This window comes from Paenibacillus dendritiformis, assembly GCF_015845845.1.
Lineage (GTDB): Bacteria > Bacillota > Bacilli > Paenibacillales > Paenibacillaceae > Paenibacillus_B > Paenibacillus_B dendritiformis_C.
In genome coordinates, this window is record NZ_LDIG01000091.1 from 1 (window position 1) to 57,671 (window position 57,671).

Consider the following 57,671-nt stretch of genomic DNA (forward strand, 5'->3'; position numbering starts at 1 on the left):
TACCGGAAGAAATTCAATGAAGTCCCTAAGCATCAACACAAACGTGCCCTCGTCTTAACGGCAAGAAAACTTGTGCGTCTGGTCGATGTGCTGCTACGCAACGACCAACTCTATACGCCCAGAAGGAAGGTGAAGCCGACAGAGCAATAATGCCTTGGCTCATGAATTTTCTTCTCTAATTCCCAGTTAAATTATGGTAATTAACTCCATTTTCAACTGGGTCTAGTTTGGTGATGCCTTTTTTGGGATTGATCCTGCTGCACGCCAAGGAAATTTTCCAATTCTCATAAATCAGGGTCTTGACATCATACCGCTGGACTTACTTACTACTTATGTGCACATGCATCAGACTCATCAGTCGCCGGAGTGTCCTCTTCTCCATGCTTAAAGGGGCCAGCCCCGCAGCCGGGACAATATTCCCAGGAAGGATGAAGCGGGTTCCGGCATCGTTCGCATAGCCGTCCGCGTTCCGTTCCACAGCGGGGACAATAGAGTTGATCGTCAGTCAACAAACGGCCGCAGTTGCGGCATGGAATGGAAACATGCCCCCCGTTTCGCTCCGGCTGCGAGCCACAAAATATAAAATGACTCCGATCAGGTTCGGCACGTATACCGCAATCGTCGCCCACAGCCACGGGTCCATGCCGTGCCGGGCGGCATCTTTATATATAAATCTTCCAATGCCAAGTACCAGCGCCGCCATTGCAAGAAGCGCTCCCGGGAACAGGACATAAGCCAATAAAGATTCACCGGCCCGCGACATCTCCACAATGCCGAACCCGCCGATGCCAATTGCAAATACCGCGATGATAACCGTGATTTTAATAAATAAGCACTTCGTTCTCATGAGCAATCCCTCCATGTTCCGGAGCGATATACGGAATGATTCAGCATGCCTGCCCCCCATATCACATTGATGGCGGTAAGCACGGCGTATCCCAGCATCCCCCACCCCATCCAGTGCAGATGAGGCATAAAATGTAAGAGACATAAGGATATAACTCCATAACCAAGCACGCTTAAGAGCAGAGACGCGAGAAGAACCGGCGTCATAGAGCTGGCTCGAATCCGCTCCCTGGTGCGCGCCATGACATGGGGAGGAACCTGCGCTGGTTCACGGCCCATTTCGCGAAGAATCTGCTCAATCTCCGTCTCTTTCACGTTCTGCCACCTCCACTTCCCTTTTCAATGCTTTTTTCGCCGAATTCAGCCGTGATTTGACGGTCCCCTCCGGAATACGCAATATCTCGGCGCTTCCCGGTAAGTGCAGTCCTCGAAATAATACAACACAAGGAGAATGCGATGCTCATCCTTGAGTCTGCTTAGCGCGCGGCGCACCAGTTCCTTGCGGTACGAAGCTATCAATAGGTCTTCAGGTTCATCCGCAGACCCCGGAATATGCGCGATCTCCCGCTGCTGGAGCTCCGGATTAAAATATTGCTTCACGCGGCCCAGCCACCGCTTCGCCTTGCGATAGCGATCGCGGTATAGATTCGTCGCGATGGTGAACAGCCAGTTCTCCAGACTCCTGTTCGCATCATAACTATCCCAATGCTTTATGGCGCGTATCCACACATCTTGGAACAGATCGTCCGCATCCGAAGCCGAGCCGCATAGATGAAGACAGTAGCGGTAGAGAGGATGCTTGTATCGTTCCAAAGCCGTTTCCAAATCATAGCGGACCGATCCCGCGTTCCCCACATCCTCCCCCCCTTATGTTGTATTACACCTGTCCTCCCCTTTCGTTCGCCGCAACGTACTGATTTTTGAAAAAAATAAAAATCCCTTTGCCAATCACGCTCCGTGACCGCAAAGGGATCTATTATCCTGGGGGTTTCTTCCTTGTGAATCATGCGCTTCATAACGAAGTCAGCGGCCGCACCGGCTTTTCAGGCTCCGGATCGCCCGCAGCCGTTCGCTGCGCGAGCTCTGTCCTTCGGCGTTCTGCTTTTCCCCGGCAGCCCGGCAGTATAGTGGCTGTAATGAGCCTTCGCATTGGGCCGCCGGAACAGCGCGCGAATTTAGGACGACAGCAGTTGTGGGCACGACAGGCTCGCATACGCAATCGCGGATGCCGCAGCTCTTCTGCTCCCGTTCGGCACGGACGCAGCCTATCGCCGCTTCGATGACGAGCGGCCCATCACCGGCAGGCAGCAGACTATAAGCTGCATCCAATAAGACCGATCCTTCTGGAACTCGTTGGCACCTCTTGCTTCGCTTACTCCCGCACCTCGATCTCCAACTCTACCCGCAGTTCATCGAGCTTCTCTCCGGCTCCCTCCTCTTCCAATGAAGACGTATAAGCCAGAATTCGGTACTTGCCAGCTGGCAAAAAAGCGCGCCGGACATTGTCGCTGAATGGATCGTCTACGCCAGGATCCGGTGCAGTATCCCTATTATATAGAAAATTATACTTTACCAGATGAAAGGAATCCAAGACATCCAGCACGATGTCTCCAGGCTCGAATACCGTATGCTTGCCCGCAACCTGGGTCTCGTCATCTGTAGCTTGCCCCGCTTCGTCCCGGATGGAGTAGAGTATCATCCGATTCGGATGAATGATTTCTATACGCTCATCGCCTTCATATTGCAGCGTCGACCAGATGTCTATCGGCTCCCCTGTCTTATATACTGTCTTCGATGAATAGAGCGACAACGTGAAGTCTCCCTTCCGGGTCCTCGCGTTCTTGCTCGATTTCATCGTCTTCATCGGCTGATGATCAATATCAATCCGCTTCGTTCGCGGATCGTAGCTGACCCATCCGCCCATCACCCGGGCAACGGCGCGAAGCGGCAGATAGGTTCGTCCCTTGTAATGAAGAAGAGGAGACTCTTCATCCACTTCGACTACATTGTTGTTCACTCTTAGAGCCACGTCTGATTTGAGCACGCCATCGCTTACCTTTTGTCCTTTCGGAACCTCCGCCTTCACCGCCACTGCCAAATTGGAGACAAGGAAAATGATAATCGCACATGCAAAAAACTTCCTCATGACTTTTCTCACGTCCTTACCCTATTTTTCATTCATTAATATTATACGCATGAATGGATAAATAATATAATTTTTTAAAAAAATAATAAGAAATAGTACTTTTTTGCCATGTAATTTATGGAATTAGAAGCTATCATTAAAGGCATATAACATTATTGTCTTTTTTAGGGATATATTGTGTTATAAATATAATATTTAGGAGGGACGGTATGAAGTCTAAAGTTTTTTTCTTAGTTTTAGTTTTGTTACTAATATTTCCATCATCTATTTTTTCAAGTGAACACACTCCTAAAGACCAAATAATAATGAATACAAGTGATTCAGTCTTGCTAAGAGAACAACTAGGGCTAAAGAACGATCTAGACTTTGTTCAGTCTCTTTATATGGAAGGAGAAAAGAATAACATAGTGTATGGAACTTTTTTTAATGATGATGAAGTTAAAACCCTTAAGAGACGGGAAAGTTTAATAAAACAAGCTGCACAATTGAATGGCTTCTTAAATAAAGATAATTCTGCATTTGGAGGAATGTATTTCGATCAAAAAAGCGAAAAAATAATTATATACATTGTTAAAAATCATGATCTTTCTAACTTATCAACTAAAATTAATTCTCAAATTTCCTCAAGTTCAAACTTTGAGATTGTTCATGTAGATTATTCGCTAAGTGATTTAATAAATACTCAAGAGAAAATAATAGACTACACAATAAAAAACAATATTCCTATTAGTTTTTCTGACATCCTAGTAAAGGAAAATAAGGTTGCTGTCGGAATAAAAGATACCCATTCTCCCCTTATGGACATTTTTGACTCAGATAATATCATTTATATAAATGATAAGTCATCGATTAAGTTTATTAGCAGAGAAGATTACAAGAGGCCACTCGAAGGCGGGGCCGCTATTAAAAATAATAACACTGGATATTGGTGTACAGGATCTTTTACTGCTTATAGCAGAGGGCAATATTATTATATTACAGCAGGGCATTGCGGTCGTGTGGGCGACCCTTTCCAGCAAGGTGGAAGCTCTATTGGTTCTGTAAACAGAGTTTCGGCCTTTCCTGGAAGACCAAGTTTATCCGATGCTCTAAGTATTCCAATTTCTTCATCAGAGGCAGGCAAGTTTATTTATAATAATCGATATGATAGTCTGTCTATCAATGGTTGGGAGAGAGAAGACGAAGAAGTTCTAGGTTCTATCGTATGTAAATCCGGCGATACAACAGAAGTTACCTGCGGTGAACTAGTTACAAACCGGTATTTTACCCTTGATGAAGAGAACCCAGGTATTAGTTATACACAAATGAGGCTTGTAAAGGCTAAAGCAGCTAAAGGGGATAGTGGAGCACCGACGTTTCATGCTGACTTTGGAATGATGAGAGCAGTGATTACAGGTACTTTATCCTTTGCTGGATATCATGATAGATATAAGTCAGATCTATTTGGATATGGTAATGTAACTAACGTTCTAAAGGACCTGAATTTGGATGGTGTAAATAGTTACAATTAAAAATTCAATGAGTTTCATTACACTTCAGTCGTTAATGAATAGAGAGCTGGATTAGAAGTGTGAAAAATAAATTATTACCGTATCGAGGGGCTGGCTTACTCAGCCCCTCATCTTATTTTCAATAACCGCAATTCAAGTAACATTCTCAAACGAGATATTTGAAGCTGCGGATTTTTGTCATTCAATGAAGAAGGGTGTATATTTTAAAACTCCAACAAAGGGCATGGGTAAGGCTCCTATATATCCAGTTCATTCCGCTCCATACACCTTATCGTACCATGCGCGCAGATGATGGATGGCGACCCCGGCGAAGGACGGATGTCCTCCTCCCTGCTGCTCCACGGCCCGCAGATGGTAATCAAAATAATGCTCCGGCTGGCCATGGAACGACACGCTCTCGCCTTCGTCGGTCTGGCCCAGCTCGACGCCGACGAGGACCGGACGGTTCAGCCGCTCCCCGATGCTCAGATCGGCGGCGGCCACGTCATAGATCGCATTGACGTGGTTGCGGTACGCCATAATCGTGATGGCGTCGAACCGCTCCTGCACCCAGACGCTCATCGAGACGTCCTCCCCTGGCGCCGGAATCTTGTCCAGCCAGAAGGGCACGTCGGCCGCGATGAACAGTCCCGCCTCCCGGGCCTCGCGAATCCAGCGGTCCATGCTGTCCGTCCATTCCTTCACAACGCGAGCCTGCTCCTCCTTCCAGCCCGGCAGGAGATAAGGCTCGACATCGAAATGGACGCCGCCGAACCGCTCCTCCTCCGGAACGGCCGCATTGTAATCGCGGACCCAGCGGATGAAGCCGACGCCCTCCTCGCGGCGATCGGGCCGGGCCCACTCGGGCTTCCCTTCCAGGGCGTGCACCTGGATGCCGGCCTCGCGGGCCATGCGGATGAAGCGGCGGTAAGCCTCCGCTTCCCGCTCCTGATCAATCTGCAGATAGATCAGATTGATTCGCTGCGCCTGCGCGAAGGAGACGATATCGGCCGGCGCTTCCGCCATCCACTGCGTCTCCCACAGCCAGGTCGCCCGCGTATTTTCCGTTCCGGCCTGGCTGAGCAGCAGAGGAGCGACCACCATATAGCAGAGCAGCACGGCTATCTTTAGCCCGTGCTGCCCGGTAAGGAACGAGGGCCGCCAACCGCCTTCCTCGCTCCGGCGGAACAACCACAGCAGCGGTCTAGACCAGAACAACCTGATCCCACTCGCTCTGAATTTGCTGCACCGAATTGCCCAGCTTGAAAATGTTCGGCCGCTCAATGCCTTTGAAGGCGTTGCGGGTATCCAGAATCGGAATCCCCAGATCCGCCAGTTGTTCATAATCGAACGACTGGTGGTTCGTGATCAGCACCATGCAGTCATAGGTTCCGAAGTCAGGCAGACTGTAGTCGATCGTGCGCACCATTTTGCCCGACTTGCTGACGAAATGAGTGGCGTGCGGATCGTAGTAATCGACATTGGCGCCGCTCGCCTTGAACAGCTCGTACACTTCCAGTCCCGGCGATTCCCGCAGATCGTCGATATCGGGCTTGTACGCCATCCCGAGGATAAGGATTTTGGAATGATTGAGCGATTTGGCGCTCTGATTCAAAATCCGTCCGGCCTTCTCCACGACATAATACGGCATGTTCGCGTTGATCGATTGGGCAATATCGATGAATTTGCTGTAGAAGCGGAAGCCCTTCGCCTTCCAGGACAGATACATCGGATCCAGCGGGATGCAGTGGCCGCCGATGCCCGGTCCCGGGTAGAACGGCATGAATCCGAACGGCTTCGTCGAAGCGGCCTCGATGACTTCCCAGATGTCGATGCTCATCCGGTCGCACATCATCGCCATCTCGTTGATGAAGGCAATATTGATGCTGCGGAACGTGTTCTCCAGCAGCTTGGACATTTCGGCCACCTTCGTGGACGAGACCGGCACGACCTTCATGACGACGCGGCTGTAGAGCGCGGTCCCCAGCTCCAGGCAGGCCGGGGTGGCGCCGCCGATGACCTTCGGCGTGTTGAACGTATTGAATTTCGTATTGGAAGGATCGACCCGTTCCGGCGAGAAGCAGAGGAAGAAGTCCTCTCCCGCGCGGTAGCCGAGCTTCTCGATCTCCCGTTGAATGAGCTCCTCCGTCGTGCCCGGATAAGTCGTGCTCTCCAGCGTAATGAGGGTCCCCTTCTTCATATACTGCTTCAATTGATCCACGACTTGCGTAATGTACGACGTGTCCGGATCCTGATTTTCGCTCAGCGGCGTCGGCACGCAAATGCTGACCGCATCCATCTCCCGGATATGCTCGTACTCGTTCGTAGCCATGAACCGTCCTGTGTCCATGCATTGTTGCAGCGTCTCATCGCTGACGTCCTTGATGTAGGAGTGCCCTTTGCGGATGCTGGCGATCTTGGAAGGATTCAGGTCAATTCCGATGACGCGGAACCCTTGCTTGCACATCTCGACCGCGAGCGGCAGACCGACATATCCGAGACCGATGACTCCGACGACAGACGATTGATTTTCGATGTTGTGTTTCAAATTGGCGGCATACATGTTCACAGGCTTCACCTTCCATAGAAGAATTGGATTATAGAGGCTGTTCCCGCTGTCCGCTTGCCGGCTCTGCGGGAACGTGCACTTATATCTATCTAAAAACAGCTTCTGATTCTGGCGTCCAAATCCGCCGGCGAGAACGGCTTCGTAATATAATCGCTGACGCCCTGCTGGAAGCAGTGCTCGATGGTGCTTCCTACGCGCTGCTCCGACAGAATGACGATTTTGGGCTCCTTGGGCAGGTCCATTTTCTGAATCTGGGAAATAAACGGCAAGCCGTTCAACCCGTACAGATTCAGCTCGGTGACGATCAGGTCGTAGCTTTCCTTCCGGATCATATCCAGGGCGATGATCGCATCGGTAGCCGCATGCACCTCATAGCCCTGGAGCTTGAGCTGAATCTGGAGGAACTCGCGCACGCTGTCGTCATGGTCGACGATGAGAATTTTCTTCGCGTCAGGCGCCTCCAGCTCATCGTGCAGGACGCAGATGCCGGCGGTGCCGTCCATCGTCTTCAGCTCGGACCAGCGGTCGAAGAGGAGCGATTCCGCTTCCGCCGGGTTGTCCAGCGCGGCTATCGCGCATACGATCGGCTTGCCGACATGGCTCTGCTCGAGCAGCATCTTCAGCTGCAGCGCATGATAGTGGGTCATGTCGAGCGCGCAGTCCGGCAGCAGGACGGCCAGAATGTCATGCGCCGCATCGCGCAGCAGCTCGAAGCGGAGATTCCGGTCAGCCGAGAGCCACTCCCGGGCCTGCGCTTCCCAGTTCGATCCGAACGGTTGGGCGTGAAGGAGAATCACCCCCAGGCGGCCGCTGTCATTGGCGCACAAGCGATGGACCTTTTCTTTGACAGATGGTGCAGCTTCCGGTTTCATTACCGTGTTCAGCATTTTCGGAAATACCACCTTTCCCAACGGTTATCGTCAAGCCGATTTGACCGGCTTGCTGTCCTCTTGCCAGCTCTGGCGGGTCATCGCCCCCCACGAGTTGTTGTTCTGGAAATATTGAATATGGCCTTGAATCCGCCACAGACTTCCCAACTGGCGATAGCCGAAGAACATGAGCACGCTGAACGCGAGCATGCGCAGCAGGTCGCTGATCCGCGGATATCGCTTGAAGGCGATCTCTTCCAGCAGCAGCGAGCCGATGGCGAGCAGCATGCCGGACAGGAAATTAATCAGCATGAAGATAAGCACGATCGGCCACTGCGTCATGTCCAGGAAGGCATAGCCGATTAGGGCGAGCAAGCCGGTGACTTTGAAATAAGGGTTCAGCGCCTCGAACAAAATCGTATACGGCATCGACAGCAAGCCGAATACTTTGTACTTCGGACGGAACGCCATGTCGTAGTTCTCGATCATGTTTTTCAGATTGCCGCGTCCCCAGCGCTTGCGCTGATTGGACAAAATATGATACGTATCCGGCGCCTGCGTCCAGCAGACCGCTTCCGGGCAGAACGCGACGCGGTACGGCAGTTTATTTTCCAGCATATAGCGGTGCAGCTTGATAATGATGTTCATGTCCTCGCCCGGATACCCTTCGCGGTATCCGCCGACCTTGATGACATAATCCTTGCGGAACAGGCCGAATGCGCCCGAGACGATAATCAGCCCGTTGATCGCGCCCCAGCCGATGCGGCCGCCGAGGAACGCCTTCAAATACTCCAGCGTCTGGAACATCGGCCACCACTTCTTCGGCAGTCTCACCTCGGTGACGGTGCCGTTCTCGATTTTGCAGCCATTGGCGATCCGCACATTGCCTCCGATGGCGACATACTCCTCCGGATTGGACATGTACAGGTTCGCCATTTGGATAAGCGAGTCTTTCTCCAGCAGCGAGTCGGCGTCGATCGACGAGATGAGCGGATAGTGGGAGAAGTTGATCCCCGCGTTGAGCGAGTCGGCCTTCCCGCCATTCGCCTTGTCGATAAGATACAGATTCGGATATTCCGGATTGTAATAGACGCCCCGGAACTTCGTGCAATTTACCGCGTAGCGCACGGCCAGATTGTCCATGCGGTACATCCCGAACTCCTCGATCATCACCTGCAGCGTATTGTCGCTGGAGCCGTCATTGACGACGATAATCTCGTAGGTCGGATAATTGAGCGTCATAAGCGACTTCACATTTTCGATAATCGTCAATTCTTCGTTATAGGCTGGCACAAGCAGCGATACCGGCGGTACATGCTCCGAGCCCGCAAGATTGCTGCGCAGCGCATAGCGCTTGCGGCGAACAATCGAGAAAATGCTCTTAAAAGAAAACAGCATTATGCCGAAATAAATAGAGTTGACAATAATGACGTAGTACATGACGACAATGCCATAAACAAGCAGCAGATCTCTAAGCAGAATAATCGCCTCCTACCCTGCCAAGTAGCGGAGCGATCGCGGCCTCGCCGAAATACTGCTCATAGATGATCCGCTTCGGCTGATATCCGGCACCCTGCTCTCGCCGGCTAGCAAAGAAGTGTTCGCGCAGAAGCTCCTTGTGTATGCGATCCTTCGCCATGTCCGATTTGAAGTGATCGTCGGTCTCCAGCGCTGCTTCGCACAGCGCATGGAAGCCCTCATCCCCCATATTGGCCAGGCTGTTCGCGCTGTAATAGCGAACCCACCAATTGGAATCGGTCAATGCTTGCTTGAGCACCGGGATTCGATCCGTGTTCTTGGAATGTCCGAGCGCTTCTGCCACAGCGGCCCGGATTTCCCATTCCGGATCCTTCATCCATTCGCGGATGTTGTTCTCGGTCAGCGCATGTCCGGCGCGGACGAGCATTTTGACCGCGAGGGCCCGAATCTCTTTGTCATGACTGTCAACGAGCGGAAGCAAGGCGGGCGTCAGCGCGACGTCTGTCTGTCCGCTTAACGCGAGCAATGCCGCCTTGACCATATTGTCCGATTCGTCCTTCAGACAGCGGACAAGCATCGGGGTCGCATCCACCCGCGTCTCTTCCAGCACCTCCGCAGCCAGCAAATAATGGCTTTGGCGGTGGCGCGTCAACTGCTGAAGCATGGTGTAAAGCTGCTCCGCATCATTGGCGCATTTGGCTACGGAACGCGCCAGCACCTGCAGGAGCGGACCGTCCTTCTCCTGCATCATCGCCTTCGTCAGATGGGGAACCGCCCGCTCGGAGCGCATTCCGCCCAGGCGGAAAGCCGCCTTCATCTGCTTGGAATAGAACAGGCTGCCCAACTCCTTAATGTCGCGGTCGACCAGACCCATCTCTTCACAGAGCGCCGTCAGCTTCTGCTGCTGCTCCCCGCTGAATTTGTCCATCCATTCCATCAGCTTATCCTGAATCACCCGCATCTCCAGCGGGCGAAGAGGCCCCTTGGGAGGCTGGAACGGATCCGGGTCCAGCATATGTCTCTGCAAATACACGAAATAAGGCTGATGCTTCTCCAAATAAATCTCTTGATGCTTGGCTAGCCGGTTATTGCGTGCTTTCATCAATAACAAAATGAGTACACCGATTCCAATCAAGCCAAGACAAACGTAAATGAAGCCGAGGGCGACTCCCAAACTGGAAAACATGTACGCGTGCCTCCTTTGTCGGTATCAAGCGCAATTATGGGCCGCTACTCTGAACCCAGCTGCTCGAATATATTTTTCATGTCGGTATAGCTTTGCTTTAATCGCTCGGTATAGCCAACCTGCTCCCAGTCATCCCATTGGTATACTGGGATATTCAGGAAAGCGTAAGGTGCGGCCTTCTTCCCGGCTGAAGCCTGTCCCCGTTCCGCCAGCCAAGGCAGGAACCGGATGCCTTCCGTCTTCACGGTCATGAACGTCCGCTTATCCTTGACCGGATCGTAGCTGATGACCTGCTTCGAGCTCGGGTCGGCGAAGCCGAGCAGCATCCAAGGGATGCGCAGCTCGATGAAGTCCCCCTTGTACTGCCAAGAGGCAAGCGATTGATATTGTTCATCCTGCGGATTGTTCGTCCCCCGGATCAGCTTGCCTACCGTCACGTCCTGGAACGGATGCGCCGTTCGCGTATCCGGCGGCTCCATCTTCAGGCTGACAGCCAATTTCCACGGATTGAATATTCCTGAATTATCTTGAAGCTCTTTCTTGTCCGGCTCCACCATCCAATAGCCAGACGGACCATACAGCCGATTGTTGAAATCATAGTTGGACGCGATGCGAATCTCGCTCTCCTGATCTGTGCCGAGCGTGATGAGCGTCTCCAGCCCTTCATCCAGCTTCAGGCCCGGGAGCTCCGGCATGGTGCGGTTGCCCCCCTCCAGCACGCTGGAGCCGATATGCAGCTTCTGCGTCTTCGGATCGAACGGCTTGTCCAGCTTGAGGGCGAGATAGACGTAAGCTTCATCATGGGTCGCCCACATCTCCCGGATGCCCGGAAGCTCGGTCTTCAATTGAACCTTATCCTCCAGGGCCTCCCAGTCGCTCCATTCGCCGTCGAGCACAATCTGCTCTTCCTTGCTCGGGTACATGCCGAGGATGCCGAACAATTGTTCATTCGTCAGCACGTTCAGCCAATAGGAGCGGCGATCGTCCGGAATTTCGAAGCGCATCGTATTCCAGGTCTTCTTGAACCATTCATCCTGCCACATGAACAGAATCGCGCCTGCGAACTGCTCGTCATAAATATCCTTCGTCAAGGAGGCGTTGATGCGGCCCTGCTCCCGCTCGTCATGTCCTCCCTGATTGCGGCCGCCCATGCCCAGATGGGAGATGCCGATGGACGACGGCACCCCGTATTCGGTAATCATAACCGGCATATCGGGATACTCCGCCTTCAACAGGCGCAAATATGCCTTGTACGTATTGAACTGGCCATTCTCGTCCTTGATCGTCTGCAGCGTCTTGTCCAGATGGAAAAAGTCCGGGTAATACGGATACACGTGGTATGCCGCGAAGTATCCGGCCTTCCAGTCCACCGGCTGAATATGGCGGGCGTCGACGCTGGCCATATCTTCCTGGAACAGCGGTTCGCCGGGATGGGTCAGCACGTCGGTCGTCACCCAGTTGGTGAACGTCATCGGGTGCTGCCAGCCGTAGCGGTTCTCCAGCTCTGCCGCATGATCAATCATTTCTGCCAGCCAGCTCTCGAATGGCGATGCCTTCTCCGTCGCCTGGAACCGGCTTCCTTGGTAGGGCTTCACATCCTTATGCAGGCGGTTCGTATTATCGACCATCGTCGGGTCCCACTCGGTCCCGAGATGCCAGGCCATCAAATACTGTCCCGCATTCTGCTTGTACTTTCCCCCTGCTGTTCCCGGCTTGACCGGGATATCCAGATCCCCATAGACGGCCTTGACCGCCTTCTCGATTTCCTGCTTGAACTCCTGTTGGATCTCCGGAAGATACGCATCCCGCTTCTCGATGAGCTGCTCCTCCGGGGACCAGATTCCTTGTATGAAATAAAGCGGGCGTTCCGCTTCCTCCCGATTGAACTTCACTAACGCCTCGTAAAAGACCGGCTGGTGCACCGTATAGACGCGGATGACATTGGCGCCCATATCATGAATTTGGCGGAACCAGCGCAAATACGTCTCCTCATCGACCGGAAATTCACCCGGGAAGTGTCCGGGAACGGTCGCCCCGAGATTGACTCCTTTCACAAATAACGGTTCGAACTGCTCATTCCTGTATTCGAGGAACTGATCTCCTTCCGTCTTGAACTTCAGCTTTATGCCGCTCGCGTCAGCAAAGGCTATCTGCTTCGGATACAGCAGACCGGGTAAATAATACCCCGCCAGCCCGCCGGCAGCGAGAAGCAAGACAACAACTGTGATGAGATTCCACTTCGTTCTCCGGCTCATGGATCGTAGTATTGTTCACCCTTTCCTGCACAACGTATTTCCTGTGACTCATCCTGTGCCGCGGGAATCAACCGCAGCACCCAACAATAACTATAACCAAGAAAACCGATGGTTTAACATGGTTATTTAGACTCTTTTTGTTCAGGACCCTTGAGTCAAAAAAATGGTTCTATTCGGGCGGAAGGCAGTGGCCCGTGATCAGACGGTCTACTCGGTAAGTCCCGTCTATCAGAGAGGAGTAAAGCAGGAGTCAGGTTCTGGTTTTCTTTATTTGTCATGGTTAGACGCATTCCTCCTTTAAAAGTTTCGGTATTGTAACCATTTTACCAATAATGCCTAGTTTTTTCGTTCTTTAGTCATATTTATATTAACATTCATTGCATTAAAATGTTTTTAACAATTTCTAGTTAATTACTACTAGTTCCATACCAAAATCACCCTATCAAAATCACCCTATCGTTGAATGAACTAAAATGGAGAAAAAAGCACTATGATTCCTCCCTTTCTCCAGAAAAGAAAAATCCTTGCACTTTGCATGCAAGGATAGTGAACAATCCGCTTCCTCCAGCCGGATTACGTATACAGCAGCGTGATGACCAGCAATTCGTACAAAACCAGCGGCAGAATGACATTGTTGTAATACGCCCCTGACAATGCCCGCGGTTCCTGCAGCGGCCTGGTGTACAAATAGAGGTGACATCTGTCGACGTTAACGATAATGCCGTCATAGACTTGCCCGTCTATCGTCTGCACCCGCACGTGCCGATCCTTATACATTCGCCCCATATGCTGAACCCGGTCCCGTATAGAATGCAGAGCTTGAACCGTTCCCGGCTCCATCTGGTAGATAACTTGATGTTGATGCGAATGCGGGTCATGATGAGCGGAATAGGGTTGGTACAAGGGCCTGAACCTCCGTTCGGATTGAAATAGGTACATTTCACCTTATGCGTATTCCTTAGGCATCAGCACCGAAAATTACCATTGCTCGTCCGCCGCCCTCTGGAATCCGCACTCCAATATATAACAGAAACGGGCCAGCGCATGATGGCCAGCCCGCCCGGCAGGGATGAGAGTGGAGGTTATTCGATTCGATTACTCCTTGCTGCGGTAGTAGACATGGCGGAGCCGGAGAGACTGATCCTCTTCGATATCCAACAGGCCGTACGAATACTTCGGTTGAAACCGTTTGTCCGTCGGAGAGCCGGGATTGAAGAGCAGAATCCCCTCCCTTTCTTCCATATACGGGATGTGCGAATGGCCGAAGACAATGAGATCGACACCTTGATTGCGGAAAGCATGGAAGGCGACATCCTTCGTCGTCGATCGGCCTGCCCCGTCCCCATGAACGAGGCCGATCCGGATACCGCCAGCCTCAATGATTTTACGGCGGCCGAAGCGCTTCACAATATCGGCGCCGTCATTATTCCCGGCGACACTGTCAACCGGGGCCAACGACTCGAACATCGGGATAACGCTGGCCGATGTCCAATCTCCCGCGTGGAGGATCAGGTCAGCGCCGCGCAGTCCTTTGACCAGAGCGCGAGGCAGCTTCTGTCCCCGATGAGGCATATGGGTATCCGACACGATTCCGATGCGCATAGGCTCTCCTTCCTCCTTTTCTTTTCCTAAAATCGGATGCTCAAGCGCAGCCTTCTTCATATTTGATATCTATTGTGGCACAACTCCCGCCTCACGTCGATCTCTTAGCCCCGTCGTTGTCCCGCTCGCACAGGGACAGAACGGGGGTGGCGGGCCTTTCGGGCCCTATCCCATCCGCTCAGCGCGAGATGGGACAGGGCTACAGGCCCTTATGGACATTATCCCTTCCGCTCAGCGCGAGATGGGACACGGGCTATAGGACCCCTACGGCCATTATCCCATCCACTCAGCTCGGGATAGGACACGGGCTTACTGGCCCTTTCGGGCCCTATCCCATCCGCTCAGCGCGAGATGGGACGCGGGGGCCGGGCCCGAAGGGATAGGACTCAGACCGTCCGAACGGGCCCGGTTGGCGGGAGCAGCCCGGTACATGCTCATACGCAGAGCGACTTCCGAATAGGATCCAGGGCTCGCTCCCTATTGGCGTTCTTGATGTTCAACAAGCGCGGGATTTTTTCTCTATTATGAACCAAGGGGATAGTGCCCGTAAGAGGTTCGAAAGGCATATCCTCTCATTCGACATTCCTTTTCCACCGATTTCACCGCATGCCAGTGTTCTCCTTGACGGGTGTCATTTTCCGTTTTTCTTCCTATTATATGCATCGCTCCCCTACACCACGCCCAGAAGAAAAAGAAACCCGAAGTCTTAGAAAAAGACCCGGGGTTCTCGACAAGCCGCCCGACACACTCGGTCCATGTCCGGCAGGCCCTTTACTATTGCTTTATTCATCCTGCCAGCGTCAAACACCTGACTGCGGGAAGCAAGCTGTGGAGCTATGTCAAGCTATGCGTTCTCATAGTCTAGCTTCTGCTTCGTCTCGAAGCGCTCCAGTGCGAGCTGAATCAGACGATCGAGCAGTGCCGGATACGTGATGCCCATCTCCTGCCACAAGATCGGGTACATGCTGATCGGAGTGAAGCCAGGCATCGTATTGACTTCATTAATCAGGACAGCCATGTCGGAACGGCGGACGAAGAAGTCCACGCGCGACAGGCCGGAGCCGTCAATGGCACGGTAGGCCTGCAGCGCCATCTCGCGGATTCGCTCCAGCAGTTCCTCGTCCAATGGCGCGGGGATGGCGATTTGTGATTTGCCGTCGATATATTTTGCCTTATAATCATAGAATTCGTTGGATGAGATAATCTCGCCCGGTATGGATGCTTGCGGCTCGTCATTGCCCAGAACGCTTACTTCCACTTCCCGCGCGTCAACGAACTCCTCTACGATAATCTTCCGGTCGTATTGCAGCGCGAGTTCAATTGCCTGCTTCAATTCCGCTGCATTGCGCGCTTTGGAGATGCCGACCGAGGAACCGAGGTTCGCCGGCTTGACGAAGCAAGGATAGCCCAGTTCGGTCTGCACCCGATCCATAATCTCCGCTTGATTCTGATCCCATTCCCAGCGAAGAAAATGCTCATATTTGCACTGCGGCAATCCGGCGTGAGCAAAGACTTGCTTCATGACGGCTTTGTCCATGCCGACGGAAGAGGCGAGCACCCCCGCACCGACATAGGGGATGCCGGCCATCTCGAATAGTCCCTGGATCGTGCCGTCTTCGCCGTTCGTGCCGTGCAGAAGCGGGAATGCGACATCGATCTGGCGCCGGTTCATGCCATCCTCCGGCGTTCCTTCCGCGCTGTCGATGCCGGCGAATAGCACCTCCATTGCCGTTACGGTTCCCCCTCTGAACGGTTCCAGCGTCAGCTCCTCTTGGTTCGCGAACGGCCGATCCCGCCATGTGCCGACCCGCCACTCTCCCCTTTTCGTAATATAAAAAGGAAGGATCTCATACTTGCCGTAATCCATCGCTCCCATCACCGCAAAAGCCGTAGACAACGATACGTCGTGTTCCCCTGATTTGCCGCCGTAGATGAGACCGACGCGCAATTTACGTTCTTGTTCCATGTTCCCCTCCGGTCAGCGCCTGATGCGCCTGTTGTCTTCTCCCAGAATGCCCGTCACGCCTCGCACATCGGGCCACACCGCAATAAGCGGGAACGGATTGTCTCCTTCCCCGCCTGGCAACCTAAAATGCATCGACAATATGGAAAAAGCGGTACTTCGTCGCTTCCGTCCATGCATACGAGTCCTGGTAATCCCAGTACCGGTGGCGGCTGCTTACCGTGTGAGCGTTCACCAGCGGCATGCCGTTCGCATCGAATGCGGTGACAATCGTCGTATGCTGATAATGACCGTTGCCGTCCCAATCATACGCAATGACGTCACCAAGCTGCAGATCACCGGGATGATCGACCAGCTCGGCCCGCAGACCGTGCGTGCTGTTCGTCAAATGCCGCTCCAAGCTGTTGGCTACCGCCCAACTGTAGCTCCACGCTTCCTGGCCGTTAACCATGCCTTTATACCACCAGCCCGAATCTCTTCTACCAGTATAGTTCATCGGTGCGCCGCCTGCAAAGAGACATTGCGAGATATAATTGGTGCAATCGACCTCGAAGCTAAGGAAGCGCGGGTTCGGTTCATTCCACCATTCGTCCGCGTAAGCGACCGCTTTGTCGCGTCGGTACGGAATGGCCCGCAGGGAGCCGGACGGTCCAAGGACATTCCGATTCAGCAGCGGCAGCGAGCGGCTCGAACGCGATGCCCGCTCCTGCTCAGCCCCGACGAATTGCTGTCCCCGCCGCTCCGGCACCGGAATCTCCACCTTGGCCACGACCCAACCGCTTCCTTCTTTGAGCAAGGTCAGCCGCTCTCTCTCAATTCTCTCATCCTTCAGAGGGAGCCCCTTCTGCTCATAGCCTCTCCGGATATGGAATTCGAGGTCTACCGTAACCTCCTGATCGGCCTCGTGGGTGCGCAGGAGCTTCGCCTGCGTCTCGCTCTTGGTCGGGCTTGCCCCCCTGCTCTCATACCACGAAACCAGCCTCCGTGCCCGCTCGCTCGCGAGGAGCGCATGCTCCATGTCAGTCATTGGCGCCTGGATCGCCCGGGGCCGATCGTCAATTTCGGAACGATTATGCTGATCCACGTACAAATAAAGGGTCGTCTTCCAATCATGACGCATTCCTCTCTCCACCTCCTTCACTCACGTTTGCCGCGTCAACCGCGGATGGAGCCTGTCGCTCTTTTCTCTCCGCCGGCCCGGTATTTTGCTATCCATTGTATGCAGAAATGCCCCTTCGCATGTCGAAGCGGCAGATTTAGGCATGTTTGTACGGGAAAAGCTCTTTACGGTGTCTCGCGAACACGATATACTAAGGATGTGAAGCAATTATGAAATCGGGTTTCATCAGATGAAACGAACAATGTAAGCAAACGAAGCATGACAGCATGAAGCTCCATGACGGGCTTCGGATGAACAGAATCTAGAGGGAGGTAATTTTCAATGGCAAGAACAGATGCTTTCTCTACGGCCCGCGAACTGAAGGTCGACGGCAAGTCGTACCGCTACTACAGCCTGGAAGCATTGGGCGCGCAAGGCTACGAAGGAATTGATCGCCTTCCGTTCTCGATCAAGGTCCTGCTTGAGGCTGCCATTCGCCAATTCGATGGCCGCGCGATCACGAAGGATCACGTCAATCAAATTGCAAAATGGGCGGAAGGTCAAGATGACAATAAGGAAATTCCGTTCATTCCGTCCCGGATCGTCCTGCAGGATTTCACCGGCGTTCCGGTCGTCGTCGATCTGGCGGCTATGCGCGATACGGTGAAAAAAGCGGGCGGCGATCCGAAGCGCATCAATCCGCTTGTTCCGGTCGATCTCGTTATCGACCACTCGGTAATGGTCGACGCTTTCGGTTCGGATCAAGCTTTGGAATATAACATGAACGTGGAGTTCGAGCGCAACGAAGAACGCTATCGCTTCCTGCGCTGGGCCCAGACCGCATTCGATAATTTCCGGGCGGTGCCGCCGGCTACCGGTATCGTTCACCAGGTGAACCTGGAATATCTGGCTTCCGTAGCCGCGACCAAGGAAGTCGACGGCGTGACCGAAGTCTTCCCCGATTCCCTCGTCGGTACGGATTCCCACACGACGATGATCAACGGTCTCGGCGTAGTCGGCTGGGGCGTTGGCGGGATCGAGGCTGAAGCGGGCATGCTCGGCCAGCCGCTCTATTTCATTACGCCGGAGGTCATCGGCTTCAAATTAACGGGAACGCTTGCAGAGGGCGCGACCGCAACCGACCTGGCGCTGACCGTTACGCAGATGCTGCGCAAAAAAGGCGTCGTCGGCAAATTCGTCGAGTTCTTCGGTCCGGGTCTCGAATCCATCAGCCTGGCGGACCGGGCGACCGTCGCCAACATGGCGCCGGAATACGGCGCGACGATCGGATTTTTCCCGGTAGACCATGAGACGCTGAACTACCTTCGCCTTACCGGCCGCACCGAGGAGCAAGTCGCTCTCGTGGAAGCCTACTACAAGGCCCAAGGCATGTTCCGTCATGCGGATACGCCGGACCCAGTATTCACCGACATCATTGAACTTGACCTGAACTCGGTCGTGCCGAGCCTGGCCGGACCGAAGCGCCCGCAAGACCGCGTGGAGCTGTCGAATATGAAGCAATCCTTCCTCGATATCGTCCGCACGCCGGTCGACAAAGGCGGATACGGACTGAGCGACAGCAAAATCGAACAGAAGGTGCCCGTGGTTCATCCGAACGGCGAGACAACACAATTGTCGACGGGCGCTGTCGTCATCGCGGCGATTACGAGCTGCACGAACACCTCCAACCCTAGCGTTATGCTCGGTGCGGGCCTTGTGGCGAAGAAGGCGGTCGAGCGCGGACTGCGCAAGCCGGCTTACGTGAAGAGCAGCTTGACGCCGGGTTCTCTGGTGGTTACGGAATATTTGAAGAAATCCGGTCTGATGGCATCGCTGGAGCAGCTCGGCTTCCATGTCGCCGGCTACGGCTGCGCAACGTGCATCGGGAACTCCGGTCCGCTGCCGGATGAAGTGAGCCAGGCGATTGCCGAGCATGACATGACGGTCGCGGCTGTGCTGTCCGGGAACCGGAACTTCGAAGGCCGCATTCACGCGCAGGTGAAAGCGAACTACCTGGCTTCCCCTCCGCTCGTCGTTGCCTATGCGCTCGCGGGCACGGTCAATATCGATCTGGAGAACGAGCCGATCGGATACGACAAGAATAACCAGCCTGTATATTTGAAAGATATCTGGCCTTCTTCGGAAGAGATCAAGCAGGCGATGGCGCAAGCGATCAACGCTTCGATGTTCCGCGAAAAATACGAGCATGTCTTCACGCAGAACGAACGCTGGAATGCGATTCCGGTTCCGGAAGGCGAGCTGTATGAATGGGATGCGAAGTCAACCTATATCCAGAACCCGCCGTTCTTCGAGAATCTGGGCACTCAGCTCGGAGACATCGCCGATATCGACAATGCCCGCGTCCTGGCGCTGCTTGGCGATTCCGTGACCACGGACCACATCTCGCCGGCCGGCAACATCAAGGTAGACAGCCCGGCAGGGGAATACCTGATCGCGCACGGCGTTCAGCGCAAAGACTTCAACTCTTACGGTTCCCGCCGCGGCAACCACGAGGTGATGATGCGCGGAACGTTCGCGAACATCCGCATCCGCAACCAAGTGGCTCCGGGCACCGAGGGCGGCGTGACAAAGTATTTGCCGAACGACGAGATTATGTCCATTTACGATGCGTCCATGAAATATCAAGGCGAGAACACGAACCTGGTTGTCATTGCCGGCAAAGAATACGGCACAGGCAGCTCCCGCGACTGGGCGGCGAAGGGAACGTATCTCCTCGGCGTCAAAGCGGTCATCGCCGAAAGCTTCGAGCGCATCCACCGCAGCAATCTGGTCGGCATGGGCGTGCTTCCGCTGCAATTCCAGGAAGGCCACGGCTGGAAGACGCTCGGCATCGACGGTACGGAAGTGTTCAGCATCAACGGCTTGTCGAACGACATTCAACCGGGACAAACGCTGCAAGTCACAGCGACCCGCCAAGACGGCTCGACGTTCGAATTCCCGGTTACGGTTCGTCTGGACAGCATGGTCGACGTCGACTACTACCGCAACGGCGGCATTCTCCAAACCGTATTGCGGCAAATGATCGCCAGGGAAAAGGCGAACGCGTAAACAAACCGTCTGACTGCGTAACGATGACAAATGAACAACAGGGCTGTTCCCAAGGTCCGCGATGACCGGGAGCAGCCCTTTTTGCGTCTTCGGCCCCCAGGATTAGTCCCGATTATTTTCCTCGTGTCCCCGATGCCCACCGCTTCCCAACAGCTAGGCTCCCGCATAGGATGAACTATCTTGAGACCAAGGCATATCCAACGGAGGCGATTCTGTATGACAGTCGCATTAACCGGCATTCATGCCGTCTATTTGCTGTTCGTCGCCCTCATCATTCTGTGCCTCGTCCTGCGGCGGGACACCACGGTCGTCTGCCTGATCGGCATCTTTGCGTTAGGATTGCTCGCCACCTCGTCGGCCAGTTCGGCGGTGAGCGGCATGTTCACAAGCTTCATCTATGCGCTGGAGCAACTGCTGGGAACGATACTCATCATTTCCATCATCGTCGCGATGAGCCGCGTCATGGTCGCGTCCGGCGTGAACGAGACCATGGTCTCCCCGTTCACGCGGCTGATGCGGGGGCCCGGCCCGGCCTATTGGACCGTCGGGCTCCTGATGTTCCTCATCAGCCTCTTCTTCTGGCCTTCCCCGGCCGTCGCTCTTATCGGCGCCGTCCTGCTGCCGGCTGCGGTCCGCGTCGGCCTTCCGCCGCTGGCGGTCGCCATGGCCATGAATCTGTTCGGCCACGGCATCGCGCTGTCCGGCGACTTCGTCATCCAAGGCGCGCCGAAGCTGACCGCCGACGCCGCGGGCCTGCCTGTGCAGCAGGTGCTGCAGGCCAGCGTGCCGCTCGTCCTCGTCATGGGCGCGGTCACGGTCGCCGTCTCCTACTGGATGATGCGCCGCGACATGCGGACCGGCCGGCTGACGATGGCGACCGGACTGGCGAACAATGCCGCGGTTAGCGAGCCGCCGCGCCTGCCTCTGTCCGCCCGGGCGAAGACGGCGGCGGCGCTGCTTATCCCGCTGCTGTTCGCCGTCGATGTCTTCCTGCTGTTCCGCCTCGATCTGCAAGGCGGAGAAGCGACCGCCCTTATCGGCGGTACGGCGATCGGGATTCTGGTGCTGCTGACCGGGCTCACCCATCGGAAGCAGGCGCTGGAGGCGACGACCGCCTATCTAATCGAAGGCCTGCAGTTCGGCTTCAAAGTGTTCGGCCCGGTCATTCCGATCGCCGCCTTCTTCTATCTCGGCGATGCGGCCTTTCTCGAGCTGTTCCATCAAGGACTGCCGGAAGGGACCCTAGGGATCGTCAATGATCTGGGCGTCGCGCTGGCCCATAGCGTGCCGCTCCATCCGGCCGCCGGAGCCGGGGCGCTGGCGGTGGTCGGAGCCATTACGGGCCTGGACGGCTCCGGCTTCTCCGGCATCTCGCTCGCCGGATCGGTCGCCTCCCTGTTCGGAACCGCCAGCGGCGGCGGAACGGCGACCTTGACGGCGCTCGGCCAGATCGCGGGCATCTGGGTCGGGGGCGGCACGCTGATTCCGTGGGCGCTGATTCCCGCGGCCGCCATCTGCGGCGTGAGCCCGTTCGAGCTGGCCCGCCGCAATCTGATTCCCGTCGTCATCGGGCTGGCGGCAACCACGCTCGCCGCCATTCTTCTGTTGGCGCTTCATTGAGAGGCTGCGGAGGGCGTGCCGCCACAGGGCAAGAAATGACTGGCGCCTCTATTAAAATGAGAGTACGATAGAAGGAGCAATTATCCAAAATATAGATAGGAGGCAGCATAATGCTCCGAATCGGAATTATCGGACTCGATACATCCCACGTCACGGCCTTCACCGCGCTGCTCAATGACAGCACTCATCCCCATCATGTGCCGGGCGGGAAGGTCGTCGCCGCCTATCAAGGCGGCACGCCCGGGCTGGAACTGAGCATGTCCCGTCTGAAAACGTATACAGATGAGCTTGTCGGTCAATACGGCGTCACCCTCGTGCCGGATCTCCCGTCATTGGCGGAGCAATGCGATGTCCTGCTGCTGGAATCGGTCGACGGCGGCGTGCATGAAGCGCAATTCGCAGCGGTGGCGCCCTTCGCCAAGCCCGTCTTCATCGACAAGCCGCTGGCGCTCTCCTCTGCCTCCGCCAACCGCATCGCGGACCTGGCCGCCCAAAACGGAACGCCGGTCATGAGCAGCTCCGCGCTGCGCTATGCGGAAGCGCTTACTTCGGCGGTGAGGGAAGTGACGGCCGAGGCGGAAGGCGCGCCCTATGCGCAAGGCGTGGATGCCTTCGGCCCGACGCCGCGGGGAGATGGCGCGCCGGGGCTGTTCTATTACGGCATCCACTGTGCGGAGATGCTGTACGCAGCCATGGGGCCCGGGTGCCGGGAAGTCCGGGCGGAATCGATTCCCGGCGGAGAGTGCATTGCCGCGCGCTGGGAGGACGGGCGCATGGCGACGATCCGCGGCCGCCAAGGCGGGACGTTCGGCGCGCTCGTTCATGGCGAGCGTCAATCGCGCTATGCGGATGTGGCGGCCGATGCCAAGCCGTTCTATGCGAGCCTGCTGGAACGGGTCATGGCTTTCTTCCAGACCCGGGAGCCGGACGTCCCGCTCGCGGAGACGCTGGAGCTTATCGCCTTCCTGGAAGCGGCCAATGCGAGCCTCGCCGGGAATCGTACGGTAAGGCTGTATTCAGCGAGTCAATAAGAAAACGCCCCCTGACGCGTTCCCTTCCCAAGGGAGCAACCAGGGGGCGGCGACTGCCGTATGTTCTCTGCGACAGGACGAGGCAAGCGGAGCCTGGCATCGGATCCTCTTCGCCCGGCGCCGCTACCTTCTCTGAGGCTCGATGCCCCCGTCCGGGGTGCGGCCGTTCCCTTCCCTGTCGTTCTGCGCGGCGCGCGAGCGGCTCCGTCTTCTCCGCGCATATACGAACACGCCAATGATAAGCAAGACAGCCAGCAGCATGAGAACGAGGGCGACGATCATATTTTCCCACACAAAAGTCAAGGTGCTAACCCTCCCTTCGATTCATGCCGGATGCGAGACAACTCTCTCTTCTCTTGCAACTCTATACCAGACTATACGTATATTGCCTTCAATGCGTTGCACCAAAAGCGAAAAAGACAGCCTTCTCCACAGGAGAACGGCTGCCTGAAGCAGGGAAAGCATGGACGTATAAGCGTGTCGTCCACCCTAACTTATGACAGAATAATCGGCAGGGACTTCACGCCGAACACAAGCTGGCTGTCGATGCGTTCCAGCCGATGGGAGCGATCGCGGCGGAAGTTCGGGAAGCGGTCAAGCATCGCGTTCAGGGCAATCTTCGCCTCCAGCCGGGCGAGCTGGGCGCCGAGACAGAAATGAATGCCGTGGCCAAAAGCGACATGCGGGTTCGGGCGGCGGCGGATATTGAAGACGGATGGCTGGTCGAATACCGATTCGTCATGATTCGCCGAACCGATCCAGAGGAGCACATATTGCCCCGCCTTCCATACCTGTCCATCCACTTCCACATCCTCCTTGACGCGGCGATCCATAACCTGTACGGGCGATGCATAACGCAGCACCTCCTCGATCGCCCCCGGCAAGAGCGAGCGATCCTCCCGGATATCGCGCCATGCCTCGCGATCGCTGTCGAAGCAGAGCAGAGCCGAGGAGAGGAGATTGGTCGTCGTCTCGTTGCCCGCGACGAGCAGCAGAATGCAGAACCCGATCAGTTCGATAGAGGACAGCGGCTCCCCGTCGGCGGTCGCGTGCACCAGCCGGGTGATCAGATCGTCCTGCGGATTGTGCCTGCGCTACAAAGCCTCTACTGCGGGAAGCACAGCCGGCTCGGGAAGACCCGCAAGCCTCTTGCATAAGAGAGTTGCGGGTCTTGGTATGCTGCTACGGCTTCGTTACCGCTTATTCGGAATATGGAAGGAGACCGTCGTGCCCTTCCCCTCCGCGCTCTGGATGCTCAATCCTTGGCCATACTGCTTCCGCAGCCGCTTGTCCGTATTGATTAGGCCGATTCCGCCCTGCGGGCGCTTGCCGCGATCCAGCAATCGCTCCACCGTCAGCCTGTCCATTCCGATCCCGTCATCCGCCACGGCGATCCGGATGCCGTCCGCCTCCGCTTCGATTCGAATCTGAATGAGTCCTCCTTGGGAACGGCTCAGAATGCCGTGACGAAGCGCATTCTCGACGAGCGGCTGAATCGTGAGCGGCGGGATCTCGGTGTGCAGCCCGGCATTCACGGCCCAGATCACGTCCAGTCTGTCGCCGAAGCGCGTCTTCTCGATCGTCAGGTAAGCGCGCACGAGATCCAGCTCATGCTCCAGCGGGACGAGATGCTCCGCGTTCCACAAATCGAAGCTCAGCCGCAAATATCTGCTGAACGATTCAATAAGCGCGCGCATTTTATCCGTGTCGAATTTGCTTAATGCGACAATGGAATTCAATGTATTGAACAGGAAATGCGGCTTGATCTGAGCCTGCAAGTAGGCGGCTTCCATGCGAAGCAGTTCCCCGACGGAGCTTCTCAGGTCGGTCAACGCTCGCACCCGCGACTTCAGCTCCAGGGCTTCAACGGGCTTGGTCACATAGTCGTTCGCCCCGGCGCGGAAGCCGGAATAAATATCTTCCGCCCGGCTGCGGGCCGTCAGCAGCAGCACAGGAAGCTCCGACATGGAGAAGCGCTCGCGGATGGAGCGGGTCAGCTCATAGCCGGACATATGCGGCATCATGACATCGGCACTGACCAGATCCCAGCGCTTCTGATCCAGCATGGCGGCGGCCTCCTTGCCGTTCATGGCGGTCGCGACATTATATCCCTCCGCGAACAGAAGATTGGTCAGGATGTTCAGATTGACCGGGTCATCATCGACAGCCAATATGTTCATGCCGTCCGCCGCAGCGGCTATTTCCGGCGAACCGTCTGGTACGCCAGGAACAGGCAGAGCATGACTGCGGTTTCGAAGCAAGGCGGCTTCCGTCTTCCCCCGTTTCCAGACCGGGCTTCCCGACTGCGCCAGCGGAAGCGTGAAGGTGAACACGGAACCGAGTCCTTCCTCCGATTCCGCCTTCAGCGTTCCGCCATGCAGCTCGACCAACTGCTTCGTAATGCTTAAGCCGAGGCCGATGCCTCCGACGCCCGCGCTCGCTTCCCCCTGTTCTACGCCTGGAACGCTCTTTGCTTCGTGGCCTGGTCCATGCCGCGCCCGGTATCCGAGACGCGGATCTGCGCGAAGCACTTCCGAACGTCCGCGTCAACGATCACGGCGCCCTCATCCGTGTATTTAATGGCATTGTGAATCAGGTTGAACAGGATCTGAATCAGCCGTTCCTCGTCGGCAATGACGGGAGGAAGGTCTTCCGGAATGTTCATCTCCAGCCGAATCGGCTTGCCTTCGGTCATGAAGGACAGCATGTCGATCACGCCGAGCGCCACCGGCGGGACGGACACGCGCTCCAGTTGAAGCCGCAGCTTCTCCTGCTTCAATTGGGAGGAATCGAGCAGATCGCTCAGCAGATGCGACATGCGGCGCCCGACCGCCACGATCAACTCCAAATTTTTGCGGTTCGGTTCAGTCAGCGAGCGCCGCTCGTCCTCAAGCACGCTCTGGGCCATGTTGATGATGCCGTGCAGCGGCGTCCGCAATTCATGCGAAGTGTTCGCCAGGAAATCATCTTTCACCTTATCCGCCTTGATCAATTGAACGTTCATATCCGCCATCTGGGCCGAATCACGGAAAAATCGCTTGATCCAGAACGTGGCGAAGGCGAGAAAGGCGATAATCAAATCGATCGGATAGTAGGTCAAATCGAACCAAAATCTCGACTTGATGCTTCCCCAGATAATATTTACTGTCACAGCTATCGCCGAAATCAATAAATAAATGGCGTCACGCTCCCTTTTCAGGGACGCGCGCAGCATAATCACGGGAACCGTAAGGTAGGAGAAGATAATAATCAGGCTGTATAAAATATCAATGCTTAACGTAACCCGGGCGGGCGAGCAAAAAATGAAGAAGGACACCGCCAAGCACGCGGCTCCATGCCATCGGAATGCTGTAACTTGTCTGTACTCCGGAAATAAATGCTTGGCGAACTGCAGCAAGAACCCCGAAACACCGAACATCGAGATAAAAATAAGCTTGATGTACCATTCATAGTCAAGCTGCAAAATGATCGCGTACACCACATGCATGATTAGAACGATGCAGACCATTAATTGCGAGCCAATGCTCAGCCAAGTCGCGTTGGTTACGGCCTCCGCCGTACCGAACAGCAGCGGGCGCGTGATCCCGCCGATGCGCTTGTTCATGAAGTTGGCGGCATGAATGACAATCTCGACCTCGCCGCCGCCCGGCACAAAGAAGGCGGAATATGGAATGTTCTGGGCTATGTTGTGCTCGTCATCTTCGGCCGGACGGCCGGAATGCGCCAGCAGACGCCCGTTCACGTATAACTCGGACGAATTCTGAATATTGGGAACCCGGATAGCGAGCGACTTGCCCTCTGCCGGATCGATCAAAATACGCAGACGGTACGTACCGTAACCATAGCCTTCCTCGAATATATCCGCCTTCCAATTGCCGGGCACCCGTATCATATGCCGCTCGGCTGCAGGGGGATAATCCCCTTCCCGCAAATAGACGCCGGGGTAGAATTCCCATTCTCCATTTAGCGTAAAAGCCTGCCCGGCGGAAATATCCCGGCCGCGCAAATCCAACACGCCATGCTCGGCTTGCGGGGAATCGAACACCATGAACTTGGCTATCCACAACAGACGGATGATCGTCAAAATAACCAAGACCAAACCGGCCGTTATCATAATTTTTCGTATGGACATAGGATCTACAACTTTCTTTTTCTCATTGCGGCCGTTCCGGCCTTACCTGCGATTATGTACATTGTTTATCCTCTCTTCTAGTTGCCTCTCCATCTCTCATACCACGATCGATAGGCCGCCTGCGGCGGAATCCCGAACTCGTTCTGCGTCATGTCGCACAGCTTGGCGTAGGTCGCATCCACCGCATTCCGATCCCCCAGCTCCGCATATAACCGCATCAGCATATAGTAGCCGGATTCAATTCGCGGGTATACATTGACCTGCCGGTGATACACCTCGAGCGCAGCCGGAAAATCGTTCTCCGCCACATAATAGTCGGCAACCTCGTTCACGAGACGGAGCCACAGGGAACGAAGGCGCTGCCGTTCTCCCTCCGCCCACAAGTAGCCGCAATCGGCCAAATAGTCGCCGCTGTACTGCTGCAGCAGCTCCCGGTAGGCCAGAATCGTATCCTGTCCGACAGGGGGCAGCGCCTCGGTCTCCTGCTCCCACTGCACGCAGTCGATGACCGCGTCTTGAAGGACGAGCATATAACTGTCCTCGCAGTTGATAATTTTCAACTGGTCGAGGTAAGGCTCCAACGTTTTGCGCACTTGATAAATGGCGGTATAGAGCTGGGCGTACCCTTTTTTGGCATTCATGTCCGGCCACAGCAGCTCGAGTAGAATTTCTTTGCGGACCTGCCTTCCTCTATGATGCAGCAGGTAAGCGAACAGTTCCTGGGCCTTGGACGTTCGCCAGCGAATCGGCTTCTGCGACGGATTCTCGAACTCGATATGCAGGTTCTGGAAGCAGCGGATCAGGCGGATGGACGCCTGCTTCTTGGCTTGCGCCGTCATGGACGCCCGCTCCGCCAGCCGCTCCAGCGTCGCTGCCAACCGTTCGACCTCGACCGGCTTCAGCAAATAGTCGATGGCATTGAGTTCAAACGCCTTGACGGCATAATGATCATAGGCGGTAATGAACACGATCTGTACGGCCGGGAGCGAAGACTGAATTCGCTCCGCCAGTTCTATCCCCGTCATCTCCGGCATGTCGATATCCAAAAACACGACATCCGGCGCGATGTCTTCGATTTCCTTCAGGGCCCGCTTCGGATCCTGATAGGTTCCTTCAATTGCAATTTTCCCTGTCTCGGCCAACAGGTCATTCAAATAAGCAAGCGCCAAATATTCATCATCAATCAATATGGCTCTCATCGGCCTTCCCTCCGCAGGTTATATAGTTGATACCCCTTCGTTCGGCAGCCAGGCTCATGAAAGATATCGTATCTAACTATGATACGCCCCGAAAACAATCTTGCCCGAAGGAATGTGCCCTATTTTATTCCAATGGCCTGCTATCCTGTCTGCAACAAAACAGGGCATCGCAGATATCACTCTGCCTGCCCTGTTTTCTTTGTCACGGATGATTAATCGGTCAGTAAATTGTAAATCGCTTGCGCGGCTTCCGCTCGATTCGCGGCCGCTTCGGGAACGAATCGCCCGGTCGCCCGCCCCTTCATCAAGCCGAACCCGGCTGCGGCGTTCACATAATCGGCCGCCCAGCGCGAGATCCGCCCCGCGTCGCTGAACGTCCCCTTCGTGTTGGCGGCAAGCTTCTTGCCTGTCTTCGCTTCATAAGCTTTGACCAGCATAACCGCCATCTCTTCCCGGGTAACCGCGCCCGCGGGATCGAAGCGGTTCGCGCTCTTGCCGCTGACGATACCCGCCTTATGGGCCGCCGCGATCGACGAGGCGTACCAGGCGTCGGCGTCGACGTCGGCAAACGCCTTGCCGCCCGTCCCGGTCAGCTTCAACGCCTGCGCCAGCAGCGCGGTGAATTCCGCCCGGGTAATGGCCCGCGCCGGCTCGAACTTCGTAGCGCTGGTGCCGCTTATGATCCGCTTCATCGCCAGCTTTTGAACGACGCCGTAGGCCCAATGGCCGGAAGGGAGATCGGCGAACGGCTTCGTCATTTCCAGCACCGCATAGGTGCCGAACTGGCGGATCAGCGCCGTCATCTCGGCACGAGCGTAGTCTCCCTCTGCCTGCGCCACCGCTCCGCTGCCGACGATCGCATATATCCCTGCGAAGTCCAGGCAGATGTCCGCGTCGGCGGTGAGTCGAAGCACAACAGGCTGTTCGAAGGAGGCCAGCTTCTCCGTCGTTCCGTTCGCGAGCGTGATCATCAGGCCAAGTTCGTACATTTCCCCGGACAGCCTCACCTTCATGCCGGATGCCCTTTCGGCCTTGGCGATCATCTCGTTCGCCGCCTTCTTCGCGAGCGGCGCCAGCTTCAAGGAGATGACGGAGCCTTGCTTCTCGCTGTCCGTCCATGGATGGATCAACTGCTTCATCAATTCGGAAGGGAGCTTAAGCGCAATATGCTCCGACTTCACTTCCAGCTTATTCTGAAGCAGCAGCCCGTACGTATTGGACGGGAACTTCACTTCGTTCGTCCCGGCCGGCATCTCGAATACGATGATGCCGCGTCCGTAAGCGGCCAGCTTTTCCGGTGTCGCCGTGACGGTTCCCGGCTTATCCTCGGCAGGCTTCGGTGTCGGCTTCGGACTTGGGGCGGAGCGGGAATCCGAGCTGGAGCTTGATCCGGAGCCTGATCCTGTCCCCGGGCCCGGATTCGGATTCGGGCCGGGCTCTTCCGGCAGCTTGCCGCCCTTCAGATCGGTAATCCGCCCTTCCACGCCGGCGTTGATGGTGCCGACGCGATCAAGATGCTCGATGAATACCTCGTAATCGACAATGTTCAGCTCATAGAAGCGGCCCTCGTTCTTCGCCTGCTTCATCGACCGGTAGAAGTCTCCCCCGTCCGCCATGAACGAGTTCGTCGCCACGATGTAATAGCCTCGCGGATCGATATCGGCATAGGTGCCGTCGTCATTTTTTACCTGAACCTTGACGATCCGCTCGCCTTTCTGCGTGACCTCGCCAGTTACGGCGTCGATCGTCTCGCCCTTCTTCGTGGAGTCGTAATAGAAGCGCATGCCCGACACTTGCGGGAAGCGTCCCTGCCCCGTCTCCACGCCGCTGACGCCATTCTCCAGGGCAGCGATAATCTCCTCGCCCGTCATCTTCACAGCGGACAGATTGTTGCCGAACGGCATGACCGTCAGCAGATCGCCCAGCGTAATATCGCCCGCCTGAATCGACGCCCGAATGCCGCCGCCGTTTTGAATCGTGACATAGCCTTTGACGTCTGTCTCGTTCAGCAGGCGCTGCACCTTGGCGCGCATGCTGTCGGCAATCAGATTGCCCAGATTGGTCTCCTGCTTGCGCACGCTGCCGCGCTCGCCGTCCAGGAACACCTTCGTCTTGCCAATGACCTGCTTCTTGAATTCCTCCAGCGGCCCGGCGTACTCGGCCAGCTTCGCCGCGGCCTCCTCATCGTCGGCAAAGATATATTGTCCAGAGGCATCCTTCGCATCGATATCGGTCAGCTTGCCGCTCCAGTCCGTCAATGCTCCGCTGCGGTCGAAGGTGACATCCAGCTCGCCGAGGTAGCGGCCGTATTCCCCGGTCTGAACGATCAAGGTCCGTTGGCCGTCTGCCCGCTCGATGACGGCCGGCTCCGTTAATTTCGTATGCGAATGGCCGCCTATAATGATGTCGATGCCTTCCACGCTCTCGGCCAGCGCCCGGTCGACTTCATACCCGAGATGGGTGAGCGCAATAATTTTGTCGATTCCTTCTTCGCGCAGCATGGCCACCGTTGCCCGGGCGCTGTCCGCGAAATTGCGGAAGTCGAGATGCTCGCCCGGAGAAGCCAGAAATGCCGTATCCTCCGTCGTCAAGCCGAAAACGCCGACCTTCTCGCCGTCCACCTCGAGGATAATCGCCGGGTAAATGCTCGCCTCCGCTCCCGGATGGCCGATCTCGTGACGGAACAGGCCCCGGAGCTCCGGCTCCTGGCCGAAATCGATATTGGCGCTGACGAACGGGAACCGCGCCTGCTTGATAAAGTTCGCCAGCTTCGCCGGCCCGGCATCGAATTCATGGTTGCCGAAGGTCATCGCATCGTAGCCGATCAGGTTCATGAAGTCCAGATCCGCCAGGCCTTCATACTTGTTGAAGTACAGCGTGCCAGAGAAGACATCGCCCGCATCGAGCAGGAGGGAATGATCCGCGCCCGCGCGCGCTTCCTTGATCGCCGTAATGCGGCGCGGCACACTGTCCAGATGCGCATGCGTATCATTCGTGTGAAGCAGCCTCAACTGGAACTCTTCGTCATCCGGCTTGCCGAACTGAAGCTGAGCGAGCAGCGGATCGTGGTCGCTCACCCGTCCATGCGCTTCCATGAAATCCGCATTGATATGCACGATGTCCAGTTCTGCGCGCTTGGCCAGCTTTTTATCGACCAAAATATGATCCAGCGTCTGCGAGTTGCCTTCATAAATATAAGAGTATCGTTCGGCTTCCGGAAGGCCGTCCACCAGATTGATTAATTCATTGCCTGCCACGATGCGCAAGGTATCGGAGAATTGGAAATCATTCAAATCCCCGATCAGCACCACGTTCGTCTGCGGATTGCGGGTCAGCGCTTCACTTACGAAGCCGTGCACGAGCGCCGCTTGCTTCGCCCGCTGCACTTCGCTCGAGCGCTGCGGAGGCTGAACGCCTCCATACGGCGCATGATCCCCGCCCTTCGAGTTGAAGTGGTTGGCGATGACCAGCACCCGCTCCCCCCGGAACAGGAACTCCGCGGCCAGCGGCTTGCGCGAGCTGTCGAACGCTTCGTTCGCCGGCTCAATCCGTCCCGGATTGTACGTTAATCCGTCCGGGCCGTAACGGACGGCGGTCTTCGCGTCGCCCTTCGCATTCTGTTGGCTGTCAGCCAGCGCGACCCGATCCGGATTGTACAGGAACCCGACGCGAATATTGCCTCCCGGAGCGCCTCCGTCCATTTTGTCCTCCGGAGCGATATCCGTATAGTGATAGACCGGCCCACCGGCTGCTTGAATCGCCGCGATAATCGCTTCATAATTGCGGCTTGCATCGACGACGCCATTATCCGTGTCCCCGTTATTGTCCTGCACTTCCATCAACCCGATAATATCCGGGGACTTCAGGTTGCGCACAATAACGTCCCCGATTTTGCGGGTTTTCTCTTTCCCCTTCGTACTCGGATCGTTCCAATAATTTTCGACATTGAAGGAAGCAATGGTCAATTTCTCGCTGTCCGCTACGATGCTCGTCACCGCAGGCTCCCCCTTGCCGCTCTCCACCTCCGGCAGCCGTTCCGGCAGCAGCTTATAATTGCTGAAGGAGTAAGCGATGACGCCGGTAAGCGGCTCTGTAAACCGATCGCCCGTCTTGACGACCGGATTCGGCTTCGGCGTGAGATAATCAAGGGATACCAGCACGCGCTGCGGATTGAGGCTGTCCTCGGTCAGGACGAGACCGCCCGCCGGAGACACGACGGGATGGCTGCCCTCCTGCCGCACCCTGACCGGTATCTCATATTTATAAGGGCCGATAATGTCCGGGTTCTCGATCGTGACGCGCATCCCTTCCAGACTCTCGTACAGATCGAGCGCATTGCGCTCCGGATCGTAATAAGCATCCGTCAGTTGATAGCCGTCCGCAATGATCGATGACGGAATCATCCGATCCTTGCCCAGCACAACGGGGGGAGGCAGATCCTGATCATGCGAAATAATATCCACGCTCGAAGCCGCGATTTCCGTCGTCGTCAGATCGACCGGATTGCTGGAATACGTCTTTTCCTTATATTCCTTGACGACGCCGGATACCTTGACTTTGTCCCCGACCTTCACCGGGCTGTCCTTGTGATAGACAAGAATGGCATCCGAGGCGCGGCCATCCTTGCTGTACCGGTCCGGATTGCTTTCCTGGATATAGAAGTTACTCTTATCCCGCTTGAACGTCACGATGCCTTCCACGCCCGTCACGGCTTGATCCGTGTAGGGAGAGCGATGGCCTTCGCCCTGAATATCGTGGATCAGGAGATGGCCGGTATCCTTCAGCACCTTGTATGTGAACGTATAGACCCCGCTGGCCGCTCCGTCCTTCGCGACGATGGCCTTGATCGTCGTATCCTCCTGGATCGCGATCGGCGCTGCGTAGCGGGAGCTCGCCTGCGTCGGCTCCGTTCCGTCCAGCGTATAGTACATGACGCCGCCGGAAGCCGGCGTGCGGAGCGCAATCTCGCTGCCCGTGGCGACATTCCCGGATGGGATGCTTGCCGTTACGGACAGCTCGGTCTCCACCACATCCTCATAAGCTCGCGGAATCAACTGGTACCCGTACGAGCTATGATAGGACAAGACGCCGGTAATTCTTTCGTAGGTGCGGCTGACCGCGAACGCTGCGGGAACATTTTTGGCGTAAATGACAATGCCTGCGCCAAACTGGTCAGCGGCATAGTAGGCAGAGCCGCTGCTTCGGTCGATCGCAGCCGCGGCGACTTCCACCAACTGGCCTTCGTATCGCTTCCCGGCCTCCCGGGCAAAATCCGCCGAGGTGATCGGCTTCGCCGCCGGCAGAGGCAAGCCCGGCTCCACGATTCGGAGGCTGCCGCCCTGCTCCTTATTCAACTGCAGGAGACCGTTGTACAGCTCCAGCCTGCCCTGCACCTCGATCTTATCGCCTTGCTCGGCCGTAATATTCTGGCCGCGGACGACAATGCCCGCCGTATCGTCCTGAACATACAGATTGGAGAAGCCGCTGCCCGTGTCTTCCCTGTAGGTCACGATGCCTTGAACCAGAGCGGAATCACCCGCATTCAGCCCTCTTGCCTCCGCAATGCTTGAGGCCGTGACAACCGTATAGATGAATTCGGAAATATCGCTGTCCTTCAATCCATCCTGCTTGGCATAGGCCTTGATGGCCGTCGGTCCTGTAATCTCGATCGGCCCGGTATACGGAACGAACTCGGACTTGTCGAAGCTGCCGCTCAGATTGTAGTAGACGGAGGCGGTCACCGTTGGCGACGAGAGACTCACCCGCGTCCCCGCTTGCACCGCTCCGGAAGGCGGAACGGCGGTTACGGAAGCCGCTTGATCCGGAGGCGTGACGGTGACCTTTTCCATGAAGGCGGTTGATTTGACGCCGCGATGAGGCTTGAAATACTCTTCCAGCGTTCCGGTGACTCGAATCCGGGAACCGATCAGGCTTGGATTCGATTGCAAGCCGAACTCTTGTCTGAACGGAGACGCAATCTGGACGAACAGCGTCCTGTCCTCTGCCGTCTCCTCAGCGCGGTCTGCGATGACCAGATTCGTATCGGCGTTGAATTTCGCGCTATCCCGCGTAAATGCGGTGCTGCTGATAGCAAAGCCGACAACATACCCTTCCACCGTGTAGGACTTGCCGTCATTGTTTTTCGCGATCGCATCGGCGACGGTAAGCACCGCCTCCGATGCAGCGGCAGTTCCTGCGATCCAGCCCGCAGGCGCGATCGAAGACAGCAGCAACACGGCCGCCGCAATGACACGGATTGTCTTTGTCCAGATCCGATATACCATTTTGTCGCTCCCTTCCCAATATGGGTTATCATTCCAAATCGTAGCTTGTCTGTATAACCTTGGTGTTAGCGGACTGTAAAGAATATATGAATAAGCTCGGCTCGTTCATGCCGGAATGACCTTAACATCCCTCCCCTTTCCTATGCTTCCCCCAAAAAAAACCTTGAAAGACATGGAGTCCATCAAGGCGAGCAATGCGATGCTATTCTTATTTTCTCTCGCATATTGCCGCTCTCCCCTTCGCTTCCTCTAGAGTCAGATTTTACTCTTTCATACTCGCTTATTCCGTAGGCGGCGGCTTATCTCGTCAAAGTTGCTGCAGTCCCATCGAATGTCCTCTTTTTATGGAAAATACGTAGAAATGTCTTTCAAATAGTGGACACTTGTCTGCGGAAGAGATAGATGCTCCCCGCCCCTTCATACTCTATATATAGGGAGCCGTGATGGGGTGATGCACGATATGTAGACCTCTCTCTGTGAAGCAGCCATATCCTCCTCGTGTCCACTTATGTGTGGACAATATCGCAATCCGTCTACCCAGAGAGAACGAAGTTCATCATACGCTTCCTGATCATCCAATTCTTCGGCTCATTCTATGGAGATATACTTTGGAGGAATAAAGTCCGCCAGCCATATCGTATGATTGCCCGGATAAAACATAACCCCTTCGTCCCGGGCCATCCCGGCATCCACCTTCAACAACACCGGGGCAGCGTCTCTTCGTTTCCCGACCAGCATGGCCGTCTCTTTGTCGGCGGATAAATGAACATATTGTCTCCCCATCGGCCGCAGTCCCTCCTTCAAGATTTGCGCCGCAAAGCGCCTCGCCGTTCCATGATACACGACCGGGGGAGGAGTCTCCGCCTGCTTGACGATTTTGCGGGGCACGGAATGCCCGTATAAGGCTCTGATTTTCCCGTCCGCGACCTCAAACCGCTGCTTGTCCGCGGCCTGCATCATATTGCGGATATCCTGCTCATTGACCATTTCCCATCGTTGGTCAAGGTGAAGCGCCGCCAGCAACTGTTCCAGGCTTACCCAACCTTCCTCATCCAATTCTAATTCGTACTCCCATGGCGCATGCCTCAGCGCATAAGATATTTCCTTGCTTAATTTGAACACATCTATATTCTGTCTTCTCATCAAAAGCACCCTACATAACATTAAATCTACTCTTCCTATACGATTCTGTCCCGGCAATCGATTCATTGAGCGCCGGCGAACGGGAAGACGCCTTGTATCATACGCTCGCATTCGCTCCCCTTGCTCGGCCGCTCCTCGCTCAAGGGAACACACTTTTTCTATTCCGACAGCTCCCAAAAGATGAAAAAATGCAGTATTTTGAACGATGCCAAAATCCAAAAAAAGGGAATCCTGCAAAATTACAGAAATTTTATCCATTATAGTCCGAATTAGAGATAACTTGAGCAAAAAGATGCATCTTTGCAGGAATTCAAACAAATATACCCTCTACCGGCACAAAATGATGCATTTTTGCAGGATTGCGGTCGGTGTCGATGGTGCAAGCGAGGAAAAAACAAAAGCGATCATCCCCGTATCAACTCAGGGATGATCGCTTATTCACACGTGATTGTCTCGCTTTCCCTCTACTAATTCTAATTCGACTGCATCCTCTACTTCACGCTCGCTTGCACGGCGGCCAGCATAGCGCCCGCAAGCCGGCCATGCAGCGCTTGCATCTGCCGGCGGCCGCCCTGCTCGCTTCCGCCGCCTTACGCCTTCCTCGCCGGGACCGCGCCCGCCAACTCGTCGTACATCGCTTGCAGGTCGATGACCTGGCCGCCCTGAAGGCGGGACTGCTCGGCCGCGAAGGCCATCAGATGGCTGCGCACGGATACCGAGGCGGAGGACAGGCTCTCTGTGCCGGAACTGGAGCCGAATGCGCGCACTTCCTTCAGGAACGAGCGCACGATGCCCGAATCGCCGCCGCCGTGGCCCGTGATGGACGGAGCGAACTGCACGACGCGCTTCTCCTTCGTCACGAAGTCGGTGATCGTGAACGAGTCATCCTCCATATTGCCGCGGATGTCGCCCTTCGTGCCCATCACCTGGACGATGCGCGTGTTATCGTGCGTGAACCCGCACATGCTGAACATCGCGGTCGCTCCGCTCGCGAATTCAAGATTGACGACCTGATGGTCGACGACGTTGTTGTCCGTCTGATAGACGCAGCGCCCGTACGGACCTTCCCAGAGCGCCTTCAGGATGCCTTCCTTCGTGTAGTCATCCGTAATCTTGCGCGCCCAGTCAATGCCCTCGCCAAGATAATAACGCGGCGCATGGTACTGGCAGGTCAGCTCCGCCGGACAGCCCTCGATGCAGCGGGCCGGCGCCCCTTCCGGCTTATTCCCTGCATGGAAATGCATCAGCGAGCCGAACGAGCTGACCCGCACGCAGGGCTCATTCATCAGATACGCCAAAATATCCATGTCATGGCATGATTTCTGCAAAATCATCGGGCTCGATTCGTCGCTGTTGCGCCAATTGCCTCGGACGAAGCTGTGCGACATATGCATATTGCCCACATTCTCGTTCAATTGAATGGACACGATATCTCCGATCGCGCCGTGATCGATCTCCCGCTTCATCGCCGACCAGAACGACGTGTAGCGCAGCACATGGCATATCGTCAGCAGCCGATTATGCTTCTTCGCCGCCAGCTCCATCTCGACGCATTCCCGCGGATCCGGCGACATCGGCTTCTCCAGCAGCACATGATAGCCGAGCTCCAGCGCCCGCAGCGTCGGCTCATAATGCATGCGGTCCATCGTGCAGATGATGGCCACATCGGCACGCCGGCCCCCTTCCAGGATCGCTTCCCATGTCTCGAACTGCTGCGCTTCGCTGAGACCGAACTGCTCGGCGAAGGCTTGCCGCCGCTCGGCATTCGGATCGGCAACGCCGACAAGCTGCAGCTCGTGCGGGTTATCGAGGGCATACGGCGAATAAGCGCGCGCGCCCCGGTCGCCTGCGCCAATGACAATGGCTGTAATCGGATTCATATGACATCTCTCCTTTGGATGACGCAGAGAAACGCCAGCACAAAGCGGCGTTCCCCCGGCATACTCTGCTTATTTTGCTTGGGCGGCTTGGTAAGCCTGATTCATTTCGTCAATAACTTTGAGTAAATATTTATCTTTTTTGATTGTTTCGATAAATTTATCATACTCCTCAATCGTCTCTTTGCCAATAATTACTTTTGTACGCATATCGTCAACTTTTTTCTTGATCTCCGGAAAATAGCGATTATACGCATCCGAGTAAAGGCCGCGCTCCGGTTCCGGCACGACATGCTTCTTCCGCTCGTTCACGATCTCGACGTTGCGCTCGTACAGATCGTCTGGCATGCCGACGGCCCCGATCGCCATATCGTCGCTGATCAGATGGAAAAGGCTCGACATGTTGCCGTCTCCCGTCAAATCCTTTTTCGCCTGCTCCGTAGGCACGATTTTTCCGTTCTCTTCCTTATAATGGATGTCCTTGAGGCCATAATAGGCCAAAATATTCCCTTCCGGACTGTTCCCGTAATCGAACAGCTCCAGAATTTTCTTCACTTTATCTTCCGGCACCTTCTTCGGAATCAGATAGACGCCGTAGTACGAGGCGCCGGATGGCGTATATTTATAGCCGTTCGGATTCTCCAGATATGGCAGCGGATACAGATCCGCCTTCGGTTCGATGTCGCGCAGCATTTTACCGGTTACCCAGACATGGTTCATGGACAGGCCCGTGCCGCCGACCTTGCCGCTGCGGAACGCATCCAGTATTTGCGAAAATTTCAAAGTGGCGAAATCTTTCGGGAACAAGCCTGCATCATATGCTTTCTTAATCCACAGCAGCGCGTCGCGCGAGGCGTCTTCCGTAATAATCGGCACGAGCTGGCCGTCCTTCAGCTTCCAGTTGCCCTGCGTCTCGTTGTAAATATTGTAGACGAAGGCCATCGAGCTCGGAGAGGCCGCATACGGAATCTCATCCGCCTGTCCGTTGCCGTTCGGATCCTTCTCCTTGAACGCCCTCAGCACATCGAACAGGGAGTCGAGCGACGTCGGCGCCTCCAGATTCAGCGCATCGAGCCAGTCTTTGCGGAGCATCGCGAAGGCGCCGCCTCCGAAGCTGGGATAATAGCGCGGAATGACGTAATTTTTGCCATCCACCTTCGTCTCGTCCCACATCGATGCCTTGACCCCGTCCGTCAGGTTCGGGTAGTCCTTGATAAATGGCGTCAAATCCCAGAAGACGCCCTGTTTGATCATTTTTTGGAGCTGCGCGTTGTTGAGCGTCTCCACGAAGACGACATCCGGCATATCGCCGGAAGCGAGCATGACATTGACCTTGTCCTCGATTGTCGTCGGCGTCAGCCAAGTGATGTCCAGCTCCGTATTGGTGCGCTTCTCAAGCTCTTTCCAGATCGGGCTGCTGTTGTTGACCATGTCTGTCGCATAGTTCAACGTCTGAATCGAGATCTTCGTCGGACCGTCTCCTCCGGACGAATCGCTCTTGCCTCCGCCGCCGCATGCCGTCAGCAGCAGCGAGCAGGCGAGCAGAATGAGCATCGATGTTTTCAATGCGGAAGCCAGCTTGCGTGGTTGGTTGCAAATCATCGTGGACCCTCCTTTTTTACGTGAACATGCTTCTTTTTTTGTGCATCCTTATCTCGTCATTCTTTGACAGAGCCGACCATCGCTCCCTTGGCGAAATGCTTCTGCAAGAATGGATACACCATCATAATCGGCAGCGTCGCAATGACGACCGCGGCCATTTTGAGCGTCTCGGTCGGCATCTGGCGGTTCACATGGAAGTCCATGCCTCCGCCCGTGCCCCCGCCCATCGCCGTCGGATCGACCAGCATGTTCTGCAGGAGCACCTGCAGCGGCCATTTGCTCTGGTCGTTGATGAACATGAGCGCATTGAAGTACGTGTTCCAGTAGCCTACCGCGAAGAAAAGGCCGAAGGCGACCAGCGCCGGCAGGGACAGCGGAAGCATAATGCGCCAGAACACCCCGATCTCGTTGCAGCCGTCGATGCGGCCGGCTTCCTCCAGGCTGTCCGGGATGCTGTCGAAGAACCCCTTCATCAGCAGCACGTACCAGGCGCTCGTCAAGCTTGGCAAAATCAGTGACCAGACGCTGTCGATCAGGCCGAGATTGCGGACGACCAGATACAGCGGCACGAGCCCCGGCTGGAACAAAAACGTAATCAGAATCATCATCATAATGGCTTTGCGGAAGCGCAGCCGTTTGCGGGACAGCGCATAAGCGAGGCCTCCCGTAACGATGAGGCTGAACGCGGTCCCCGCGGTCGCCAGGAAGGCGCTGATTGCGAGCGAGCTCATGAACAGCCCGTTGGACAGCAAATATTTATAAGCGTCCAGCGTCCACTGCTCCGGGAACAGGATCAACGGCCGCGTGTAATATTCCGTCGGATCCGTGAATGACAGCACAATCGTATAGTAAATGGGGAATACGGTGGCGATACTGAACAGAATCAACACCGTCGCGTTGCCCGCCTGGAACAACCGATCCCGCCACTGTTCTCTCATGGCATTCGACCCCTCTCCTGCTTTTCTAATAGAGACTATTCAATAAGTTAGTACAGACTATCTTGACCGAACCGCTTCGCCACCTTGTTCGCCGCCACGACGAGAATGACGCCGACGACCGACTTGAATAGCCCGATGGCCGTGCTGTAGCTGAATTCGCCCTGCTTGATCCCGATGCGGTACACATAGGTATCGAACACATCCGCCACATGGGTTACTGCCGAGTTCATCATCAGATAAATCTGCTCGAAGCCGGTGTCCATAATCGTTCCCAAGCGAAGAATGAACAAAATCATGATGACGTTGCGCATGCCCGGCAGCGTAATATGCCAGATGCGGCGCATCCGCCCCGCTCCGTCCATGACGGCCGCTTCATACAGCTGCGGATCGATGCCGGCGATCGCCGCCAGGAAGATAATCGTGCCCCAGCCGACTTCCTTCCATATCGATTGCGCCGTCAGCAAGCCCCAGAAATAATTCGGGTTGGACAAAATGTCGACCGTCTCCTTGCCCATCGAGACGAGCATCTTGTTCATGAGCCCCTCCGATTGGGAGAACATAAGGAACGTCAAGCCGTAAATAAGCACCCAGGACAGAAAATGCGGAATATAAATGAGCGACTGCACCGTGCGCTTCAACACCGAGTTCCGCACCTCGTTCAGCATGAGGGACAGAATGATCGGCGCCGGAAAAAAGAAAAGAAGATTCAGGAAGCTGATGGCCAGCGTATTCCGCAGCAGCATATAAAAATCTTCATTGGCAAAAAAACGGCTGAAATGCTCGAACCCGACCCAGGGACTGCCCGTGACGCCGAAGTACGGAGAGTAATCCTGGAAGGCAATGACCAGATTCGTAATCGGAATGTACTTGAAAATCAGAAAAAACAGCAGGCCCGGCAGGGCTAACACATATAAATACTTGTCGCGCTTCAGATCGGACCATAGCTTGCGCTTGCCGGCACGAGCATGGGCACGGGGCGCAGGACCTGCTGTTCGCTCGGCGGCGATATTCGTTGGCTGTGAGCTCATCGGTCATCCTCGCTTTCTATTCGAATCGAAGCTTCATGGCTTGGTAGTGCTAATGTAAACGCTGTCATCATTCCGTGCAATTTGACTTTTTTTCCAGCTTGGCTTTATCCCTTTGCCGCTATGACGGACAAGGCCGAGAAGCCGCGTCCTGCCTGGACGGAGCGCCGCCGCAGCGTACTGCCGGACCGATGCGATTTCCGGCCGTTGCACTTTTTTTTCCGGCTTCCTCCGGCGATTATTCCTCCTTTTCCAACGGAACAATTTCGATTGGAAGCCTTTTCAACCCGCATATCATTCAGTATGATGAAGACAACGGCATCCGGACTTCCGCGATGCGAATCCGCTGCATGATGGGAGGATAACCGTTGAGACGGCAATGGATAAGCCTGTTGTCTTCGAAAGGCGTGTTTTATTGGAAGACCATCGCGATGGCTGTGCTGTTGACCTGTCTGCCGCTGACGGTCATCAGCGCGGCTTATTTATATATCGGGAACCAGCATATGGTGAACCAGTTCCAGCAGAAAAACGAGGACGCGCTCCGGGATGCGGCGAAGCAGATTGACGAGCAATTCTCCCAGCTTGTCCAATATGCGCTGAATATGGTCGTGAAGCCGCATTTCAAGCCGTCCGTGTCGGATATGGATTTCGGGCTTCAATTCGAGGAGACGCTCCAGCTGCTTGATACGCTGACCTTGATTGAAAATGCCGATCCGCTGATCGACCAGGTGTACCTGTACGTGCAAAAGCAAAACAAAGTGCTGCAGCCTTCTCTCGGCCTTCGCACGCTGGAGGATCCGCAGGATGCCGACCGCTGGAGCCGGCTTCTGCAGGAGGAGAAGGGCATCTACTGGGTGCATGATCTCGTGCGGCCGTTCGCCAAGGGCGGCGCGCCGCACGCGATCGTTCTCAAGCTCCCGTTCAACGGATCGGCATCGTTCGGCGCTATCGTCATCTACATCAATCCGTCGAAGCTGCATATCTTCGCCAATACGGACAACCTGTCGTATGTACTGGACGCGGAGGGGCATGTGATCGGCCATTCCGCGAAGACGGCGGAGCATCCGGACGCCCTGCCGCTCATTCTTGAGCATCTGCAGGAAGAGCCTGCCCCGGCCGAACCGGGACGTCTTCCTCCGCCGCGAACATGGCAGATGCCGATCGAAGGCGGGGACTCGCTGCTCGTCAACACCGTCTCCTTCGAGAAAATGGGCGGAACGTGGACCTACATCGCGGGAACCCCGCTGTCGATCATTACGGCCCCTACCCGGCCGTATACCCATGTCGTGCTCGTCCTGTGGGCCTGCGCCCTGCTGGCCGCGCTCGCGCTCAGCTGGTTCGCTTCGCGCCGGATGTACCGGCCGATTCGCAGGGTCGTCACGATGCTCGGCGGCTGGCGGACGCCGGAGTCGGCGGTCCATAATGAACTCGACTATATCGAGAAGGAATGGAAGCAGTACCGGTTCGCGAACGAGACGCTGCAGAGCCGCCTCGATCAATCCATTCCTTCCGTGCGCGAAGCGTTCATCAACCAGTTCGTGACCGGCCAGGCTTCGCACCTGAGCGAGCGGGAGATTCGCGAGAAGCTGAAGCTGCTGCAGGTAAATATCGAAGGGAAGCGCTTCGCGGCCGTCGTCGTGCAGCCGCATGCGTTGGGGGATGGCCGGGAGCCGTTCTCCGACCGGGATGAGCATCTGATGGCATACGCGGCCATCAATATCGTGCAGGAGCTGTCCGAGCAGGCGGCCGATTACGTCCACCTGATCAACTTCCTCGACGGCTCCTTCGGCGCCGTGCTTATCCTGCCGGAGCCGGGACCGGGGGCGGAGCCGGACGAATCCCGGCACCGGATCGAGCAGCTCTGCGATCAATGTCTGCGCGCCCTGCGCGATGTCCTCCGGCTGGAGGCGACGATCGTCGTAAGCGGGCCGACTTCGTCCTGGCTTGACGTGCCGTATGCGGTCGAGCAGGCGCGGCGGGCCCTGCGGCACCGCACCTTCGATTCCGGCAGCCAACTGCTGGATGCGGAGCAGGTCCTGTCCCGGACGACAGGCAGCGTCGAATTCCCGCTGGAGCTGGAGCAGGACATCATTCACGCCCTCAATATGGGCCTGGAAGAGGAAGCCGCGCAAGGGGTGGAGCAGTTCGTCACCGCCCTCCATGCCGGCGGAGCGGCCGAATGGCTGATCCATCAGGCCTTGATGCGGCTCGTCGGCAACATTCACCGGGCCATGCTCCAGGCCGGGCACAACCCGTATGCGGTCTTCGACGCCGCGGGTCTGCAGGAGGAGCTGAACGGGCTGCGCGACACCCGCGCCTGCCTGGCCTGGTTCCACGCCCGCATCATCAAGCCGTACATCGCCTCGCTGAACAAGAGCTACAGCGCGACCATGAAGCGGCTGGTCGAGGAGATGCTGGAGCGCATCGGCCACGATTATATGAGCGACTTGTCGCTCGATACCGTCGCCGCGGAGGCCGGCGTGAGCGCATCCCAGCTCAGCAAGGCCTTCAAGCAGATGACCGGCTCCAACTATGTCGATTACTTGACGTCGCTCAAGATGAACAAATGCAAGGAGCTTCTCCTGACAACCGATATGAAAATCAACGAGATCGCGGAATCGGTCGGCTATCAGCCCTCTTACTTCAACCGGATGTTCAAGAAGCTGGAAGGCATGACGCCTGGCCAATACCGGCAGCGGCATGCCGGATAAGCTCATCCCCGCGCGGAGAAGAGGCTGCTCCCTCCACTCGTGGTTCCCGGTGCGGAGAGCCTGCCAGTGCCTGACTTCGGATTCATAGCGCACACGGGCCGGTCAAGGGTTTCATCCCTGATCGGCCCGTTTGTTTATGCGTTCTCCCAATACAGCACGGTATTGAGGCAGATAACGTAAAAATTTCACTTTGTAATACTTGATAGAATCGATAGCAACTTCAAAACGATTGAAAGGGGAAGATCTTCATGGACAAGAACTTAGTGCAAACACGCTTACAGTAGTTTCTACGTAATTTAGTTTTCAGGAAGCGATGAGGAGTTTATTTGTGTGAAAATTACTTTATCAATAGATTGAAACAACTTTTTTCTTTTAAAGAAATTTATGGTGGCATATAGATACAGAAGGTGAATCTTTGTTTTCTTGAACGACTTTCGGACACCGAGTATCTTTTAACATTTTAAGAGAATAAGGAGAATCTCTTTAACCAAACTATTAAAAGAATAAAGGAGCGATCTCAATGAAAAAAATTTTTTTCATGCTTCTCTTTATATTCTCTACTATTTTGGTCAGTTGTACTACTCAAAAAGGAGTTATTCCTCAACCTGGAGATTCAAGTGAACCCTCTGTTGCTTTAAGGATAGTTGTAATAGGAGATGATCAAATTGAAGGAATTGATAATGTCAATTTCGTGAATACAACTCTTCAAGATCTGGTTAAAGACGAAAATCAACAATTTGATGGATTAATCATCTCTAAAGAAAACTTTGAAGAAGCAGCAAAAAAACAATATAAAGAGTTTTTTAAAAATATAAAATATCCTGTGTTCTTCCTGGGAACAGAAAACATATTAACAGCTGTGTTTCATGAAGATAAACTTACCTTAGAAGATGCAAAAATAGGTGGCTGGGGACCTTATGCTTCTGGTTTTGTCCGTGTCGAAGGTGGATACAACGAGTGGGCTTTATATCTACCTAATAATTCAACAACCAATGATAAAGATAAAAGTATTATATTACGAATCACTAACATCCTTCAAAAACATAAAAAGGACAAAAAGGAATAAAAAATGTTATATGTTTGCTTTTTCCATATTTTGATCTATGATGAATATATCCCATAAAAAAAGGAGGATGTATTCAAATGAATAAGAAACTGAGTATTGTTTTAAAGCTTGCTTTAAGTTGTGCTTTAACTATTGGAGTAATTCTTTCTTTTCCCCTCCCTTCCTATTCTCAAAGTGTATCTGAAGGTACTAAAGAACTTCTAGATGAAGGTTTTATTGACTTAAATAATCTTGATAAGCTTGATGGAAACATAACTGTTCGTGATGTGAGCTATGACTCGGCAATTGCTAGTATTGCAAAGTTACAGGGAATTTCAATAGAAGAAGCCAAGAGAATACATCCCGATAAAACTTCACAGGGATTACATAAGGGATTACGAAATCTAACTTCCAATGTATGGATTAAGGAGATTAGTATTGAACAACAAGTAACGCTTCTTTATAAACCAACTTTGAAAATATATGCTTATTATTATAACTCAGGATCCTTTAGACAATTTCAAGAAATTATTTCTGTTCAATTAGATCGTAACTCATTTATTGGCACAAAACAATTTTCCGGGAATTTAGAAGCTGAAATCCCGACAAACAATCCTACTCAAATGTGGTGGCTTATCAATGGAGATTTCTATGATAACGGTACAACGACTATATCAGGAAGTATTACTGCTGGAGGTTTGATTTGGAAAGGAACCGGTACGGTTCAATATGCTAGCAATCATTTTGAATATTGGTATAATACAGGACATTATTCTCTTTATTAAATCATTTGTACAGATTTATAATTATTCATTAAAATTCTTCAATCAAACCAGTTCCTCCCTATTTCTGAATTCCTCCTACGAGAAGAAACTTGCACATTAATGATGTAGCCGCCCATCGTCGCTACGATAGTTACGATGGGCGGCTTTTGGCGTACTCAGGCAAAGCGGCAGGTTATCCGATCGAGCGCAGCATCGTCGCCATTCGGCTGGCCGCCTCCGTCAGCTGCGGCGCATACGCCTCCAGCGTCTCAAGCGACATCCGGCTGACCGGGCCGGAGACCGACAAGGCCGCCGCCAGCTTGCCGCTGCGGTCGAATATCGGCACCGAGACCGCGGCCGCGCCCGGCTCGCGCTCCTCGATGCTTACCGCGTACCCTTTGCGGCGCACCTCATCGAGCTGCCGCATACACGCTTCGCTGTCTACACTGGGCGGCCAGAAGGCATCCCGAAGCGCCGCTTCGCGCTCGGCCGGATCGGCGAAGGCGAGCAGCACCTTGCTCGACGCGCCGACGAACAGCGGCAGCCGCGCCCCGACCGGGGCCACCCGCCGAATCGCCTGGTTGCTCTGGACCGCCTGAATGCGAATCCGGTCCGAGCCGTCGCGCACATATAGGCTGACCGTCTCGCCCAGCCGGTCGCGCAGGGCCTCCATCTCGGGAAGCAGCAGTTGAGCGGCGTCGCCGACCTGCGTCAGGTGGGCGGACAGCTCCCATATGCGGTATCCGAGGCGGTACTTGTCGCCGTTGCGCAGCACGAAGCCGCGATCCTCCAGCGTCGTGAGCAGCCGGTGCACGGTGCTCTTATTCAAGTTGACCCGTGCCGCCAGTTCGGTCAAGCTCATCTCATACTGCTCCGTGAAACACATCAAAATATCGAGCGCCCGTTCCACGGCACGGACGGTTAATTTCCCTCGTTCCTCCACGTCATCTCCCTCTTTCGTTCCATTGAGTGAAACTACGTTACATCTAGTATAACCCGCTTTTCCGATGCCGTAAAGGGACGGACCGCCATTCGTCACTCCGACCAACGTCCCTGATTTCGACATTTTTTACAACCGGATTGCAATGTTACGGGACGATTACAATCACCTTACAAATCACGCACTTTTATTGACGTTATGCGGCTCGCGGCATACGATAGTACTACATTTCGGATAATATGAAACGCTTTCACTATCAAGCTATCATTTGACCTAACCAAGACTTTCGCTCTAGTTAATGTCAGTTTATGTCGAAGTTTATGTCGAAACCTCGCTTTGCGAGTTTTTCTCCCTTTTCCCGCACATCCAGAAGGAGGTCATGCCCATGAGCACACCTGTCGTCACATCACCCGCGCTTCAACCGGAATGGATCGGACCCTCGGGTCTGGCTCCTGCAGCCGCACGCCGCATCCGCCTGAAGCATATCGTGATCGCCTTGTCCTTGTCGACGGTGTTCGCCGCATCGGTCATCTTCCTCACACTGCACGGCTTTATCGCCTGGATGTTCGCGAATCCGCAGGTGCCTCCGCTCTTCTCCAATCCGTTGGAGGCCAAGGGAATGCCTTACGAGACGGTGACCTTTCCGGCGGCCGACGGCCATACGCTCGTCGACGGCTGGTATATTCCTTCGGACTCCGCTTCGTCGCGCACGATCATTTTCAGCCACGGCTATGGCGCGAACCGCGAAGAATATTGGGTTCCGATGTACGATCTGGCCCAGTTCGCCCATCGGCTTGACTATAACGTCATCATGTTCGATTACGGCTTCGCCTCGGAGCAGCACAAGACAACCGCCACCGGGGGCAAGCTGGAGAAGGAGCAACTGCTTGGCGCCGTGAACCTGGCCAAGGAACGGGGAGCCTCCCACATCGTCGTCTGGGCCTTCTCGATGGGAGCCGGCACCGCCCTCCAGGCCGCGCTGTTGACCGAGGACATCGACGCGATGATTCTGGACAGCACCTTCCTGCTGGAGCCGGATACGCTGTACCACAATCTGAAGCAGTACGTCCCGCTGCCGAAGCATCCGTCGCTCGATCTGCTGCGCTTCTTCTTCCCGGCGTTGAACGGCACCAGCCTGGCGCAGATCCCGTACAACGAAGTGAAGGCAACCAGCTACGAGATGCCGACGCTCATCATTCACGGTACCGCGGATACGAAGGCGCCGTACGAGATTGCCGAGCAGATTGCGGCTCGTCAGAGCAACAAGCTGTCGGAATCCTGGATCGTCCCCAATGTGCAGCATGAGCTTATCTACCGCACGCATCGCAAAGACTATCTCGGCAAGGCCGTCGCATTTCTGAGCGCAGCCTACCGCGCCGATGCCGCATCAATCATCGCCCGCCCGTAAGCCTTATGGCTTGCGGGTTTTTTGCGCTTCGCCGGGGCGGCGGGAGAAGCATAGGCCAACCAGTGGGCGGAATAGGCTAGATACAAGAGGTTATGGATGCGAGTCTGCATTGACATGTAAAGGAGGGACGCTCGTTGGAGTACATATATGGGTCACTGATGCCCGTCCGCGTGCTGGAAGAGATCGTATTTTGGAAAAAACAAGAGCGCGAGCACATCGAGGTCATTCTCGCCATCGTGCCGCAGCTTGAGCCGGAATATGTTCAAGTGCTCCGGGAATGGGAGCCGGTCTTCACCAAGACCGAGGAAGCGGCCTCGGCCTGGCTCCAGTTCATTCTGTCGCAAGGAGGAAGCACCCCTCCCGATACGATGCACAAGATCGAGCTGCTGCTCAAGGCGTCCGTCTATCAATCCGAGCAGTTCGTGAAGCATCTGGAGACGATGAAGCAGTACAGCCGCGCGGTGCAGAGCGTGCCGCTCGCCCCGATCGTATTCGATCATATCGCCGATGAATCCGTCTATTTCCTGAACGTCGTGCACGCCCTGAAAGAGAAACCCCTGTCTTCCTTCACTTCCCCGGACGTTCCGGGGGCGGATGCGGCGCAACCCGGCCACGCCGTGCAGCCGAAGGCGTTCATCCACGAAGCCCCATCCTTCGATAGCGGCAGCAGCTCCGATGCGCCGGCGGAAGCGGAATTTCCCTTGACAACCTATGACAGGGAACCCGAGGAGAATTTCCACGCTCAAGAGGGAATCGCAGCGCAATCGCCTGATTCGGGCATTCTGGCATACATCGGTACGGCTCAGACGCCCCAGACGGCCCAAGCACCGCAAGCGCCTCATGGGGGACAGGAGGCCAAGCCCGTGCCGGAGCATGGCGAAGCCCGAACCGCCCCGGAAGACGCCTCCCTCGGCAGCGCATCGTACCGTGATCGGCCGTATGCCCCGACGGGCGGATGGCCGCCCGGCCACCCTCAGCATCAGCCGCCGGTGCCGCAGTACTATTTGCGGGCGGAGCCCGACTCCGTCCCGATCGGCGGCCACACGCTGCCGCCATTGCCGTATCCGTATGACGCATTGGAGCCGTATATCGACGAGACGACGATGCGGGTCCATCACGACAAACACCATCAGAGCTATGTCGACGGCTTGAACCAGGCCGAGCGCGCATTGGCGGAAGCGCGGCGCACCGGCCGCTTCGATCTGGTGAAGCACTGGGAAAGAGAGCTTGCATTCCACGGAGGCGGCCACTATTTGCACACGATTTTCTGGAATACGATGAATCCGGTGGGCGGCGGCCAGCCGACCGGGGATCTGCTGGACCAGATTACGCAAGATTTCGGGAGTTTCAAGGCGTTCAAAATGCATTTCTCCAAGGCTGCGGAGAAGGTAGAGGGCGGCGGCTGGACGATTCTGGTCTGGAGTCCGCGCAGCCGCCGCTTGGAGATTTTGCAGGCGGAGAAGCATCAGAATCTGTCGCAGTGGGACGTCATCCCGCTCCTTCCGATCGACGTATGGGAGCACGCCTACTATTTGAAGCACAAGAACGAGCGGGCCAAATATATCGAGGATTGGTGGCATGTCGTCAACTGGCCCGCGGTCGACGAACGGTTCCAGGCGGCGCGGACTCTGGTATGGAAACCGTATTAGTACCAGGGCGATCGCTGATTCCGCGGGCAAGCGGTCTGCAGCCGATTTTCGATATTGCGTCTTCTCCCTCCCGTTCGGTACAATAGAAGAGGATACGCGAACTTACGTGCGGCCTTCAGGCCGCCTTTTTTTTGCGTGAGGAGAGACTGCCCCGCCTGCGGGCGAGCAAGTCCTCACGACGCAGATAACCGACAGGGGTGAAGGGCAATGTTGAAACCGATACTCAAATGGGCGGGAGGCAAGCGCCAACTGCTCCCCGACATCCGCCGCCGTCTGCCGCGCCTCGACTGGTCGCAGGCGGCCTATTACGAGCCGTTCATCGGGGGCGCCGCGCTGCTGTTCGATCTGATGCCGCCGCGCGCCTTCATCAACGACGTGAACGGCGAGCTGATCAATCTGTACGAGACGATTCGCCGCGAGCCGGAAGCGCTTATCGACGCGCTGCGGGTTCACCGGAACGAAGAGAGCTATTACTATGAGGTCCGCTCCTGGGATCGGAATCCGGAGGAATACGCCCGGCTGGACGCCGTTACCCGGGCCGCCCGTCTCGTCTATTTGAACCGGACATGCTATAACGGCCTGTACCGGGTCAACGCGAAGGGACAGAACAACGTTCCCTTCGGGCGCTACAAGCAGCCGGATATCGTCCAGGAAGAGACGATCCGCGCCTTGGCGTCCTATCTCCAATCGGCGGATATCGCCATGACCGTCGGCGACTTCGAGCAGGCCGTGGAAGCGGCGCAGGCGGGAGACTTCGTCTACTTCGATCCGCCGTACGACGTCCTGACCAAGACGGCTGCCTTCACCTCCTATGCGAAGGACGGCTTCGGACGGGACGAGCAGCTCCGGCTGGCCAACCTGTTCCGCGAGCTGGACGGACGCGGCGTCTACGTGATGCTGTCGAATCATGCGACAGACTATATTCGCGAGCTGTATGACGGCTTCCCGCTCCATATCGTGCAGGCCCGGCGCAATATCAATTCCAAGGCGACCGCCCGCGGCGCGGTGGACGAGGTGCTTGTCATGAATTATCAACCCGAAGAATAAGGCCGGAACGGGGACGACTCCGGGAACATGAGAAAAACTCAGGGGGGAATGAAGGAATGGCGGCGAGCCGGCTGCGAAAAAAAGATCTCATCTGGGAGAAACTGTTTGACCGCTACGATATTTTGCAGCAAGTGAACGCCAACGGGTATTTCGATATTACGAGCCAGCAGATTAACGGGCTGGAGCCCGGGGTGCAGGCACGAATCCAGTGCAAGTTCGATTCTTCCGGCGAGCTGTCGCCCTGCTTCTCCCGTCACGGGCTCGGCATTTTGCCCGTATCGAACGGACATTACACGATCGCCCGCTTCCCGATCTTCCATCCGCTGGAGGATATCGAGAGGCTTCCGGTTCGCCGGGCCTACTGGCGCTTCCCGTCCTTCGAGACGGTGCAGGCGGACGGCAGCAGCTCCACAAGCGAAGCCAATGCGCTGCATACCGCCCATATGAGCGACATGCTCCACCGCTTCCGCGGCCTCGACCCGGCAGAGCCGCTCGAGCTGACCTTCAGCGGACGAATGCGGTCCCCCGCCTTCTCCTTCCATGTGGGGAGCTATCCGCGTCCGCTTCAGGTAGAACGAAGCCAGCAGATGGAGATTGATGCCGGCTTCGAATCGAACCGCGAGATTCTGATACTGGAAGCGAAGAACAGCATTCCGCAGGATTTCTGCGTGCGCCAGCTCTACTACCCGTACCGCGCCTTGCGTTCGCGCCCGCAGTTGACGAAGCCGGTCATTCCGATCTATTTCTTGTATTCGGACGGCGTCTATTATTTATTCGAATACCGCTTCCGGGATCCGATGCGCTATGATTCCCTCGCCTTGGTGCGCGCAGCCGCCTATCGCATTGAAGGCGGGCTGTCCAAGGAAAGGGTGCTCGCCATCGCGGAGGCCACCCCGGCCGGCGCGGAGCCGGAGGGCGTGCCGTTCCCGCAGGCGAACTCGTTCGAGCGCATCATCAATCTGCTAGAGCTGCTGGCGGAGGAGGATTTGCTCAAGTCCGACATCGAACGGCTGTACCGGTTCGATAAGAGGCAATCGGACTATTACGCGAATGCCGGCGTCTACCTCGATCTGGCGGAGACCTGCCGAACGCCCGAAGGAACGGCCGTCCGCCTGACCGGAGAAGGCCGCGCCCTGATGCAGCTCACGGTGCAGGAGCGGCATGAGGCGCTTCTGCGCAAGCTGTTCGCCAGACCGGCCATCCGCGACATTCTGCTCGCCTGCCTGGCGCGGGGCGAAGCGATTCCCGAAGCGGAAGCGATGAATAGGATGCATCGGCATGGCATCGAGCTGAATCCGTCGACCCAGCGCAGGCGCGCCCAGTCGATCCTGGCCTGGTACGGCTGGCTTGCACGTCTGATAGGGTGAAGCCCCTTGTGTCCAAGCGGAAGAGGAATCAAGGCCAGGGGCGCCGCCTCCTCTTCTCCCGCATGGCCCGTTTCTGCCGGGAGGCGGTTGCCTATGCCGCCCCCGGCATTCACTTCGCCCGGATGCCGCTGTCCCCCTCTCCCTTAATCCAGCTTGTAGCGTTCCTTGGCCCGCTTCACCGCCTCCTCCACCTTGTCCCTCCGGGGCAGCTTCGAATTGATCCGCAGCAGAAGCAGCAGATTGCACACCAGCAGCACGATTATAATCAGCCCCATCACCATCCTTCCCCCTCCCTTCCCTATGTACAAAAAGCTGCCGGCCGCGCCGCATGGACCAATGGCGGCGATCCCATGCAGCGCAAGGCAGCTTATATTTTGCTTCCGTTCGATTCACCAAGCCGGCTCCCGATTCAGGCCTGTGCCTGCCCTTCGTCCGCTCCCGCAAGCGCGGCTTCCAGCCAAGGACTCGGCCGCCCCATATAGTAGATATGCAGCTCATGCATCGCCCGCGTGCACGCCACGTACAGCAGCTTGCGCTCGCTCTCCCGGCCGTAGCCTTCGTCAGATGCATTATACAGCACGACGGCATCGAACTCGACGCCCTTGGCCAGGTAAGACGGAATAACGAGCGCGCCGGCTTCGAAGGTGACCGTCTCCTGGTCAACGAGCCGCAGCGGCACAAGATCCTTCAAGGCCTCGTACGCCTCGCGGCTCTCCTGAGCGGTCGTGCAGAGCAGAGCGACATTGCGGTGCCCGGCGGCGAGCAGTTCGCGCATCCGCGCGGCAACCTGAGCATGCAATTCCTCCCTGTCCTGCAATCCCGTCAGCGTCGGCGCCGGGCCTTCGCGCTCGAACGTATCGATCCGCTCACCGCCCGGAATGATGCGGCGGGCCAGTTCCATGATCGGCCGGGTCGAACGATAGCTTCGGGTCAATTGGAACGACTCCGTCTCCCCGTCCGGGAACACTTCCGCCAACGCCGGCAGCGGCACCGCCGCCGCTCCTTCGGCATGCGGGTAAATCGCCTGGTCCGCATCCCCCAGCACCGTGAACCGGGCCCGAGGGAACAGGCGCTTGAGGAAATGAAGCTGGAAGACCCCATAGTCTTGGCCTTCGTCCACGAACACATGCCGGATCGACGTATTCGTATGGAAGCCTTCCAGACATTCATTCAAATACAAGTATGGCGTCGCATCCTCTACGGACATCTCGCCCCGGCTCACCCGTTCGGCCGTCAGGGCGCAGATGCCGGCCCAGCGCTCAGGCAGCCCCTCTTCTCCGGCCAGACTGGCCGCGAAGTCCGGACTGGCGAACAATTGCGTGTAGATGGCCGGCATATCGACGAAGCGGAATCGCTTGATGTCCGCGCGCAGCGGCTTGAAGCGCTCATTCACGATTTGGCGGGCCAGCCATTCGCGCTCGCGATCGAAGTCATCGAACGTCTCCTCCGTAAATCTTTCCCGGCGCTGCAGTTCCTGGAACGCCCTCACATAATCCTCATTGTCGAGCAGCTCGATTTCTTCCTCCACCCAGACCGCTTTCCGTTCCCGGCGGGCGGCGGCGGCCAGCTCGCCCCGGAGCCATTCCGCCAGCTGGCTCAGCCTATTCGGGATCGACAGGGACGAATCCAGTTCATAAAATTGCCGCAGCATCGCTTCTCCCGATATAAGCGTCCGCTCCTGGAAGCGAAGATCGCGGAACCGCATGCCTTCCTGCCCGAGCCGCTCCACATAGCGCCCGATCAGCCGGAAGAAAGCCGTCCCCGCTTTATAGCGAATCCCTTCCATTCGCGCCGCGTATTCCGGTTGCTCCCCGGCGCTCAGCGCATATTCCATCTGCTCGGCCGGGTGCTCCAGGCGGAAGGAATCGGCCAATCGATGCTCGACGTACTCCTGATATGTCGTCTGCCGCATATTCCGTTCCCCCAATTCCGGCAGGACGGTCGAGACATAGCGGTTGAACATCGGATTCGGCGAGAACAGCACGATCTCATCGGCCTGCAGCGTATCCCGATACCGGTACAGCAAATACGCAATCCGCTGCAGAGCGGTCGACGTCTTGCCGCTGCCCGCCGGGCCGGTGACGATCATAAGCCGCTTCTGCTCGTTGCGGATGATGCGGTTCTGTTCGCTTTGAATCGTGGCAACGATGCTTTTCAGATGGGCGCTGGACGGCCGGCTGAGGATTTCCCGCAGCAGCTCGTCGCCAATGGTAAGGCCCGTATCGAACATGCCCCGGAACCGGCCGTCCGTGATGATGAATTGGCGCTTGAGCCCCATCTCTCCCGACAGGCGGCCGACCGGCGTCTCATAGTGGGCCGGGCCCGGCGAATAGTCATAATACAGGCTGGACACGGGTGCCCGCCAATCATAGACGAGGAAGTTGTCGTCCTTATCCCGGAACGAGCCGATCCCGATATATACCCGTTCTGCCTCCGCTTCCCCTTCTTCCCGGAAATCGATCCGCGCAAAATAAGGGGACTTCGCCATCCGTCTCCACACATCAAGCTGCTGGGCGGCATGAAGATGCCTGCGCTCGCGCTCCGCCAATACCTCCGCCTGCTGCTTCAGGCTGGCATGCGTCTCGATGGCTTCATTCGCGTCATCCAGATTGACCTTGACGTCGTCCCAGAACTCGCGTCGGATGTCCACGACTTCGCGCTTGACCGCGCCCATCTCTTCCTGCAGCGGAAGGATGCGCCGCTCAATTTTCTCCATTACCTCGACAGCCCGCGCTTCCTCCAACTGCCATTCCCGATGATTCGGGTCCATATTATCACCCGCTTTAATATAGATTACGATTTGCGGCACCGGGTTGCCGAACCAGTTGACAACGCCCCGTGCGTTATGATATTATATATTTGGGTAAAAATATATTTGTTCATCATAACCTTATGCCGCATCTGATATCGTACCATAGGATGGATGCGGCTGCAAGCGTTGGACAAGCTATCAAGCATGCTTGATATTACATAGACAGCCTATTTCTGGCGATGTTTCCATGAAACGAATGACCGGAGGAGTCAATCTCCCCCGGTCTTTTTTATTGCGTCGATTTCCAATCTTCCAATCTTCCGAGCTTCCAAACTTATTGCGAGATTTTTCTGATGAATCGGATGAAAAGGGGGTCGTCTGCCGTATTGTCACCGCGCTGCGGATTCCGCGGCGCGGCTCTCCTCCGTGACCGGAATATGCTTGAAAGCCCCGAAATCGAATAAGCCCATATCCGTCAGCTTCAGTTCGGGTATGACGGGCAAGCATAGGAACGACAGCGTAACAAAAGGATTGAATTCACTGGAAGCGCCAATTCGCCCCAAAGCCTGGTGGAGCCGTTCCATATGATGGAGCACCACGGCATAATCGCTGGCCGACATTAAGCCTGCCACCCGCAGCTCGATCGCCGCGATCACTTCGCCATCGCTTGCGACGACCAATCCGCCCTCCATGTCGCGCAGCGCCTGGATGGCCGTCAGCATATCCCGATCGTTGCTGCCGGCCACGACGAGGTTGTGGGAATCATGCGCCACGGTGGAGGCGATCGCTCCGCATTGAATGCCGAATCCCTTGACGATGCCCAGTCCGATGCATCCGGTATGATGATGCCGCTCCAACACGGCGATCTTCAATTGATCCTTGGCCACGGAAGGGCGGAAGCAGCCATCCTCCACTTCGACCTCTTCCACGAGACGAGTCGTGATGAGGCTGTTCGGATTGATGCCGATAATATGGCAGCGGCGCTCCCCCTGCAGCCGGATTTGCAGATCCCGCTCCGTTATCTCGGGCAGGTTGACCGTCTTCAACAGCTTGGCCGGGATTTCGGCGGCTTGCGGCTGAGGTCCGGTATATTGACCGTGCTCGCCCACCAGCCTCCCGGCTTTGTACACTTGGGCAATCGTCAGGCGCTCCAGATCGTCGAGCAGCAAGAAGTCGGCCTCGTACCCGGGGGCGATCGCGCCTTTGGCCGGCAATCCGTAGCATTCGGCCGCATTCAGGGAAGCCATCTGGATCGCCTGCAGCGGATCAAGCCCGCAGCGTATGGCCAGACGCGCATTATGATCGACGCTGCCCTCCCGCACCAGCTCGTCCAAATGCTTGTCGTCGGTGCAGAACACGCAGCGGCGCGCGTTGCTGGCGGTCACGGCCGGGATGAGCGCTTCGACATCCTTGGCAACCGAGCCTTCGCGGATCATGACATACATGCCGCGCCGCAGGCGCGCCTTGGCTTCCTCGGCCGTGACGCACTCATGATCGTTGCGAATGCCGACTGCCCGGTACACATTGATGGCCTCTTCATCCAGTCCGGCGCCGTGACCGTCAATCCGTCCGCCATGCCGATGCGAGGATACCAATTTGTCCAGCATGCCGTCATCGCCGCGCCTCACGGAGGGATAATCCATCACCTCGGCCAATCCCAATACCCGAGGGTGAGCGTAGAATGGATCCAGGCTGGCCGCATCGAGAACGGCTCCGGCATGCTCGAACGGCGTGCAAGGAACGCAGGACGGCAGCATGATATATACATCGAGCGGCAGATTCTCGGAAGCGTCCAGCATATATTGAATGCCGTCCGTCCCGGCCACATTCGCGATTTCATGCGGATCGGCGATGACGGTCGTCACGCCGTGAGGTAAGACGACGCGAGCGAATTCGGCCGGCGTGACCATGGCGGATTCAATATGAACATGCGTGTCGATGAAGGACGGGGCGATGTAGCGTCCCTCCGCATCGATGACGCGGGCGCCTTCATAGCTGCCGCCGATGCCGATGATCATGCCGTCCACAATCGCGACATCCCCTTCGATAATCTCGAGATTGAAGACATCGACGATTTTTCCGTTCGTAATGACGAGGTCGGCAGGCGCCGTTCCGGCGGCTGCGGCAATCCGCTTGCTCCAATGTTGCTTGCTCCAATTCATGCGATTTCACATTCCTTTGCTTTTTGTAGGATACTGGCGCGATCCGGGTACAACAAAAAAACTCTAGTCCAGCAACTAGAGTTTGACGACAAGGAGCAAGAACAGCCTGTCCCAGCGGGGATCCATCCTCCGCGGCAGGCTTTCTCTTTCCTCGTAGTCAAACTATTTACGGTAGTTTGGTAGAAACGAATGGACCATATTTCCAAAATTATACGAAGACTATCCTATTCAATTCTCTACATTGTATCGGCCGGCCCTGTTTCCGTCAATGGATGCATAGGAAGTAAACAAATGCCTGCCCAAAAAACCGGTCTTCATCGAAAAAAGGGCCAGTTAAAGAGGATCCTTAACCGGCCCGGTGGCTCATGCGCATCCTGCAAGCTCCCGCTTGGAATCAAGCTT

42 protein-coding genes, 2 pseudogenes and 1 riboswitch (1 of these 45 running past the window's edge) are annotated in these 57,671 nt (G+C 55.9%); of the genes and pseudogenes, 12 read left to right on the forward strand and 32 right to left on the reverse strand.

What is annotated here, in order from left to right; genetic code table 11:
• Positions 1-150: pseudogene (locus tag ABD76_RS06915) on the forward strand (IS110 family transposase); the annotation flags it as partial.
• A 176-nt stretch (positions 151-326) separates the two neighbouring features.
• Here ABD76_RS06915 and ABD76_RS30880 read toward each other — a convergent pair.
• The 6 genes from ABD76_RS30880 to ABD76_RS06945 all read right to left on the reverse strand — a co-directional run bounded on the left by ABD76_RS30880 (position 327) and on the right by ABD76_RS06945 (position 2,992).
• Complete coding sequence (locus ABD76_RS30880; RefSeq protein WP_420901929.1) at positions 327-512, reverse strand: double zinc ribbon domain-containing protein; 186 nt, start codon at positions 510-512, stop codon at positions 327-329.
• A complete protein-coding gene (locus tag ABD76_RS06925; RefSeq protein ID WP_197255437.1) occupies positions 506-847 on the reverse strand; it encodes a hypothetical protein in 342 nt (113 codons plus the stop codon). The genes ABD76_RS30880 and ABD76_RS06925 overlap by 7 nt, the downstream gene beginning before the upstream one ends.
• Complete coding sequence (locus ABD76_RS06930) at positions 844-1,161, reverse strand: hypothetical protein (protein WP_197255439.1); 318 nt, start codon at positions 1,159-1,161, stop codon at positions 844-846. Before ABD76_RS06930 ends, ABD76_RS06925 begins: the two co-directional genes overlap by 4 nt.
• 45 nt (positions 1,162-1,206) lie before the next feature.
• The gene (locus tag ABD76_RS06935; RefSeq protein WP_197255441.1) at positions 1,207-1,701 is read right to left on the reverse strand and encodes a sigma-70 family RNA polymerase sigma factor; all 495 of its coding nucleotides are present in this window, start codon (positions 1,699-1,701) and stop codon (positions 1,207-1,209) included.
• A 168-nt stretch (positions 1,702-1,869) separates the two neighbouring features.
• The gene (locus ABD76_RS06940; RefSeq protein WP_197255444.1) at positions 1,870-2,175 is read right to left on the reverse strand and encodes a hypothetical protein; all 306 of its coding nucleotides are present in this window, start codon (positions 2,173-2,175) and stop codon (positions 1,870-1,872) included.
• A 43-nt stretch (positions 2,176-2,218) separates the two neighbouring features.
• Positions 2,219-2,992: a stalk domain-containing protein gene (locus ABD76_RS06945; protein ID WP_197255446.1), complete on the reverse strand. Its 774-nt coding sequence runs from the start codon at positions 2,990-2,992 to the stop codon at positions 2,219-2,221.
• A 209-nt stretch (positions 2,993-3,201) separates the two neighbouring features.
• On the opposite strand from ABD76_RS06945, the gene ABD76_RS06950 reads away from it, so the two are divergent.
• A complete protein-coding gene (locus ABD76_RS06950) occupies positions 3,202-4,503 on the forward strand; it encodes a S1 family peptidase (RefSeq protein WP_197255448.1) in 1,302 nt (433 codons plus the stop codon).
• Between the two features lie 249 nt (positions 4,504-4,752).
• On the opposite strand, the gene ABD76_RS06955 is transcribed toward ABD76_RS06950, so the two are convergent.
• The 10 genes from ABD76_RS06955 to ABD76_RS07000 form a co-directional block, all read right to left on the reverse strand.
• Positions 4,753-5,700, reverse strand: coding sequence for an SGNH/GDSL hydrolase family protein (locus tag ABD76_RS06955; protein WP_197255450.1), 948 nt, complete (start codon positions 5,698-5,700; stop codon positions 4,753-4,755).
• A complete protein-coding gene (locus tag ABD76_RS06960; protein WP_197255622.1) occupies positions 5,687-7,045 on the reverse strand; it encodes a nucleotide sugar dehydrogenase in 1,359 nt (452 codons plus the stop codon). The genes ABD76_RS06955 and ABD76_RS06960 overlap by 14 nt, the downstream gene beginning before the upstream one ends.
• Before the next feature lie 95 nt (positions 7,046-7,140).
• Positions 7,141-7,938 carry a response regulator gene (locus tag ABD76_RS06965; protein ID WP_197255451.1) on the reverse strand — a complete coding sequence of 266 codons (798 nt, stop codon included), beginning with the start codon at positions 7,936-7,938 and terminating at the stop codon, positions 7,141-7,143.
• Positions 7,939-7,971: 33 nt separating this feature from the next.
• Positions 7,972-9,360, reverse strand: coding sequence for a glycosyltransferase family 2 protein (locus tag ABD76_RS06970; RefSeq protein ID WP_197255453.1), 1,389 nt, complete (start codon positions 9,358-9,360; stop codon positions 7,972-7,974).
• A gap of 31 nt (positions 9,361-9,391) precedes the next feature.
• Complete coding sequence (locus ABD76_RS06975; RefSeq protein ID WP_197255455.1) at positions 9,392-10,585, reverse strand: HEAT repeat domain-containing protein; 1,194 nt, start codon at positions 10,583-10,585, stop codon at positions 9,392-9,394.
• Between the two features lie 44 nt (positions 10,586-10,629).
• Positions 10,630-12,840 (reverse strand): hypothetical protein, encoded by a 2,211-nt coding sequence (locus tag ABD76_RS06980; RefSeq protein WP_197255457.1) that lies wholly within the window; start codon positions 12,838-12,840, stop codon positions 10,630-10,632.
• 573 nt (positions 12,841-13,413) lie between these two features.
• A complete protein-coding gene (locus ABD76_RS06985; RefSeq protein WP_242069422.1) occupies positions 13,414-13,743 on the reverse strand; it encodes an acetyl-CoA acetyltransferase in 330 nt (109 codons plus the stop codon).
• Positions 13,744-13,935: 192 nt separating this feature from the next.
• Positions 13,936-14,442, reverse strand: a complete 507-nt coding sequence (locus tag ABD76_RS06990) for a metallophosphoesterase family protein (protein ID WP_197255459.1) — start codon at positions 14,440-14,442, stop codon at positions 13,936-13,938.
• An 844-nt stretch (positions 14,443-15,286) separates the two neighbouring features.
• Entirely contained in the window at positions 15,287-16,408 is a 1,122-nt protein-coding gene (locus ABD76_RS06995) for a D-alanine--D-alanine ligase (protein WP_197255461.1), read from the reverse strand.
• 121 nt (positions 16,409-16,529) lie between these two features.
• Complete coding sequence (locus ABD76_RS07000; protein ID WP_197255463.1) at positions 16,530-17,525, reverse strand: amidase domain-containing protein; 996 nt, start codon at positions 17,523-17,525, stop codon at positions 16,530-16,532.
• A gap of 321 nt (positions 17,526-17,846) precedes the next feature.
• Between ABD76_RS07000 and acnA the strand changes: the two genes are divergently transcribed.
• The 3 genes from acnA (at position 17,847) to ABD76_RS07015 (ending at position 23,224) form a co-directional block, all read left to right on the forward strand.
• Entirely contained in the window at positions 17,847-20,573 is a 2,727-nt protein-coding gene (gene acnA, locus ABD76_RS07005; protein ID WP_197255465.1) for an aconitate hydratase AcnA, read from the forward strand.
• Between the two features lie 216 nt (positions 20,574-20,789).
• A complete protein-coding gene (locus ABD76_RS07010; RefSeq protein ID WP_197255467.1) occupies positions 20,790-22,193 on the forward strand; it encodes a hypothetical protein in 1,404 nt (467 codons plus the stop codon).
• Between the two features lie 110 nt (positions 22,194-22,303).
• On the forward strand, positions 22,304-23,224 hold the full coding sequence (locus ABD76_RS07015; RefSeq protein ID WP_197255469.1) for a Gfo/Idh/MocA family protein: 921 nt from the start codon (positions 22,304-22,306) through the stop codon (positions 23,222-23,224).
• A gap of 123 nt (positions 23,225-23,347) precedes the next feature.
• On the opposite strand, the gene ABD76_RS07020 is transcribed toward ABD76_RS07015, so the two are convergent.
• The 11 genes and pseudogenes from ABD76_RS07020 to ABD76_RS07065 all read right to left on the reverse strand — a co-directional run bounded on the left by ABD76_RS07020 (position 23,348) and on the right by ABD76_RS07065 (position 41,427).
• On the reverse strand, positions 23,348-23,527 hold the full coding sequence (locus ABD76_RS07020; RefSeq protein WP_197255471.1) for a hypothetical protein: 180 nt from the start codon (positions 23,525-23,527) through the stop codon (positions 23,348-23,350).
• A 191-nt stretch (positions 23,528-23,718) separates the two neighbouring features.
• Positions 23,719-24,294 (reverse strand): cytochrome P450, encoded by a 576-nt coding sequence (locus tag ABD76_RS07025; RefSeq protein ID WP_275100793.1) that lies wholly within the window; start codon positions 24,292-24,294, stop codon positions 23,719-23,721.
• Positions 24,295-24,417: 123 nt separating this feature from the next.
• Positions 24,418-25,404: a response regulator gene (locus ABD76_RS30150; protein WP_338125067.1), complete on the reverse strand. Its 987-nt coding sequence runs from the start codon at positions 25,402-25,404 to the stop codon at positions 24,418-24,420.
• A gap of 186 nt (positions 25,405-25,590) precedes the next feature.
• A pseudogene (locus ABD76_RS30155) lies at positions 25,591-27,356 on the reverse strand (sensor histidine kinase); the annotation flags it as partial.
• A gap of 77 nt (positions 27,357-27,433) precedes the next feature.
• Positions 27,434-28,555 (reverse strand): response regulator, encoded by a 1,122-nt coding sequence (locus ABD76_RS07035; protein WP_197255473.1) that lies wholly within the window; start codon positions 28,553-28,555, stop codon positions 27,434-27,436.
• A gap of 212 nt (positions 28,556-28,767) precedes the next feature.
• Positions 28,768-34,839 (reverse strand): 5'-nucleotidase C-terminal domain-containing protein, encoded by a 6,072-nt coding sequence (locus tag ABD76_RS07040; protein ID WP_197255475.1) that lies wholly within the window; start codon positions 34,837-34,839, stop codon positions 28,768-28,770.
• A gap of 588 nt (positions 34,840-35,427) precedes the next feature.
• Positions 35,428-35,982, reverse strand: coding sequence for an RNA 2'-phosphotransferase (locus tag ABD76_RS07045; protein WP_197255477.1), 555 nt, complete (start codon positions 35,980-35,982; stop codon positions 35,428-35,430).
• A 590-nt stretch (positions 35,983-36,572) separates the two neighbouring features.
• A complete protein-coding gene (locus ABD76_RS07050) occupies positions 36,573-37,862 on the reverse strand; it encodes a Gfo/Idh/MocA family protein (protein WP_197255479.1) in 1,290 nt (429 codons plus the stop codon).
• Between the two features lie 69 nt (positions 37,863-37,931).
• Positions 37,932-39,461, reverse strand: coding sequence for an extracellular solute-binding protein (locus ABD76_RS07055; protein WP_197255481.1), 1,530 nt, complete (start codon positions 39,459-39,461; stop codon positions 37,932-37,934).
• Positions 39,462-39,517: 56 nt separating this feature from the next.
• Positions 39,518-40,399, reverse strand: a complete 882-nt coding sequence (locus ABD76_RS07060) for a carbohydrate ABC transporter permease (protein ID WP_197255483.1) — start codon at positions 40,397-40,399, stop codon at positions 39,518-39,520.
• 47 nt (positions 40,400-40,446) lie between these two features.
• The gene (locus tag ABD76_RS07065; RefSeq protein ID WP_197255485.1) at positions 40,447-41,427 is read right to left on the reverse strand and encodes an ABC transporter permease; all 981 of its coding nucleotides are present in this window, start codon (positions 41,425-41,427) and stop codon (positions 40,447-40,449) included.
• Positions 41,428-41,792: 365 nt separating this feature from the next.
• Between ABD76_RS07065 and ABD76_RS07070 the strand changes: the two genes are divergently transcribed.
• The 3 genes from ABD76_RS07070 to ABD76_RS07080 all read left to right on the forward strand — a co-directional run bounded on the left by ABD76_RS07070 (position 41,793) and on the right by ABD76_RS07080 (position 45,965).
• Positions 41,793-44,135, forward strand: a complete 2,343-nt coding sequence (locus tag ABD76_RS07070) for a helix-turn-helix domain-containing protein (RefSeq protein WP_242069423.1) — start codon at positions 41,793-41,795, stop codon at positions 44,133-44,135.
• A gap of 520 nt (positions 44,136-44,655) precedes the next feature.
• Positions 44,656-45,201 carry a hypothetical protein gene (locus ABD76_RS07075; RefSeq protein ID WP_197255487.1) on the forward strand — a complete coding sequence of 182 codons (546 nt, stop codon included), beginning with the start codon at positions 44,656-44,658 and terminating at the stop codon, positions 45,199-45,201.
• A 77-nt stretch (positions 45,202-45,278) separates the two neighbouring features.
• Positions 45,279-45,965, forward strand: a complete 687-nt coding sequence (locus ABD76_RS07080; RefSeq protein ID WP_197255489.1) for a hypothetical protein — start codon at positions 45,279-45,281, stop codon at positions 45,963-45,965.
• Positions 45,966-46,137: 172 nt separating this feature from the next.
• On the opposite strand, the gene ABD76_RS07085 is transcribed toward ABD76_RS07080, so the two are convergent.
• The gene (locus tag ABD76_RS07085; protein ID WP_197255491.1) at positions 46,138-46,887 is read right to left on the reverse strand and encodes an IclR family transcriptional regulator domain-containing protein; all 750 of its coding nucleotides are present in this window, start codon (positions 46,885-46,887) and stop codon (positions 46,138-46,140) included.
• A gap of 382 nt (positions 46,888-47,269) precedes the next feature.
• On the opposite strand from ABD76_RS07085, the gene ABD76_RS07090 reads away from it, so the two are divergent.
• From ABD76_RS07090 to ABD76_RS07105, 4 genes are all read left to right on the forward strand, one after another.
• A complete protein-coding gene (locus ABD76_RS07090) occupies positions 47,270-48,292 on the forward strand; it encodes an alpha/beta hydrolase (protein ID WP_197255493.1) in 1,023 nt (340 codons plus the stop codon).
• A 134-nt stretch (positions 48,293-48,426) separates the two neighbouring features.
• A complete protein-coding gene (locus tag ABD76_RS07095; protein ID WP_197255495.1) occupies positions 48,427-49,941 on the forward strand; it encodes a Fe-Mn family superoxide dismutase in 1,515 nt (504 codons plus the stop codon).
• A 207-nt stretch (positions 49,942-50,148) separates the two neighbouring features.
• Positions 50,149-50,988: a DNA adenine methylase gene (locus ABD76_RS07100; RefSeq protein ID WP_197255497.1), complete on the forward strand. Its 840-nt coding sequence runs from the start codon at positions 50,149-50,151 to the stop codon at positions 50,986-50,988.
• 56 nt (positions 50,989-51,044) lie between these two features.
• A complete protein-coding gene (locus ABD76_RS07105) occupies positions 51,045-52,355 on the forward strand; it encodes a type II restriction enzyme (RefSeq protein ID WP_242069424.1) in 1,311 nt (436 codons plus the stop codon).
• 143 nt (positions 52,356-52,498) lie between these two features.
• On the opposite strand, the gene ABD76_RS30160 is transcribed toward ABD76_RS07105, so the two are convergent.
• The 4 genes from ABD76_RS30160 to ABD76_RS07120 form a co-directional block, all read right to left on the reverse strand.
• A complete protein-coding gene (locus tag ABD76_RS30160; RefSeq protein WP_275100792.1) occupies positions 52,499-52,630 on the reverse strand; it encodes a hypothetical protein in 132 nt (43 codons plus the stop codon).
• A 134-nt stretch (positions 52,631-52,764) separates the two neighbouring features.
• Positions 52,765-55,125, reverse strand: coding sequence for an RNA polymerase recycling motor HelD (gene helD, locus ABD76_RS07110; protein WP_197255499.1), 2,361 nt, complete (start codon positions 55,123-55,125; stop codon positions 52,765-52,767).
• 371 nt (positions 55,126-55,496) lie between these two features.
• Positions 55,497-57,269, reverse strand: a complete 1,773-nt coding sequence (gene ade, locus ABD76_RS07115; RefSeq protein WP_197255501.1) for an adenine deaminase — start codon at positions 57,267-57,269, stop codon at positions 55,497-55,499.
• 134 nt (positions 57,270-57,403) lie between these two features.
• A riboswitch (purine riboswitch) is annotated at positions 57,404-57,505 on the reverse strand.
• 158 nt (positions 57,506-57,663) lie between these two features.
• A protein-coding gene (locus ABD76_RS07120; protein ID WP_168182709.1) for a DUF7309 domain-containing protein crosses the window boundary here: on the reverse strand, positions 57,664-57,671 show its end. Its footprint extends 1,054 nt past the window's final position; only the last 8 of its 1,062 coding nucleotides appear in the window; its start codon lies beyond the right edge, outside the window; its stop codon occupies positions 57,664-57,666.

Bases quoted from the DNA above. Each gene is read 5' to 3' on its own strand.
- ABD76_RS06945 (WP_197255446.1), bottom strand. From the start codon at position 2,992: ATGAGGAAGTTTTTTGCATGTGCGATTATCATTTTCCTTGTCTCCAAT.
- ABD76_RS30150 (WP_338125067.1), bottom strand. From the start codon at position 25,404: ATGAACATATTGGCTGTCGATGATGACCCGGTCAATCTGAACATCCTG.
- ABD76_RS07050 (WP_197255479.1), bottom strand. From the start codon at position 37,862: ATGAATCCGATTACAGCCATTGTCATTGGCGCAGGCGACCGGGGCGCG.
- ABD76_RS07080 (WP_197255489.1), top strand. From the start codon at position 45,279: ATGAATAAGAAACTGAGTATTGTTTTAAAGCTTGCTTTAAGTTGTGCT.
- ABD76_RS06960 (WP_197255622.1), bottom strand. From the start codon at position 7,045: ATGTATGCCGCCAATTTGAAACACAACATCGAAAATCAATCGTCTGTC.
- ade (WP_197255501.1), bottom strand. From the start codon at position 57,269: ATGAATTGGAGCAAGCAACATTGGAGCAAGCGGATTGCCGCAGCCGCC.
- ABD76_RS06990 (WP_197255459.1), bottom strand. From the start codon at position 14,442: ATGCGCATCGGAATCGTGTCGGATACCCATATGCCTCATCGGGGACAG.
- ABD76_RS06925 (WP_197255437.1), bottom strand. From the start codon at position 847: ATGAGAACGAAGTGCTTATTTATTAAAATCACGGTTATCATCGCGGTA.
- ABD76_RS07055 (WP_197255481.1), bottom strand. From the start codon at position 39,461: ATGATTTGCAACCAACCACGCAAGCTGGCTTCCGCATTGAAAACATCG.
- ABD76_RS07010 (WP_197255467.1), top strand. From the start codon at position 20,790: ATGACAGTCGCATTAACCGGCATTCATGCCGTCTATTTGCTGTTCGTC.
- ABD76_RS07015 (WP_197255469.1), top strand. From the start codon at position 22,304: ATGCTCCGAATCGGAATTATCGGACTCGATACATCCCACGTCACGGCC.
- ABD76_RS07000 (WP_197255463.1), bottom strand. From the start codon at position 17,525: ATGCGTCATGATTGGAAGACGACCCTTTATTTGTACGTGGATCAGCAT.
- ABD76_RS06975 (WP_197255455.1), bottom strand. From the start codon at position 10,585: ATGTTTTCCAGTTTGGGAGTCGCCCTCGGCTTCATTTACGTTTGTCTT.
- ABD76_RS06970 (WP_197255453.1), bottom strand. From the start codon at position 9,360: ATGTACTACGTCATTATTGTCAACTCTATTTATTTCGGCATAATGCTG.
- ABD76_RS06950 (WP_197255448.1), top strand. From the start codon at position 3,202: ATGAAGTCTAAAGTTTTTTTCTTAGTTTTAGTTTTGTTACTAATATTT.
- ABD76_RS07100 (WP_197255497.1), top strand. From the start codon at position 50,149: ATGTTGAAACCGATACTCAAATGGGCGGGAGGCAAGCGCCAACTGCTC.
- ABD76_RS06980 (WP_197255457.1), bottom strand. From the start codon at position 12,840: ATGAGCCGGAGAACGAAGTGGAATCTCATCACAGTTGTTGTCTTGCTT.
- ABD76_RS30160 (WP_275100792.1), bottom strand. From the start codon at position 52,630: ATGGGGCTGATTATAATCGTGCTGCTGGTGTGCAATCTGCTGCTTCTG.
- ABD76_RS07065 (WP_197255485.1), bottom strand. From the start codon at position 41,427: ATGAGCTCACAGCCAACGAATATCGCCGCCGAGCGAACAGCAGGTCCT.
- ABD76_RS07045 (WP_197255477.1), bottom strand. From the start codon at position 35,982: ATGAGAAGACAGAATATAGATGTGTTCAAATTAAGCAAGGAAATATCT.
- ABD76_RS07105 (WP_242069424.1), top strand. From the start codon at position 51,045: ATGGCGGCGAGCCGGCTGCGAAAAAAAGATCTCATCTGGGAGAAACTG.
- acnA (WP_197255465.1), top strand. From the start codon at position 17,847: ATGGCAAGAACAGATGCTTTCTCTACGGCCCGCGAACTGAAGGTCGAC.
- ABD76_RS07075 (WP_197255487.1), top strand. From the start codon at position 44,656: ATGAAAAAAATTTTTTTCATGCTTCTCTTTATATTCTCTACTATTTTG.
- ABD76_RS06995 (WP_197255461.1), bottom strand. From the start codon at position 16,408: ATGGAACAAGAACGTAAATTGCGCGTCGGTCTCATCTACGGCGGCAAA.
- ABD76_RS07040 (WP_197255475.1), bottom strand. From the start codon at position 34,839: ATGGTATATCGGATCTGGACAAAGACAATCCGTGTCATTGCGGCGGCC.
- ABD76_RS07060 (WP_197255483.1), bottom strand. From the start codon at position 40,399: ATGAGAGAACAGTGGCGGGATCGGTTGTTCCAGGCGGGCAACGCGACG.
- ABD76_RS06965 (WP_197255451.1), bottom strand. From the start codon at position 7,938: ATGCTGAACACGGTAATGAAACCGGAAGCTGCACCATCTGTCAAAGAA.
- ABD76_RS07090 (WP_197255493.1), top strand. From the start codon at position 47,270: ATGAGCACACCTGTCGTCACATCACCCGCGCTTCAACCGGAATGGATC.
- helD (WP_197255499.1), bottom strand. From the start codon at position 55,125: ATGGACCCGAATCATCGGGAATGGCAGTTGGAGGAAGCGCGGGCTGTC.
- ABD76_RS07035 (WP_197255473.1), bottom strand. From the start codon at position 28,555: ATGAGAGCCATATTGATTGATGATGAATATTTGGCGCTTGCTTATTTG.